The following is a 57,671-nucleotide window of genomic DNA, read 5'->3' as shown; positions in this document are numbered from 1 at the left end:
TTTCAAATTTCGAGAAGCTTTTAAAAACAAGCATTAGAGGAATAACTGGGTACAGGCCGCCAGCAGACCCATACTTTTTAGAATGGCTATCCTTATCTCTTCCGAATGAATTATTTAATAGTATTGAAAGTTCTTCGAAAGTGAAGGTAAAATCAACATTATATTTTCTGGCACTTCCTTTAATATTGCTTAAAACTTGTTTGTGAAGCATTATTTCATGCTCATAGTATTCAGGCTTTACATCTGTCTTTTCCACTACCTTTAGCCATGGAAAGATGTTCTGGTCAAAAATAATATTTTCACTCTTACTGTCATGAAGAAATGTACTTGCTTGATGAAACTTCATTATGAAGTTCTCTGCTTTTTTAGGCATGCTATGGGTATAGATGTAATCATGATATGATCTTTCCAAGGTGTTTCTTTCTAATATCATTTCAATATTATTTTCTTTATTCATAACAGTCACACAACTCCCAATGTAAAGCATAATCTGAATATACATTATTTGTTTCCAATTCAATCATGTGACACTCATGTAGTTCCTCTGGATAAATCAATAGTCCTTTCTCCAAAAAAATAAATTTAGAAAGTTTGTTACTTAACATTGTCGCAATATTTAATATATTATTTTTTGTTAAAGGTGTATGAATTGAAAAATTAGACTCTTCAAGGTATATAGAATCAATAATCTGCTGATAAGTAATACCCCCGTTAGTATTAACTCTAAGTTGTGATTCAATGTGACCGATATGACACAAATGACAAGGGTTATATAATGTAGGAAAATAAAGTGAATCCATATAGAAACTATTGTTGTAAACATAAGTCATCAATAATAGAGAGTTTTTTCTACTTTTGATGCAGTCTCTTATTTGTGATGCAAGTTTTTTATTATAAGGATTTAAGAAAACAACATACAAGCAATCATTTTCAATGATAGATGAATCATTTATTCTATCGATAATCAATTGATTTTTTTTAGGTAGCGTTATCTCTTCATTTACACAAAAATCAAAGAATTGAGACATACATTGATTATTACTTAGAAATACTAATTTATTTATTGAATAATTTACTTTGATCTCTTTCTCGATAATATAATTATCTATCATGAAGCTAAGAGCTGCTTCAAAATCTTCTTTGAAAACACTCTTTATCTCTGCTTCTGTTATTGATTTTTGGTTACTTAAATCCCACTTTTTAATTAACCCTCCTAGTCTTTCTTCTTTGATTTTCACTATACCTTTGGTATGAATAACCACCGTTGTTTCAACTTCTATTTCATGAATAATAAAATTATTGATTTTGTATCTTATCTCTTTATCCAACATATATAAATTCAACCTTTCTTGATTAGTTCATTAACACAGGGTTATTCGCCTCATTAATTAAGAATCATGATAAAAATAAAATATCCAAATTTAGAACAAGGCTGTATTATTGATTTATTGATATAATAAGGATGAAGGATTGGAGGATGGCAATATCCTGCCTCCAATCCTGTAAGACGTTATACTTTCTGTTTAGATGACAAGTTATTTAAATCCTTTTTAAACGCAATTAGTTACTATACCTCAATCTGAATTTTTTTATTCTCAGCACCTCCTCCTGAGCCGATGCAGCAACAAAGAATGCAGCTTACATTAGTTCCACAACTTCCAGTATTACCAGTACCACCATTAGAATTTAAGCTTACATTCGATCTAACTGCTCCAACTCCAAAACTATCACTTTCAAGTTGTGGATATCTATTTTTCGATTTATCGTTCTTTCCCATGCTAGCTTCCATATGTATTTCACCTCCTTTGAATAATTTAAACTATTAGTGCAGAAGCATTATACTAAATAATGTTAAATATCATTTACAATTGTAGCTCTAAACCGTTGTCCACTAATAATCCACCATATCCTTAATTTCCACCTAATTGTTCCTCGCTTCATGCAGATTCGAATAACCCAACCCTATCTTTTGTTTATCATCTTGAGGTTTTATGTTTATAGTTCTTTTTTGAAGCTGCAGTACGTAATAATCAAGTTCCTGACTAAGCTCAACTACACGCTCATCATTAAAGCTTTTAATGCTACCCACTGTTCTTATCAAGCGTTGACGCAAATCTTCAACTTTTTGTATAAGTACTAAGTCTTCATCCTGCGTAACCATCGAAATTGGATTGACACCCTCCCTTCACAACGAATTTAAAAGTCAATCACAGTTAACTTGAAGTAGTACTTATATATTCAATTTAAAACATGTTTCAATATTCTCTAAAATTTTTCATATTTTAAAACTTTTCGACTTTAATTCTAATAATTAGACATTTTTCGATTGTTAGTTTAAAGAAAAATGAAGGTTACTTACCATAAACGCACAAAAAAAGATGTAAGATCGATTTGAGTTTCAATCTTACACCTCGCACATTATATATATATCACCAGCCACCGGGCTCACCAATATCGCCCCCAGAGAAAGAATTATATTCGAACTTGTAAATACTATCATCTAACGTGATGTTATTCTTATCTTGATTATTTATGAAAGGTGATACGCAAAACAGCAGGGTTGTAATTATTAACCCCATTTTCAGAACTTTCTGGTACATACCAATCACCGCCTTTGCAGTAATTACAGTTTACGCAGCATATTATATGCTTCTTTTAACTGAGCAGTTACTGATACATTAACTGTTTCATTCGATAGCAATTTGAACACTAAATAAAAGCATTCATTTGAATCGCTATAAGCTCTTATTTCTGAGTAATATACTGCACTCTTTATATAGCAATCAATTGCATCTTCAAATCGCTTTTTTAATATTAAGTAACTGGCTTTTAATTTATAATATAAGGCCAACTCTGATTTCTTAAACGGTGTATGATAATCAGCGTTCAGTATTCGTGTTTCATCACCAATCAGTTGTTCTATTGCGTCGATATCTTTGCTCTGGAGATATAGTTCGAGAAGTTCGTTAATAATATGAATCGCATTATTTGGTGAGGATTGATCTAAGCAAATTGTAAGTTGCGATATTGCCAGATCTTTGTTTCCCTTTTTACCTTGAATCGCCGCCTCGTTAAGCTTAATATTTTCTTGAATCTCGGAAAAAGGGTACTTTTTGCATTCACAAAGATACTGTTCAGCCATAAAGTATTCGCCTAAATAGTAGTAGGAATTGCAGATAAGGAGTAGGGCACGCGCTTTTGTGAGACGGTCGCTATCATTCTCTTTGGTGATATAAGTACACAGATGGATACACTTCTCATAGAGTTGCAGCGCGTAAGCATGAAAACCTAGTTTGAAATGTAACAGTACCTTCTCTTCTTCCGATAAAAAATTGACGTAAAGTAATAAATATGTTCCGGCTTGAAAAGTAAGATCCAGTTTGCTGAAATCATTTCGTTCAATCAAGTACTTTTGGAATAAAGCTTTCGCCACAAAAGGTTGTATTCCGTGCTCTCTGGCATATTTCGCGAGAAGTTCAAATAAACCAAGTTTGATCATTTCATCAGTCACCGAACCGGTTATGTTGTAGAGTTCCTCTACTAGGTCATAACTATCCACACCGTCGCATTCTAGAAAACGATCGGCTACCTTCGCAATGATATTCATGTCGCTAACCCGAACGGCCTCTAACAGCATATGGTGCAAAATATTTTTTCGTTTCTCCATTACAACGTAATGATTCACAACATCTTCATATGAAATCGATAATGGAGATGATAACGCCAGAACGGTGTCTAATTCGGGATGTTTCGTTTCGCCTCTCTCGATTTTCGAAATTGTTCCTTTCGGAACGCCCGAGAGGGCTGACAACTGATGTAAGGTGTATCTTGCCCTCTTCCGATGATCGTGAATCAATTCACCTACGCGCCTCAGCTCAGAACCCATATCATCACCTTCTTTCGAGCCCCAATTTTACATACAAATATTCCCTATTCATTTATTAACACCTTACTATAAATCCCAATCGCTGTAAACGTCCACTGGTCAATAAGCACATCAAAAACCACATGCTTTCAACCCATCAACAGAATTTTTCATTTTCTATTCGCCGATAAAAACATTCAATAAATTAAAGCCAAACAAATGATATACAGACACAAGCAGTACCCATTATGATATGGGTAAATTTAACTATAGAGGAGGTATTTGTTGTGATGAGGAGGCTTGTGACTGTGTTCGCACTGATTGCATTAAGCTTTGCTTCCCTTTCTGCAACGACATCCGCAGCGAGCACATACCATTGGCCGGTGCCTGATTCAACCCGAATCACACAAGGCTTTAAGGGAAATGCTCACAAAGGCATCGATATCGGAGGCAGAAGGGCCGGCGTTGCCGGCGACACTATCGTAGCCTTCTATGGCGGAAAAGTGGCGCGAGCCGGTTGGTCCACCAGTTATGGATGGGTTGTCTACATTCATCATTCCATTAATAATACAAATTATCAGTCCAGATACGCACATATGAACAAATCCCCCGTGGTATCAACAAATAAAAATGTGGTTAAGGGGACCAAGCTGGGAGAAATGGGAAACTCGGGCCAAGCGCAGGGGGTTCATTTGCATTTCGAAACGAGAAGATGCAGCGGAGCTTGCTTGACAGATAATTCTTCGACTGCAGTAGATCCAATCTCTAACTTCTTTCCTGGATATAAAAATAACGTTCCTGCCTCCACTGCCCCCGTTGAAAAAGCCGATCACGACAATGAGCTTGAAGTGTTCTACAGCATGGAGGAGATCCGTGACATGAGCATGGAAGAACGAGTGGCCAAAGGCATTCCGTTCGAATCAATCACATAAAATAAACAGTGCCATTCCCGTCCTCTGATGGGTAAGGCAGATGTTGTAAACCGAGGTGCATGAAGAATGAAAAAAATAATTGCGGTATGTATGGCAATCTTGCTTATTACAGGGTGCAGTGCCTCCATGCAGACGGGCGCGAAGGAACAGAAGAACACATCCGTAACAGTCGCCACTATTTTGGATGTGATCCGTGTGACGGCTCCTGACAAGCTGGCAGGCGAACTGCTTCAAACATCGAACAAAATCTCCTTGTTCTTATGGTTGCGGGACGTGGAGAATTGGACAAATCAACTGCTCCGTTATTCGCAGCGTCTCACATTGACGGAGAAAGATAAACAATTGCTCACCGAATCGCTGCAGGATTATTATAGCGGGGAACAAGCTCTGCGAATATTTGACTCCTACTTCCAGAAAGGAGCTGACGGAACATACACGTTCAAGGAACAGGAATCGTTCGGCGTGCTCTCTTCCGTTCAATTCGCCTTGCAGGTAAATATCAAAGAAGCGGATGGACGGTATAACATCGACATAGCAGGTAAGTACAGCGACAGCCTCGAGGAGCTAATGGAGTCGGAAGTTGAAGAGCGCATAGCGGTGCTGCAAGACAAGTTGCTGATCGATAGCGTGGTATCCATAAGGTAATATTGTTGAATGAATAAACAAAAAAAGGGCCGCATCGCTTCCGAGACGATGCGGCCTATATATGTTCTAGGGGTAAACTGTAAACCATGAGAAAGATGAAACGGATTTCCTTGTGCAACGGATGACTCCGGCTAACCAAGGTCCAAGATCAATAATCGATTGCTTGGCAACCCTCCTTTACAAGAACTCATCTGTCATTCGGTCCATAATCAGAATACTAGAGCTACATTAAAGAAATCTGAAGTGAACCTTAAAATTAGATAAAAGAGGATTATAAGCCTTGCCATTCCCTTTACAGGTGCAATCGTTTACAATTAAAGTGTTGCGTTTTTATAACAACCTCGCCTCTTTGCGCACTTTATCGGATACCGACGAGTTGTCGGTCACATCCGTTTTTTTGTATACAGCTATGATACACAGGGGGATGCGGAAATGAATTGGAATCACTTCAAATCGAAGCTGTTGTTAAAGTACATTTTCTCGTATGTCTTAATCTTTCTCATCCCGTTGGTGGTGCTGACCTTCTTCATTTATCAGAACGCCGTCAATAACTTGCGCTCTGAAATCGAACAATCGAATGTCAATCAATTGAACCAAGTCAAGCTAAATATCGACGCCCGCATGACCGAACTGCGCGATATCGCCACCCGGATTTCCTACGACGATCAGTTGACTCCATATATGGTGCGCCATCCTTACTATACGCGCGAAGCGATTCAAGCGCTGGACAAGTACAAGGCGAACAGTTCAATACTGGACGAGGTCTTCTTGTATTTCCGTGGCGACGATGTCATATATTCCTCCCGAGGGTTAACGAGCCTAGATGTGATGTTCGATCAATCGTACCTCTTCGAGGATTGGAGCCGAGAAGACATTGTCAAGGATTTGAATCAGGTTACTTATCCAACGGTTCGCCCGGCGGATTCGGTGAGTACGAACATGCACCTCAAGAAGTCGTTGCTCGCTTATCTCGTGCCTGTTACACCGAACAGCTCGTATCCGCATGGAACCGTACTGTATTTAATGGAAGAATCCAAGCTTACGGGACTAATGGACTCCATCCTGAATAACTTTAATGGCAATAGCTACATTTTCGATCAAGACGGTCGGGTTCTGGCTCGCAACAATAATGGGACCGCAATTCCTGCAGATGAGGTGCACGTCCTGACTGAACTGGGCCCTGGCATCCACAGCTTGACGTTGGACAACAATCCGCATTCCGTCGTCGCGGTCAAGTCCGAATTGAACGGATGGACGTATGTGACCGCCATGCCGAGCGATCAATTTTTCGGGCGCGTCTTCCATATCCAGACGTTTTTCCTGCTTGCCTTCGTCGTGGTTGTCTTGGCCGGTATTTTGGCGGCTGTCCTTCTGGCCAAGAGACAATATCATCCGATCCATGATCTGATGGAATTCGCCAAGCTGAACACAGACTCCAACACACCGGCTCCGGCGAAATCACGCAACGAGCTGGAATGGATACGCCAGATGCTGCACGAGTACAGCACCCGTGTCGATATCCAGGAACCGTATGCACGGAACCAGTTCCTGCTTATGCTCTTGAAGCACGGGACACCTGAGGATCAGGAATCTGAGCGGCTAATGGAGATGTTCGGCATCGAACTGCCTGGCAGCCATCACTTCGTCATTGCTATGGCGTGGGACGAATATCCAGGCATACCGCAAACGGCTCAGGATCGCCAAGAAATCAGTCAATTGCTGACCGAGGTGGAAATTCCAGAATACAAGGCGCACGCTTACGGCGTCGAGCTGCCGCAGTCTGATCAGATCGCGCTTATCGTCAATATGTACGGGGAAGAGGAAGACAAGCTGTCGCCGAACTACCGGATGGAGCAGATCGTCGAAGCGTTGCGCGTCATCGTGATGGAGAGTTCTCACCTTATCCCGTCATTCGGGATCGGCACTAGCTATCCCAGTCCAGCGTTGCTGGATCAATCCTACATTGAGGCAGCTTCCGCGCTGGAGTGCCGCATGGCGAACGGCAAGGGCAGTACGACCTACTTCGAGAAGCTATCCCAGACGCCTAATGACACCTTCTGGATACCGAAGGATGCGCTGCTCAAGCTCGTCCAAAGCTTGAAGCACGGCAATGAGATCGTCGCTGTGCAAATGATCGGAACCATTTTCGCCAATGTGAAAATGCAGTCGTTGTCCGTGTCGCTCTTGCGTTGCATCTGCTTCGACATTTTGAACACGCTGCTCAAATCAGCATCAGAGCTTGGCATGGACGAATTCGTTCATGATATACCGAACTTGACTTCCTTCGAATCTCTGGAGGAGCTGGAACAGAAGCTGTGCGCGCTTGCATCCAAGATCTGTAAACGAGTAGAACAGAATACAGAATCCGAGCAGCACTCGCTCATGGATAAAATTATCGCCCATGTCGATGAGCAATATGCCAATTACAACCTTAGCCTGGAGCAACTCGCACAGAAGTACTCTATCTCTTCATCCTACTTGAGCCGCGCCTTCAAAGAGAAGACCGGTAGCAACTTCTCGCAATACATCTGGCAGCGCCGGATGGATGAGGTCATAAGGCAACTGCTGACGACCAGCGATCCGTTGAAGGATATCATTGTGCGAGTCGGTTATTTGGATACGCCGAACTTCATCCGCAAGTTCAAGAAGGAAACCGGGTATACCCCAGGTCAATACCGAAAGCTGCATGCCACCGATGCGACAGCGGCAGCAGCGGACGCCGACGAAGATTGATATGAGTTCATTTAAAAAAACCGTTGCCGCCAAGCCGTTCTAGCACACTGGTGAAATTTCAGGAAGTACAAAATTTGATTTCGCAAAAATTGCAGAACTCTCAATGTCTGTAAAAATAGGAAATGAATACAGCAAAGAAACTAGTGTTGAATATACTGTTAAAGGGTATCACAAAGCTGAACTTAAGACTGCATGTAAAGCTATAAAAAGAGATTATGAATACTTAGATAAAGGTTGGTTTGGAGATACTTTATATACGGCTTCAAGTTATGATAATAATGGCGGGACTGAATATTGGTTGTATGATAATCCGTTGTAATAGTCATTAAATCCCCCCTCAGTGAGGGGGGATTTAAAAAGGATGGATATTATTTAAAAAAAACGAAGTGTATTTTGGTTTTATCTATTTTGTTTTTGTTGCTGGGGTGTGTGGATAAGGGACAAGAATACGATAGACAAGAACAAGAAGTATATGAATTACTCAAAGACTACAAAATTAATGAAGATAACTATTTAATATATAATGTTCTCATAAGCGAAAATCAAAAGAAATTGACACTTTCATTTCCTTATAAAATCGAAACATTAAACATTGAGAAAATGTCCTTAATGCAAGATAGTAAAATTGTATTAAAAGAGACTCCTATAATAGGGGCCCTTGAAAATAAAATAACGTTCAAATTGACGGAATATATTCCGGAATTTAATAAAATGAAAGCCACTTTAGAGAATAATAAGATAATTATATTAGATACAGGACAATATTTTTTAGAAAAATTTGAAGAATTTGATTATCCAAAAAATAATATGGAAGTTGCTACAATAATCAAATCTCATCTTAAATTTGAAAATGGAAAGCTTATTTCTACTACTGTGTTTTCAAAAAAAGATGAGTCTAAAATAGAGTTGAAATTTCCTAAAAAGATCGAAAAGTATATTAGTAACTTAAGCTTTAAAAAAGAGGAATTGGAAAACATTACTGTTAAGTATTCGTTACAATGTGACATTTCACAAAACATACTATTGGACAAAAACTTAGATGCGGTAATGGTTGATATTTCCTTAGTTCAAAATAATAAGGGAAAGAAATGGAGCGTAATAAAAAGCAGTGTTCCTATTCAGTCAATTGATTATACTATTGATAAATAATTGAACTCCCTTACATCATGCAAAGAATACAGCATTAAGAACTGGTTTCTAGAGTAAAGGGCAGATAATTCTGCCCCTCCTCATCAAACCGTACGTAAGGTTTCCCTCATACGGCTTTCCGATGTTCGTCATTCATGTGCATGCAGACTACAAGAGAGTTTTGAGACTGCACTGTTTGGCTAGCATCACTTCTGCAACAGAACCCATCCAGCTTTTGCGTTGTCTCTTCTTAGCGTACCAGCGTGCTAGCCTTGTACCAGTCTAACTTCGCCATCTTACGTTGACTGTATGGCGTATAGTAGTAATTCCGCCATCCCTGTGTCTTTGGATTGAGCTATTCAATATGTTCCGTTAGCGACTTTACACGCATCCTTGGCGTACCAATCTTTCCTTGACCACTTCCCGTATGCGCTTCTCCGCTTTCTCGGTTAGCCACTGTTGTGTTGTGTAGTAGACCTGACCATTTGCGGTTTTTGCTTTCTTCTTGCGGTGATGCAATCCAAGAAAGTCGAATCCTTCTTCGCCTGTCCACAAGCCTACAATACGTGTCTTGGTTGGATGCAGCGTAAGTTCTAGCCTCTCCATAATCGAACGTATCCGTTTGCATGCATGGATAGCATCTTTTCTTGTTTTGCATACGACCACAAAATCATCTGCGTATCGCGTCAGCTCTCCTATTTTGCCGCCATGTTTTTCCCATAACGTATCAAAATAGTTCAAATAGATATTCGCAAGCAGCGGTGTTATAACTCCTCCCACAGGTTTTGTTGTCCTGCGGTTCCTCAGTACTATGAGCCCCTCGGACTCCCTTCCTGCAGATAACTCACTTCACTTTTGTGCTTATAGAGTATCTCTTTACAGTTTTTTTATCTGTGCAGGGGTGGGTCTCCCCAGTTCACTGCATTATCTTTTTATCCCATGCCGATCCCCGTACGCCGGAGGATTCTTCACTGCTGCCTATACAGTTTCCTTGGCCTTCGCCCATATAAACGGGGCTCAGCTTCCTCTCGTCCCTCTTGCGAGGCCTTTTTGACGACGCGGCAGGATTCACTTCATGTTACGTCCTGGCATATTGCTCGCCCTGTCTCTGACAAGTACTTTCGTCGATACGCTTCTACACACGGATTTCGCCATACGTAGGTCCCTAGCTACAAAGGTGGCTTGGCCCCTCCTTCGGCTGGACTTGCACCAACAAGATAATGCGTGCCTCTGGGCACGCCTGAAATTAAAAGGCCGGCAAATCTGCCGGCCCGACTTTATTACTTACTGGAGTTCCATTGGTCATAAGCAGCTTGGTAAATTTCAACGATGCGCTCGCCGCCCATTTTTTTGCAAGTTTCAATATATTTATCCCAGTTGCTAAGAGGTTCTTGTCCCGTTACGAATTTCGCTTCCATTTGCTTCACATACGTATCCAAGTCGGAACGCAAGCTGGACGCTTCTTGCTGATCTTCCTGAGACAAGTAGACGCTAGGGAAAGGCACTTTACTGATCGGAGCTATTTTTTCTGCCGTTTCCTTTTTGAGCCATGCTTCGAATTCGCCCTCGAAACCGCGCTTCACATTGTCATTCGACAATTTTGGAACAACGGTAGCATAGTCAGGCGTTAATGTCGCCCGATATTCTTCACGATCACCGCCGCCTGGTACAGGCAACCATTCCTTCGTATGATCGTCTTTGTTCACATACTTCCAGAGGATGCCTTCAGGACCATTGCTAAGCAGTTCAGCACCTTCTTCGGAGTACAAATAATCAACCCAACGAATTGTAGCTTCAGGATGTTGGTTCTTGTTCGTGATAGCGAATGCGCCTTTAGCCAGACCCGGATGCTTCGCAGCTACTGCCGGAACGTTACTATTCACTGGAGCGTACATTGGATCCGTCATGTTAGGTTCTCCGCCTAATGTGAAGTAAGCATGGTAGTCAGCGAACAAGCCGACTTGGTTGTTTTTACCTTTCGCTTTCTTCTGTTCGTCCGTTTGCGAGAATGTTTCCTTATCCAGCAATCCTTCGCTCCACAGCTTGTTCAGGAATGTCAGATACTCCTTGTATCCTGGTTCCATCGGCGTATAGTGGACTTTATTTTCCTTATCGGAATAAATGACTTCGTTATAAATCCCCCAGGAACCCAGCAGCCACATACGGAGATCGTCCAGTTTAACGGAAGTGAGCGGAATTTCATCTTGCTTGCCGTTTCCATTCGGATCCTCTTCTTTGACGCGTTTCAAGTAGGTGTACAATTCGTCAGTTGTGGACGGAACCTTGTCCATGCCGAGCGCTTTCAAGAACTTGCCGTTGTACCACATTGGACCGCGATACCAGCCAGCATCCAAATCAATGTTCGGCAAGGAATAGATATGACCGTCAGGTGTTGTAATCGATTTGCGGATATCTGGATTATCGTCAAGTATTTTCTTAAGGTTTGGCGCATAATTCTCAATCAAGTCTTCCAATGGAAGCAAGACGCCCTGTCCGCCGTAGTTTACTTCGTCTGAAGCCTGCAGTTGTCCTGAGAAGAATACATCCGGATAGTCACCACTTGCAAATACTAGGTTTCTCTTTGTATCAAAGCTGTCGATTGGAGCGTTGCGGAATTCAAGCTTGACGCCCGTCATTTCTTCCATCTTTTTAAAGAACTCCATGTCCTTCCAGTTTTGAATACCTGCATCTTGACCCATCATCGTCAATGTGATCGGTTCTTTTACGATTGGGAAGCCTTCCTTGTTTACATTGCTTGCGGTTTCTTCACCGCTCTTGTTGCCTTCAGCAGCAGGCGTGTCCGATGACCCGCTTCCGCAACCGGCAAGAAGTGTGAAGATCATGGTCATGGACAACAGCATTGCCCACGTCTTTTTTAGCTTTTGCATTGCAAGATCCTCCCTTTTTATGAATATCATTATACCTCTTGGACTTGCATATTTATAATAATCAAAGACAAGAAATCTTTGGTTATCATTTTCGGCAACCTATTATATAGGAGATATAGCGATTAACCTTTGACGGAACCAATCATGACCCCCTGCACGAAGTAGCGCTGCAGGAACGGATAGACAGCGATTACCGGCAAAGTTGAGACAATGATGACCGCATACTTGACCAGTGAAGCCACCTCTGCCTTGTTGTTGAGCGCCGCAGCGACCGATGCGTTAACCGCCGCACCTGTTGTCTCCGCAGACATTTCCTGCAGAACGAGAATCTGGCGCAAAATCATCTGCAGCGGATATTTTGCCTCTTCGTTCAAATAAATGAGGGCTCCGAAGTAGCTGTTCCAATGACCAACGCCGTAGAACAAAGCCATAACGGCGATAATTGGAGCCGACAGCGGCAATACGATCTTGATGAACAGCCTCATGTTGGTACAGCCGTCGATATGCGCTGCCTCCTGCAATTCCTTCGGTATCGTGGACTGGAAGAAGGTCCGCGCCACGATGATGTTCCATACGGAAGCCGCTCCCGGCAGAATGAGTGCCCACATGCTGTTGATGAGTCCCAAGTTCTTAATCAGCAAGTAGCCCGGTACGAGACCGCCGCCGAAGAACATCGTGAACATGAACATTGCCATGAAGAAGCCGCGACCGATGAAGTCTTTGCGGCTCAACGCATATGCCGCAGGCAAGGTCACGAGCAGGTTAACTGTCGTGCCGATCACCGTATAGATAATGGTATTTTTATACCCCGACCATATTTTGGCATTTTCAAACACTCTCAAGTAGCCGTCGAACGTAATTCCTTTCGGCAATAACCACATTTCACCCGAGTTGACCAGCTTAGGATCGCTGATGGATGCACTGATGATGTACAACAGCGGATACGCTACAATAACGAATGCCAGTAAGAGATAAATATAGTTGCATACAATAAATATTTTGTCCGATCTTGTTTCTTTCACGACAGCAGCCATGTGCCACTCCCTCCTTCTACCACAGACTTGTTTCGCTAGTACGACGCGCAATTTGGTTGACTGTGACGAGCAAGATTGCGTTAACCACCGAGTTGAACAAGCCTACAGCGGTGGAGAAGCTGTATTGAGCATCTATCAGACCGGAACGGTATACGAAGGTCGAAATAACGTCTGATGCTTCCATGTTAAGCGGGTTCTGGAGCAGCAAGATTTTCTCGAAGCCAACGCCCAGAATGCTGCCCATGTTCAAAATGAGCAAAATCGTAATCGTCGGTACAATGGTCGGAATATTAATGTTCCAAATCCGTTGCCACCGGCTCGCACCATCCATAACCGCCGCTTCATGCAGCTGCGGATCGACACCGGACAGAGCAGCCAAGTAGATGATGGTTCCCCACCCCGTACTCTGCCACACACCGGACAGGACGTACATAGTCTTGAACCACGCCGGGTCCGTCAGGAAGGATGGCGCGTCTATACCCAAGAAAGTCAGAATGTGAATGATAATACCTGACGAAGGCGACAAGAACGTAATGATAATACCAGCCATAACGACCACGGAAATAAAGTGTGGCGCGTATGTTACCGTTTGCACAGTTCTCTTGAAGAAGCCGTCCTTCACTTCGTTAAATGCTAATGCCAATATGATGGGAAGCGGGAAGCCAATCGCCAATTCGTACAGGCTGATGCTGAGCGTGTTCCACAACAGATCCCAGAAATAGTAGGAGTTAAAAAATCGTTCGAAGTGATCGAATCCTACCCAAGGGCTCCCCATAATACCCTTTGCCGGGATAAAGTTTTTGAAAGCAATTTGAATCCCGTACATCGGACCATAGTGGAAAATGAGGAAGTAAAAAAACGCAGGTGCTATAAACAAATACAGCTCCCAGTTTTGCAGCATTTTTCTCCAGGTTGATTTCTTTTTAATTATAGTTGTCGGTTCCACGTTCATTGAAAGGGCACTTTGTCCGTTTCCTTGCATCGTGTCCACTCCCTCCTTTCAAAGTTTCGCGTATCTATAATTGTCGCTGTGCTAGCAGTGCTTGCGATTTTCCGTTTCGTTCCTGCTAGCGCTTACATGTATTATTGTAGGCATCCGCCTGCTATACCGTAAATATGTCGATTCCGCATTGTCATTTTAAAAGCGCTCTCAACCCGCGTGGTTGCTGGCTTTTCAATATTTGGAGAGCGCTGCCAACAAGCAGCTTTCTGGTGTAAAATTGGTCAAAATTGATGTTAGCGATAACACAACAAATTCAACACATTTGCATATTTGCTGATTACAATGGCATCCCAGGCGCGCCAAAAGACCGCCGGAAAAATAATCCTTGGCGGTCTGGCGAATCAACATTTATTCGAATCTTCCATTGCGGCAGTTTTCACGAATCCGATTGTCTTTTGCTCATTATCATTTATCGTTCAGGTTATGATTTTACATACAAACACAAGCACGATGACGACCAATCCAAAAGAGATAATACCTGCAACCTTAGCAGGGTGAGTTAGTTTGTAGCTGTTAAACGGAGTTATTCGATTTACAGTGAACCAAAACAAGTAGGTGCCTAATAATAGGATCAGACCCCCTAAAATCATATTATCCATTGAATTAGCAAGGCCCAAGACATGCTCAACAAAAAGAACCCATAGATAACCTAAAAAGGCATGTATAACGATTGAAAGCGCCCATTCTTTAATGTTCATAAACATCCCCTTATTTAAAGGTGAAAGCAGAAATATGTTCAATCCTCAACAGGACACCTGCTATTCCATCTCCCCTCTACACATATTTTATACGGGGGTACGTAACAACCTATAATTGTTGCCCCGGCGCATATAAGTTTTCCGAAGGGTACTTTGTCTGCAAATATACAGGCCGTCCCTACCATCGCTGCACATTTTCCATCATAGTTGTCCCCTCTGTCCTCATATTTTGTACATTGCCAGCAATAGGTATTGGATAAGATAGTATCGCTGTTTAATTCTTGTAACTCTTGAGCTTCATTAGTAATAGCCGAGAAATATTTTTTGAGGTTTTCATTGACTGCGTAAGAATGCAGGATACTTTCAGCATGATCTCTCAGGTATACTTTTCCATCAGAATATGAATTACTATAGTCTATTATGAAAGTTTCGACTTCTTGTTTGTTACTATCATAGGTAAAGGTGAGGAGCGAAGCTAATTGAATAGTATTCTCTACCTCATACCCATATTCAAATTCAAATTGAGCAATATAGCCGTATGGTTTATTGTTCTCATCACGAAGATCATTCACTAGCTTAGGTTCAACGTGTAGTAAATTATTCTTGTATTTTACATAATTCAAATCACTTCTTACCATTTGCAGAAACTCTTCCTTACTAGGAAATACACTACTTTCGGTTGCAAAAGAATTTACACTGAAAAAGACACTGCTGATCACAAGCACAGCTAACAACATACTTAACGTTTTTTCGATAATATTTCTCCTCATTTGTACTTGCCTCCTTTTTAATTGTTAAATATAGAAACTAAGCCCAAATCCCTGTATTATTTACGTTGAAAAAGGAAAGAGAAATGAGCTTTAACGCCTACCACCAGTATTCTTTCAGCTTTAAAAGTCCGGAGTGCTTCTGTAATGTGGAACTAGAACGCTCAGCACTGCAAGAAAAAGAGAAGTAGCACATATGCGTTACTTTGTGTACGATTTAACCGATAAACGCTCCGATATGATTCTCTCTAGCTCGGCCAGCAACACCCCATCTATGCCGAATAAGGAGTTCACGCTTTAGCCCATTGTGAAAACGGATCCTTGAAGAGTGTATTCTCAGATTTAGCTTCCGATTAGATTTCTGTTCTACAAAGGTGGCTAATATAGCTTATACAGACTAACTAACGCTTATGAAGTTCTTTGATAAGAAAGTCTGAGGGGATCATTCATGGTTCATGTGTATATTATTTTCGATATTCTTATGCGCTCAATAACAGGGGGGAATTAAGTTGAGTAAATGAAGTGGGTTCAATTATTACTTTTATCGTGTTTATTGGAGTTGTAAAAAACATACCATATATGCCCAAAAATGTAAAGTGGGATAGCGATAAAGATAACTGCTCGATGGGTTGCTGAGCCTGTGACGAGGGGATATTCTTCTTACGGATAGTGTCATGGACGAACAGCAAATAGAGGTTTTTCGGTAAGTCCGCAGAAAGAGAATTGCACTTTATAGTTTAGAACGATAGCCTGTATGTGACATATTATCCCCTCCTGTGAATAGCGTTGATGCGATGACTTAGCTTGACCACAAGGAGGAGAATACGTCGATATTTTTATATTCATACGATTGCCTAAATTCCATCCTCATCCAAGCCGGCAGAGACTTCGCCTGCCCCGTACAGCTTCCGGTATTGTCCCGGCGTATACCCGGTTTCCTTCTTGAACTTGCGGATAAAGTTCGGCACATCCAAATAACCGACACGCAAAATAATGTCCTTGAGTGGCTCGTCACCGCTCTTCAGCTGGCGGACGACCTCATCCATGCGCAGTTGCCACACATATTGCGAAAATGTCTGACCGATCTTCTCTTTAATCGAACGGCTCAAATAGGAGACAGATACTCGATAAATCCCTGCTAGCCGCTCAAGGCTAAGCTCATAATCTGAATAGTGCTGCTCAATGTACGCAATGACTTCATCGGTGAGCGAGCGCTGCTCCGTCTCTTGCAGCTGTTCCACTTGACCACAAATGTAGATAGCCAGCTCGCACAGCTTCGCTTCCAGCTGCTCTAACGTCTCGAAGCTCGTCAAATCCGGCACACGCTGCGCCATCTCCGCAAGCCCTAGCTCTGATGCGGTCTTCAGTACCGTATTAAGCAAATCAAAGCACATGCAGCGCAGAAGCGCGATCGACATGTCTTGACTATGCAGCTTGCTGAACAGGGCGCCAATAGTGGCGACCGCTACGTTAGCGTTGCCTTGCTTCAAGCTCTGGGCCAGCTTAATGAGCGAGTCCTTCGCAATCCAGAAGTCATGATCCTGTTCATGAGACAGGTTGGAAAAGAAGGTGACGCTGCCCTTTCCGTTCACAATCCGATATTCGAGTGCAGACGCAGCCTCGATGTAGGATTGGTTCAGTTGTTCGGGACCGGCGTAGCAACCGCCGATTCCCATCGTCGGCACGACCTGTGTATGCTCCAAGACCATGCTCTGCATCTCTTCGATGATCGACTCCATACAGATTTGTTCATTATCAGCCTCATCCGCAGTCATGCTGACCATAAGAGCAAGCTGAGCGGGCTGCGACAATTCCACCCCAAATACGGTCGCTTGCGCATGGCTTAGTTGAAGTTCGGCAAGCTTCTGCAACAGCGCCTCCCGATTGTCCACGGAAAAAGGCAATTCCTCACTATAATCCCAAGCCATAATAATGACGAACAAGCGGTTGCCCGGCGTGGAGGCGCCGATCATATGCAGCATGTCTTCCGCTTCCTGGCGGCTCGGAGCCCCGCGTTTCATCAGTGTCAGGAGACACTGGTTCCGCGCATATGGCTCTTGCAGATCGACTTGATTCTGGTAGGACAACAGCGTTTCCCGTATCCATTCCAGCTCGGTTTTCCCTTTCGGCAAGACGTGCTCTGAATTCTTCTTTAGATTGGCAAATTCCATCAGATCGCGGATCGGGTGGTACTGCCGTCGAGCCAGCTGCACGGCCAAAATAGAGCCGAAGATAAGGACGACGCCAAATATCATGAAAATAAACGTCTGGATATGCACGACGCGGCCAAAAAACTGTTCCGATGGCATCGCTGTAACATAGGTCCAGCCATTCGCTTCCGATTTGACGGCTACGACGGAGTGGTCCACATTACCGAAATTGGCGCTATGAATGCCGGAGGGTATTGAGGCTAGCTTAGCCATATCAGCTTCAACCATCGCATCCCCACGGCTTGTCGCGGCAAGTACTTGGCCATCCACACCAAAAATATAAGCGTTTCCTTCGAAGTTGCCGAGAACCGAATCCATAATTCCAGTAAGCATTGACTCTTCAATGAGATACATGACCGTACCGTGGGAATAAGTCTGATTCGGCGGTATTGGAACGAGATAAGCAAGCATTCGGTTTTTCGCATTCCTGTTCACCGTAACCGAATCGGACGGACGAAGCGTCGGGAGGTTGACCGCGTTCAAGTCCTTGACGAATGTCTTCTTATCCCAATTCATAAACGAATAGCTGTGATCGATGAGCGTATCGATGGACATCAGTCCTCTCGAAGAGTATATGATGTCATCGCCGCGAAAATATAAAAACAGCTCATTGATGATGGAACTGTTCGCTTTGTACTTATCCAAAGCCTCGATCGCTTCGCCGCTATAATAGAAGTGCTGTACCATATAGGGTGTCAGCTTGCTGTCGAAGCTTATTCGCGCGGCGATTTCGCTCAATTCCGTCATCCTGCCATCGATGTTCATTTTGGCTTGTTCCAGGTGGCTAATGCCGGATTGTTCAATTTCGGAGCGCAAGTTATTGACCGCGTTCTCATAAATAATAACCGTCATAATAATTATGGGAACCAGAAAGATCGATAAGTACGACAAAATATACTTTATCAGCAGCTTGGATTTAAAATGATTCCATCGCATCTTCCGGTCCCCTCCCATAGTTCTATGTCAATGCGTGCAAGTTGTAGGAAAAAGGCTGACTTTTTTTGTAAGCGTTTTATATTATACCATACTGAAACCTATTCTTATATAAAATTCGACAAATTATGACTTTCACCATTCGACAAGCATATGTTAATTGTAGCTTAATTACAAGCTTTGTATTATTATTCTACTATATTCGAACAATCGAAATTGTGAGAGGGGCTTTTATCGATGGCAAGCTTTGTGTTGGTGCATGGCGCATGGGACGGCGGCTATGTGTGGAAGGACGCAGCGGCGCTGCTGCGTGACGCGGGACATGAGGTATATGTCCCTACTCTGACCGGACTCGGTGAACGAACGCATTTGGCGCATCCCGATGTAGGACTGACCACTTTTATTCAAAATATAGCCGGGGTCATTCAATACGAAGATTTACAAGATGTCATCCTGGTCGGCCATAGCTACTCCGGAATGGTCATTTCAGGGGTAGCCGAACGATTGCCTGACCGCTTGAAGCATCTTGTCTTTGTTGATGCGGTCGTTCCTTATGACGGCGAGTCCATAGCCAGCATCTCAGGCCCCCATATGGCCGAGCAATTTCCAAAGGATGCCCAAGAGACAGGCGATGGTTGGAAAATACATCCGCGTGCGACATCTGATTGGAGAAAGTCACCTATGACGTTGTTGTCGTTTACCGAATCAGTCGACATTAATCATCCGGAAGCTGCCCACATCCCGCGTACATATATTGAGGTGCTGGACAATCCCGAGCAATGGCCCATGACTCCTGTCTTCCGGAAATCGGCACAGCGGGCGAAAGATTCCGGGTGGCGCCACGTTGCGGCAGAGTTGGGCGGGCATTGGATTATGCAGACCCAGCCACAGAAGGTGGTTCATATTTTGAACGATTGTATATGACAAACCTCTAAACATGTTCTAAGGCTGCCGGAACATCGTTCCGGCAGCCTCATCAACCTTCATATTGCCTGGCGTCTACCACCAAATGGCTGAAAAGTCGTAGCCCACCAGCGTCAATGTTCCGAATCTATCGAAATCTGCGACAATTTTGTCTTTTCCTTTGCTGGTGAAGCTTAAGATGCCCCAATCCGCATTGCTAAAATCTCACAAAAAGAAAGAAGCTTGATAACGCAGACTTTGGGTCTACGCCACCAAGCTTCTTGAATCTCTATTACCGGCCGCTTTTCAGTTCTGTCCAGAGACGGTCGTACAATTGAAGATGCTTGCCCACATCAATCAGCCACTCCGTCCGTTTCAACTCGTCTTCCGACAGGTTGATCATTGGATTATCCAAGTATTCCTTGCTATGGAATTCCTTCGCCTTCACGATCGGGTTGCTGTAGCCGATCGATTCGTAGTTCTTGGCGCTGTTTTCCGGATCCAGCATGAAATTAATGAACTTTTGCGCCAGCTCTTTATTTTTCGTTCCCTTCGGGATCGCATAGTTATCCGACCAGATCGTGCCGCCCTCTTCAGGCACCACATACGCCACATCCGGGTTCTCTGCTGCGATTACCGCCGCGTCGCCAGACCATACCGTTCCGATCCAACCCTCTTCCGCAATCATCTTCTGCTTAATGTTGTCGGTGTCGAAGGCCAGCACGCTTGGCACCAGCTTGCGCAAATCGTCAGCCGCCGCATGGATGTCCGCCTCTGCTTGCGAGCTGTTCGACTTGCCCGCTTTCTTCAGCGCCATGCCAATAATTTCACGGTTGTCATCCAGCAGCAGCACTTTTCCTTTGTACTCTTCTTTCCACAGATCGGACCAGCTCGCAGGCGTTTCTTTCACGTATTTTTTGTTATACGCGATCCCCGTAACGCCCCATGTATACGTGATGGAATATTTGTTGCCCGGATCAAATTCAGGGTTCTTGAAACGATCCGCTGCGTATTGGAAATTCGGAATTTGATTTAAATCAAGCGGTTCAAGCAGATCCTGCTTAATCATGCTTGCCACCATATAATCCGAAGGCTGGATTAAATCATAATTCGCCCCGCCGGCTTTCAGCTTCGCCAGCAGTTCCTCGTTGTTGGCAAAAATGGCATAGTTCACTTTTACGTTATTCTCCGATTCGAACTGCTTAATCATGTCCATATCGAAGTTGTCCGCCCAGCTATACAGATTGAGCGTCTCTTGCTTCGAAGAGCAGCCTGCCAGTGCGGTAAGTGCCAACATCCCGGCCAATACGACCGCGAACCATTTCTTTTTGTTCAATTTACTACCCCTCTCTGATCCTGCATATTCCTGCAGATTTTCATCATGAAAAAATATATTAGAACGGCAACATGGAACTCCGTTCGTTTCCGTTGCCGCGGTTCAACAGCCATTGCGCTAGTACGATGAGCGCAACGCTGACGATAATCATCAGCGTGCACAGCGCATTGATCTCCGGTGAAATTCCCCGCTTGACCAAGCCATAAATATAAATAGGCAAAGTGGTTGAATTCGGTCCGGCGACAAAGAAGCTGATCATAAAGTCATCAATCGACAAGGTGAAGGCCATAATCGCACCAGCCAGAACACCCGGCCAGATAGACGGCAGCGTCACGAAGCGGAACGTCTGCCACGGCGATGCGCCAAGGTCGGAAGCCGCTTCCTCCAGCTGCTTGCCCATATTGGCCAAGCGCGACGATACGATAACGTACACATACGAGATGCTGAACGTAATATGGGCGATAATGACCGTCAGCTTTCCAAGCGGGACTTGAAATTGGCTGAACAGAACGAGCAGCGACAGCCCCATAATAATATCCGGCACAATAATCGGCAAATATAGGAGCCCGATGACGCCCTTCTTCTTGCGGCTTGCCATACGGCGAAGCGCAAGTGCAGCCATCGTACCGAATACGGTCGACACAACCGTTGAAATGACGGCAATTGTTAAGCTGTTCCCAAGTGCTTCCATCACTTGGCGGTTATCGAACAATGAACCGTACCATTTCAATGTGAATCCGCTCCAGTTCGAATTGATGCGCGAGTCGTTGAACGAATAGATGACAATCATCAAGACAGGCACATAAATGAACAGAATCAACAAAGCCGAATGGAACGCGAGCAGCGGATGCTGCTTCCCTTTGCCTGCAGCCTTCATACTCTCGCCTCCTTCGATGCTTCATAACTGGAGCGAAGAGCCCGATTGAACAGCCCGATAATAATAAGCGAGCTCAGCACGAACAAGACCGACAGCGCAGATCCATAAGGCCAATCGCGCGCGCCGAGGAATTGGTTCTGAATAATATTGCTGAGCATCTGCGCTTTAGCGCCGCCGAGAATATCGGTGACAACGAACATACCTGCCGTTGTAATGAACACGAGCACACTCCCGGTCATGATGCCCGACTTCGTCTGTGGAAGCGTAATATGCCAGAACGACTTCCATCGCGTGGCTCCCAGGTCACTTGCCGCATCCAGCAAGCGATTGTCCATCTGCTCCAGAGCGACATAAATGGGCAGCACCATGTACGGAATGAACGTGTAGACCATCCCGAGCAGAACAGCTCCCTTCGTATAGAGCATCTGAAGCGGTTCCTGTATAAGCCCAATATCGATTAAGGCATTATTCACCACGCCTTGCGTGCGCAACAGCAACACCCATGCGTATGTCCGAATGAGGAAGTTAATCCAGAATGGAACCGTAATCAGAATAAGCCACAGCTTCTGCCGATTCGGACTTGCGTTCGAAATATAATAGGCTAGCGGATAGCTTAGCAATAAACAGATTGCCGTCGTCAAGACCGACAGCCACAACGTATCCCAATAAATGCCCAAGTATAGCGGGTCAAAAAAGCGAGCGTAATTATCCAACGTAAACGAATATACGACATTGCCCAACTCGTCGCGTTGCATGAAGGACACGGCAATGACGGCCACCATCGGCACGACGAGAAAGACCGTTAACCACAACACGACCGGCGCAATGATGCCGAAGGAGCGTTTCATGGGCCGATCATCACCTCATCCTGAGCGTTCCAGTTCACACCGACGCGCTGTCCAATTTCCCACTTCCGTTCATCCGTGAAGTCCAAGGCGACGGTCACATTCGTCTGCTCATGCGCAAGATGCACGATCAGCTTATGAATGTTCCCTAAATAGACGATATCTTGTATAATGCCAGATTTGCGTGCATCCTCCGGTTCAGCCGCAACGCGAATCTTCTCCGGACGAACGGCAAACATATGCTCTTCATGAAAAACATTGTTCTCCCCAACGAATGTTGCTGCAAACAACGTCTCCGGGCGTTCGTATATATCTTTAGGCGAACCCACTTGTTCCACGCGTCCATTATTCATAATAACGATACGATCAGACATCATCATCGCTTCTTCTTGATCATGCGTCACATAGACGAAGGTAATCCCTAGATTGCGCTGCAGTTGTTTCAATTCGCCCTGCAAATTTTTGCGCAGCTGCAGATCCAATGCGCCGAGAGGCTCGTCTAACAGCAATACCTTCGGATGGTTCGCAATGGCACGCGCAATCGCGACACGTTGCTGCTGTCCGCCTGACAGCTGATGCGGAAAACGCTTTGCCAGTGGTGTAAGCTGGGTTAGACGAATCGCATCCGCAATCCGCTCACGCTGCTCCGCTTGCGGGATTTTTTTCATTTTAAGGCCAAACTGAATATTCTGCTCCACAGTCATATGCGGGAACAGTGCATAATGTTGAAAGACTAAATTCAAGTTGCGCTTATTCGGAGGTAAATCGGTAACATTTTCTCCATCAAGCCGAATCTCGCCTGTCGTTGGTTGTTCAAATCCTGCAATCATGCGTAAAATGGTCGTCTTACCACAACCACTCGGACCGAGCAGCGTTAAAAATTCCCCTTCGTCAATCTTAAGCGACAAAGGATGCACAACGGGTTGCCCGGCAAAATGCTTCTCCACATTTACCAGTTCAATCATTAGCATCAACCCCTCATATCGTCAGCCTATCAAGTAGAAACGATGCTGTATTGTGAGAAATGTAACGTTCTTATCCATTAAGCAAAAAAAGCCATATCCATTGGTATGGCTTTCCGTCCAGATCACGTTGGCGTTTTTGCATATCCAATATACATCGTTTTTTCTGACGATACAACTATTTTTACGTAATTTCGACAAAAACATACATCCAACTTCAAGGGATTGACGTATTTCCACCATGTTAAGGTCTGCAATCCACTTATTTGAAGGAAATCGGTATTTTCCGAATCCCCTTTCACATTCTAGGGCTTATGACATCAAAAAACAACCCCCAAACCGCATTCTGTTGATCTGCGCTTGGGGGCTGCCATCGTTCCGTATTATTTCATTTGAAATTGTACTTGCACTTGCGCGCGCAGCTTCACTAGTCCCCCTTGCGGAGACGACACGCTATTCGATGCGCTGTCTGCTACCTTCATCTGCTCCGACATGATTCTCACTGGAGTCCAATCTGCGCCGGACTCGACAATCGTGATCGCCGTGCCTGCTTCCCGATTGGCTGCTTTCGCTAACGCTTGAGCTTTCTTCGTCGCATGCTGTACCGCTTTCTCCAGCACCTGAGTCTCATAATCCGATCGTTTCTCTGTGTCATAATTAATCTGCATGATGCGGTTCGCCCCTGCACTCGTAGCGGCATCGACCAGACTGCCCAAGCGGGCAAGGTCGCGATAAGTCACTCGTACCGCATGCTGCGCTTGATAAGCGACAACCTTAGGCTCCGTATTCTCGGCGTATTTGTATACCGGATCTACAGAGAAATTGGTTGTTTTCAAATCTTTGTCCTGCACCCCGTATTTTTGGGTGAGCACCTGCTTCACCTTATCGAATGCAGCCGCATTCTTCTGCTGTGCTTCCGCAGCCGTATTGGCACGGGTCTCCACCGCGATATCCACATACGCCACATCCGGTGTCACTTCTATCTCACCTGTACCCGAAACACTAATCGTATCCTTCAGCATCACTTGTTCCCCTGCCGCATGAACTGGATTAGGCGCAATCGCCCCTGACACTCCCACCAACATCGCACCAACTAACACGACAGCTGCCGCCGTCCGACGCCAAGACGTCATTTGCACCCCAACCTGACCCATATCCATTCCCTCCGCATCTTTTAGAATTAAGATTGACTAACCTCTTGTCTTCTAAACGTTACCAAGGGAAATTATGTTGCAAAGCTTGCGACGAAATATCGAAATGAATTTTCGATGATCTTATTTTCCAGACGCCATCGTTTTTTAATTCAATGTTCCACAACAGTTATCAAGAATTAATTACCATTTCACAGAAAAACACAAACTTCAAACACTCGCGCGATATACGCTGTCAATGATATAAAATATTTGAAATAGAATACATAAATTTTCATATTTTACTTTGATTAACCTATTTCTAGCTTGCAGGTCGTGGTATGTTATAGGCACAAACATATCCTAATTGTTGATAGAGGAGGTAATTTTTGTTGTTTAAGAACAAAGTGAAACAAACTCTATTGGTTGCGCTTGCCGTCAGCATGCTGGCACCTGCCTCTCTTTTTGCCAAGTCGGCCAATCAAGAACAATTGGACCGCATATACGGTCCCGAAAGCGGCTATTCCGCGATTTACAAGAAACCGTTTCAGACGCTCGGACCCGCTTTATATTTATGGTCGTCCTCATTTTCAACGACATCCAGCCATCAAATTAAAGAGGATATAACGATTCCAAGCGACTCCGTCCGGAGTACCATTTATGTGAATGCCAGCTCGGAGAAAAATACGGGCAGCAACAGCACATATGAAATGCATTTGGAAATGTATGTTCCGTGGAGCGGCTGGATCCTTCAGCAAACGAAGTCGGGCGAAGTCGGTTGGCAGAATGAGCCATTTTATTTCTATAAAGTGAAGGCCGGGGAAACGTACCGTCTGCGCATCAAAGGAAACGTCAAAGGCTCAATCGATGTATTCAATCAATAAGTCATACACATAACTTGAACAGCAACAAGGACCTGGGTATTCCCCAGGTCCTTGTTATGTTCTACAGCGGTTTCCAGAACAGTTCACCCGCCGGCATCACCTCGATGCCTTCGATCGCTGTCCGCACCTCACTATTCGAAAAACAACAGTTCTCTTCGCACCTGCCAACGCTCTCCAGAAATCGCCTTGAGGCATACTTTCCGTCAAATAGGTAGAACATTAACTCTTCTCATTAACGAAATGTTCCGTTCGTGCAGTGGCATGCTCAGACTGACGGTGATCCGCATCAACCTCCGCTTTGTTTCATTCTCCCATCCCGTCAGGAAATGGCACGATCAATTTACCACTCTCATTGACTTCCATCTTAATCGGCCGATTCATGCCATGGTATACGGACACGGCACGTGCCTTATCCTCGACGTTATCCCTCCTGACTGTACGGGAGAATGGACATAAGGGCCATTACATATTCCCGTTTGAAAGGGACGAGGGCTGCCAGCTGCCATTCTGAATGAAGGGGAGAGTAAGGCAATGAATGGAACAGGCATGCCTTCTCCGGCATGGGTAAAGTTACGTTTTGATTTTTCGCTCCACAGAACTTAAACAGTCCTTAAAAACAAAAAAAAGAAAGAGCCTTGAGGCTCTTCTCTTCTGTGGGTAGCTGTGGGTAGCAGCTGCGTATCATTCATACGTAAATCAAATCGCGTTAGTAACGATTAGTTCTCCAATTCTTCCTTGCTCACGAGCACGACTAAAGCGCTTACAGCCTGATCGGCGTCCGCACCGTCGGCCGTAATGGTAATGGTCGTACCGGAGCTGATTGCGAGACTCATGATCCCCATAATGCTCTTCGCATTCACTTTCTTATCTTCTTTCTCAACGAAGATATCCGAAGAATATTTATTCGCTTCTTGAACGAACAAGGCCGCAGGTCTAGCGTGCAATCCTGTCTTCAAACGTACGACAACTGGTTGTTGAGCCATGCGAATCATACCCCCTATATTTCATGTATAGTTTACTTTAACACAAATTTACGCCGCTTTGCTTCATTTTATCACATTATAGCATTATAAACGATTTTAAACTAGGAATAAAGTTGTTTCACTTCGTTTCCCAGACCGTTATCCGTTGCGAATTCGCTCGGCCAGCTCATCGATTTTGCGCAGGCGATGGTTGACGCCTGACTTGCTCACCTTTCCTTTAAGAAGCTCTCCTACTTCCGTCAGGTTGATATCCGGATGCGCCAGACGCACTTCAGCCACTTCTCGCAGCTTCTCTGGGAGCTGTTCTAAGCCCAATTCCTTCTCAATCAAGCGGATATTATCAATCTGCCTTACAGCAGCACCTATTGTCTTATTCAAGTTTGCGGTCTCACAATTCACAATGCGGTTCACGGAATTGCGCATATCGCGCATAATCCGGACATCCTCGAATTTGAACAGTGCTTGATGCGCACCGATAATATTAAGGAACTCGATGATCTTCTCGCCCTCTTTAATGTACAGGACGAAGCCCTTCTTCCGCTCAATGAACCGCGCATTCAGATGGAATTCATTGGCCAAGTCCACAAGCGCCTTGCAGTGCTCTTCATACATCGAAGAAATCTCCAGATGATAGGAGGATCCTTCGGGATTGTTCACCGAACCTCCTGCCATGAATGCTCCGCGCAAATAAGCCCGCTTACAGCAATTGTGCGCGATTATCCGTTTCTCTATACCATCCGTGAACTGAAATCCTTCCGATACGATGTACAGCTCATGGAGTATCTCCTGCACGCGCGTCGGAATGCGCACGATATAGACGTTATTTTTCTTCAAGCGCATTTTTTTACGAACGAGAAGTTCAGTATGCACCTGAAAATACTTTTTAATCAACGTATAAATGCGGCGGGCAATCGCTGCATTTTCCGTCGAAATATCCAAAATGATTTTGCGATTCGAGGAGAGCTGTACTGAACCATTCATACGCATAAGCGCTGACAGTTCCGCCTTTTCGCAGCACGGTTCGGATTCAACCATTGTTAATTCTTTTTTCGTCTGTGCCGCAAAAGACATCGTCACTCACCTCTTTCGTAGCATCCAATTCTCCACCAGCTGATATATATGATGGCTAAGTTTATCCGCATCATGACGCAAATACGTTCGGAATAATACTAACGAGTCCGCAATGACCTTATAGCCTCGATTCGTCACTTCCTCCAAGTCCAAATGAACCGCCTTTGCCCCTTGTTCGGCATAACGATCCTGTACTTGCGGCGGTATTTCTCCGTCGTTGACAATGACATAGTCGAACATCTGAGTGCCGACATGCTGCTGTACGGCCATCAAGTGATCGCTCACCGCGTAATCATCGGTTTCTCCCGGCTGAGTCATCACGTTGCATACAAATATTTTCACCGCATCGGATTCCCGTACCGCCTGAGCCAGCTTCGGAACGAGCAAAGTTGGAATAATGCTGGTGTATAAGCTGCCTGGACCCATTAGAATGGCATCCGCTTGTTCCAGCGCCGCTACCGCCTCCGGCAGCGCCTCCACATATTCAGGCTCAAGAAACACCCTGTTAATTCGTTGCCCTGCCTTCGGAATGGACGATTCCCCTTCGATAATCGTTCCATCGGCCATCTCTGCCTTCAGCACCACTGCCTGATCAGCCGCCGGAAGCACACGTCCCCGGACAGCCAACACACGGCTTAATTCTCGTATTCCAGATACAAAGTCTCCGGTAATATCGGTCATTGCCGCAAGAATCAAGTTCCCCAAGCTGTGACCAGCCAGACCGGAACCGTTCTGGAAGCGATACTTCAACATTTCAGACAGAGAGGGCTCGACATCGGCCAGCGCCGTCAACACGCTGCGAATATCCCCCGGAGGCGGCATCTGTAATTCACTGCGCAGAATGCCTGAGCTGCCCCCATCATCCGCCACTGTAACGATGGCAGTAATATCAAGCGGCTTCTCTTTGAGCCCGCGCAGCATGACGGACAGCCCTGTTCCGCCACCCATCACCACGATACGCGGAAGTTCACGCTCTTCTCCTTTACGTGCCATAGCGACCTCCACTAATGTCGATCCCGCTCGGCATCACGGTGACTCACACGAACGACTTCCGTGTCGCTGGCGCCGATCATACGACCCAAATATTCTGCCACGGCAACGGAACGATGCTTTCCACCGGTACATCCGATACCGATTACGACCTGACTTTTCCCTTCCTTACGGTACTGCGGCAGCAGGAAATTAAGCATATCGAGCAGCTTCGTCAAAAAAGCCTGAGTCTCCGGCCATTTCATGACGTAGTCGTATACTTCAATATCCTGTCCCGTTCGAGGACGCAGCTGTTCAACATAGTGCGGATTTGGCAAAAAGCGTACGTCAAATATTAAGTCCGCATCGATTGGAACACCGTATTTGAAGCCGAATGAGGTCACATTCACCGACATCGTGCTCTGATCCGTATGCGTGAACCGGGACACGATTCGCTCTTTCAGCTGCGCCGGCTTCAGATTGCTCGTATCAACGACCTGCGTCGCCCATCCTTTCAAATCCTCCAGCAGCTTCCGCTCCTGCTTGATGCCCTCAAGCGGCAGCCCGTTCGGATAGAGTGGATGACGACGGCGGCTTTCCTTGTAACGCTGCACTAATACCGCGTCGGTCGCATCCAAGAACAAAATTTCACAATTAATCGTATAGTGCTCTCGGATATAATTTAAGGATTCAGATAAGGCCGTAAAAAATTCACGCCCTCGCAAGTCAATAACGAGCGCTACTTTCCCGATCTTCCCTTTGGATTGCTCAATAAGCTCTGCAAACTTCGGTATGAGAACCGGAGGCAAATTGTCCACACAGAAAAATCCAAGATCCTCCATACTTTGAACTGCTATTGTCTTTCCTGCACCGGACATCCCTGTAATAATGACGAGTTTCGCGAGTGCTGTCATCTCTGTCGATTCGATCATCGTTCGTCCTCTCCCTTACCGTCGCCGACTACGAACGCAAGAACAAACCTGCCGCACCAATCATACCTGCATCATTGCCAAGTTCCGCTGGAACAATCGATACGCCGCGCGTAACCGGATCAGGTGTTAGTTTCATGAACGTTTCACGGATTTGGTCAAATAAGAACTCGCCGGCTTTGGACACGCCGCCGCCAATAATAAACCGTTCTGGATTCAGTGTCACTGCAACAGCAGCCATCGATTTCCCCAAATAATAAGCAGCGCGGGAGACGATTCGGCTGGCCGCTTCGTCGCCGGCTTTGGCAGCGTCGAATACATCCTTGGCCGTAATGTCTTCCACTAAGGAAAGCGAAGTGCGATCACCGCGTTCCACGGCATCTTTCGCCATGCGAATAATACCTGTTGCCGAAGATACGGTCTCCAGACAGCCCATCTTGCCGCATCCGCACTGAATCGCTTCCAAATCCGGAATAACGGCGATATGGCCGAGCTCTCCAGCTAATCCGGCGAAGCCTTGAACGATCTTCCCATGAATAATAATCCCACCGCCAACACCTGTGCCCAGCGTGTAGCAAACGCAGTGGTCGATTCCTTTGCCCGCTCCGCTCCATGCTTCGCCAAGCGCGGCAACATTCGCATCATTATCGATCTTGACCGGCTTGCCAAGACGTTCTTCCAATATGGAACGAATCGGCACATCCTTAAATCCTACGTTGGGCGCCAGCACGATAACGCCTTCCTTTACATTCGTAAATCCTGCAACTCCCGCGCCGACTCCAGCCACTTGGCTCCAATCGTAAGGCGACTCCTCCACGATTTGGCGAATATATTTCTCGATGTTATCCATGACGATATCGGGACCTTTGGGAACCTCTGTCGGCCCTTCAAACGTTTGCAGAAGTCGTCCTTCCGCATCGCAAATACCGACTTTGATTGCCGTACCTCCCAAATCGACACCCACGTAGATTTGCTCAGACATGCGTCATCCACCTTTTACTCATAATCGTATGGTACTTCAGTACCCACTATACGCGAACCCTTTAGTCAGGTCAAGAGAACGGCCTGCCGTTGAAATGGATCCGAAAATCGGAAAATCATGATGAAAAATACGGAGCCCGCGGGCTCCGTTCATCCAAAATGTAATAGGGAAAACCGACGGAACGGACCGCTGATTTAGTTGCTCAACGTGCTGCTCCAGTCATGCGTCATGCTGCCTTCGAGGAATTTCTCGCAGTCGAGGGCGGCTTGGCATCCGGAGCCCGCGGCGGTAATTGCTTGGCGATATTTCATATCATGAACGTCGCCGGCTGCGAATACGCCTGGAATGTTCGTCTCGGACGTGCCTGGCTTCACGACGATATAGCCTTGGTCGTTCAACTCAACGTTCCCTTTCAAGAAATCCGTATTCGGCTTATGGCCGATAGCGACGAACAACCCGTCCGTTTCAATTATTTCCTCGGCGCCTGTTTCGTTGTTCTTCACTTTCAATCCGGTAATGCCCATGCCGGTTCCAACGACTTCAAGCGGCGTTCGGTTCAAAGCCCATTTGATCTTGCTGTTGTCCTTTGCACGATCTTGCATAATCTTCGAAGCGCGCAGTTCATCACGGCGATGCACCAGCGTCAGCTCGGAAGCAAAGCGAGTCAAGAAGTTCGCTTCTTCCATCGCCGAGTCCCCGCCGCCGATTACGACAATTTTCTTCCCGCGGAAGAAGAAGCCGTCGCAAGTCGCGCAGGCACTTACGCCTTTACCCAAGTTCTCCTGCTCGCCCGGGATGTTCAGATATCGTGCGGAAGCGCCAGTCGCTACGATTAACGATTCAGTCACAATCTCTCCGATGCCTTCCACTTGAAGCGTGAACGGGCGCTTGGACAAGTCCACGTTCGTGACCCAGCCCGACTTGAACTCCGTGCCGAAGCGTTCGGCTTGCTTGCGCATGTTGTCCATCAGTTCAGGACCCATGATGCCTTCAGGGAAGCCTGGGAAGTTCTCTACATCGGTCGTCGTCGTTAACTGACCACCTGGCTGCGGACCTTCGATTACGAGCGGGTTCAGACTGGCGCGCGCCAAGTAGATTGCCGCAGTATATCCTGCAGGACCCGTGCCGATTACAACCGATTTGTATACTTTGTTTTCCATAGAAGTGAGGCCTCCCTCAGTATAGTGTGGTGTAATAAATACTTGTAAAAAAAGTGAATTTTCAGCACCAAGAAGGAACTTGCGAAACAACCTCTACAATAATCAGGTTAAAGTTTGCTTTAATCTATCTTCCACCTGACAGGTATCTTCCATACGCTTTACGTGCTTGGCGACCGTCGCCGCGGATACATCGTACCGCACAGCAACATCCTGATAAGACAATGGGCGACGGTACATCTTCGCTATGATATATTCCAATGCGGCCGCCCAGCTCGAAGCCTTCGTAATACGAGGCACTTCATCGGGATAGAGGTGCGTAATGAACTCAATCCACAGCGTCTCCGCATCGTGCATTTGAAAGAGGTCGTATTCCTCTTTCATATAGTCGCGCACCATATCCAGCACTTGCTGCCAATGCGGCTCCCAGGTTGGCAGACGATTGGCGATATGGTTGCTGCTTATTTGTATCCGTTCACCGTCCCACTGCACATCGATAGGTCCCTTTACCCCTAACATGCGCAGGACATATAGCGTAACCTGCTTGATATAAGCATCTTGGTCCGGGTCAAGCAACAGCGTCCGCAGCGCTTCCTTCGCTTCCTCGTCTGCCAGCAGGCTCATTGCTTGCAGCGCCTGAAGCCTCACTTCCGGCTCACCGAACCGAAGCGCCCAAAACAGAGAGGAGCGCACGAGCGGATCGGATTTGATCTGCTGCTCCCAGTCCTCCTCATAATCCATCGTGGATGCCGATTCCTCCATCCGCTTCCGGGCTGTGGAGCGAGTGGCGCGTTCCTGCGCCTTCCGGCTCGTCTCCTCGTACGGAAGTCGATAATGATAGCTTGGCATCGGATCGAGTCCGCCTTCTCCCCGCTGCTGCAATTGTTCCAAAAAGTATGTCGCTACGCCAGATTCAGGATCCAGCCGGCGGCAAGATGCCCACCATCGGGCCGCCTCGTCATATCGGCCCATATGGCATGCTGCCACCGCTGCATAATGATACAAGCTTGGCTCACGCTGCATCCCCCTTGCGACCAGGCGGTGCAGATGGCGATAGGCTTGCTCGTGTTCGTCGAGTATACCCATCGTCGTGGCTAACTTGAACACATGTTCACGGTGGAACGGTTCGATCTTGACCAGTATATCGATCAGCGCCCGCACCGTATCCTCGTGACCGGCATGGCGCTCGAATATGGCCAAATTGCATAATGCATGCAAGTTGCCCAAGTCCCGCTCCAATACCCCGTTCAGCATCTCACGCGCTTCATCGAATCGGCCCATGTAATAATAGGCTAGCGCTAAATTGTTGCGTGCAGCCAAAAAATCGGGATCGGCCTCCAAAATTCGCTGCAGAACTTTCTCCGCTTCGACAAATCGCCCTGCTTCCAATAGAAGGCGGGCCTGCTCATGATCCTCTACTGTCTGTTCTAGTCCATCCGGAGCATCCGGCGCATTCGCCGTTCCATTCGCATCCCCGGCAGCATGCATACCTCCAGCAGCTTCGTAATCATTTCTTTCTGCCAAGAACTCATCTTCCGCTTCACCGTTCAAAGACCCGGAAAAAGACTCTTCCGCAGAAACGTCCTCTGCCGAATTCGTTCGGCGAGCCGGATTAAATGGGCGATTCAATTCGTAATGAATCATTTCCAGCATCTCTTCCGCCTCTTCGGCGTATACGCCGTGACGATCTCGAGCCAGGTACATCTCTAGCATTATTTCGGATTCCTCGAATTGTTCCATATAAGCGAGGTTGTTCGCCATATAGTAATAGCACTCATTCATCTCCGGATCGAGTTCATTTACAATATAGGCTAAGATTTGATTCGACTCTTCGAAGCTCCCTGTTTCCGCGAGCGCCCCAGCCAAGTTGCATTGGTGAATCGGGTTATCCGACTCACATTCAACCGCCTTGCGAAAATATCTCAATGCCTTGTCGTAGTGCAGCCGATCCAGCGACTTTACCGCGCGCTCCGAGAACGCGACAGCATCGGCCGGGAACCCTACCACATTGTCCTGTTCCATCACGTGATCCTTTTTTGTACACAGTGGCTTCTGTTCTGCCATCGCCAAGGCACCTCCTGACACGTCATTTTTGTACACATACCCCCCAGTATAACATAATGACGCGCATTTCCCTCATCCCTTTCACGAACCTTCATAAGGAAAAATAGAGCCCTTAAAACTGCGACAGGCGGACCAATTACGGAAGACGCCTGCGTTAGCAACGAGCAAGTCCCATCGCTGAAAACGATCCCCTGCTATTAATTACCTACACGCCTTTGTACTTAAACAGCGTGCTGATCGATCCGCCGTTCGTAATGATGCGCGTCGCTTCCGCAAGCAGAGGCGCAACGGACAATACGCGAATGACATCGGAACGCTCCTCCGGAAGCGCTATGGAGTCCGTTACGATAACCTCGCGAATATTCGGGTGTTGAAGCTTCTGCAGCGCCTCCCCGCTGAACAGCGGGTGCGTGGCGCATACGAATACATCTTCCGCCCCGCGTACCTTCAATCCATCGACTACGTTCACAATCGTGGAACCGGTATCAATTAAGTCCTCGATTATAATCGGGGTGCGTCCCTTCACGTCTCCGATGACATGCGTAATGACCGCTTCATTGTGGGCAGGGCGCTTCTTAATCATAATAGCGAACGGTGAATCCAGTTGATCGGCAAGCTTCTCCGCGGTGGATGCCCGTCCAGCATCCGGCGACACGATAATCGGGTTGGCTATCTCTTTCTCCTTCAGGTAGCCACTGATTAGATCTAGCGCTGTCAAGTGATCGACCGGAATGTTGAAAAAACCTTGGATGGCGGACGCATGCAAGTCAATCGTAATAACGCGTTCGGCGCCAACCGTCGTCAAGACATCCGCTACCATCTTCGCCGATATCGGCTCCCTTGGCGCTGACTTGCGCTCCTGACGGGCGTAGCCGTAATAAGGAACGATAATGTTCACCGTACGGGCAGAAGCCCGCTTCGCCGCATCGATCATGACGAGCAGTTCAACAAAGTGCTCGTTAATCGGATGGGAGAAGGATTGAACGAGAAATACATCGCAATTGCGGATCGTCTCTTCGAAGTGGACGTAAATCTCTCCGCTCTGAAAGCGGGACAGCTTCACATTTCCTAGCGGCACACCCAATTCCGAGCAGATATGTGCGGAGAGCTTCGGATTGGATGAGCCAGAGAAAATGCGTAATTTACTACTCGGCATACGGTAAGGTTCCCCCTCATATTGAGAAAATGAATACCTCGGCCTCAAACTCCACTCGTCTACATGACACCTTATGCGTTGGGACCATTCTAAATGATTCCTGTTTTCAGTTGATAATAATTCTAATCTTATTATACCGAGAATCTCGCGTTCTATCAACGAACAAACACGACATTTGTCCCCCTTGCAAGCAACCTTCACAACTTGTTCAATCACAGCCGCTGCCTTTGAACACGATCATGCGAACGGCTTCAGTTCATCCTCTATTCTCCGCTCCATAATGTCATGACAAAAAAGGCAATTCACCCTTATCTTCTTGGTTGAGAAGACAGCTAGGGCTGAATCGCCTTAAAAAGGAAGGTAATCCTCTTACACTTTTCCGTGCTCGTCATACGTATCCCGTCGTGGCGCCTGATGTCTCCGTTTCAGCTCAGCCAGCACGTCATCCAGAGGCAGCTTGCGCTCGCGAAGAAGGACGAGCAAGTGGAACAACAGATCGCCTGTCTCATTCCGCAGTTCGGTGTTATCGCCGTTCTTCGCGGCAATGATAACCTCGGCTGCTTCTTCACCGACTTTTTTCAATATTTTGTCGATGCCTTTATCGAACAGATACGACGTATATGCCCCATCCGGGCGCTCCGCCTCACGCTCTGCGATCATGCGTTCCAGGTCGGAGATGATAGACAGCGGCGGGGCAGATTCGCTGCTCTCCTGCTCCGCGCATACATCGAAGAAGCACGTATAACTTCCCGTATGACAGGCCGGTCCGTTCGGCACCACTTGCACGAGCAGGGTGTCCCGATCGCAATCCGCTGATATCGATACGATGCGCTGCGTATTGCCGGAGGTCGCGCCTTTATGCCATAGCTCTTCACGGGAGCGGCTCCAAAATACCGTCTCTCCCTTTTCACACGATAACTTCAGCGACTCCCGATTCATATACGCCACCATCAGCACTTGCTTGGAAGCCGCATCCTGCACAACCGTCGGAATCAAGCCTTGTTCGTTCCATTGCAGCTGATCTGCAAGTTCTTCCCGCTGGATAGCTGTCTGCATTGCTGTCATCGCACATTCACCCCTTGTTCTCGCAGCGCTGTCTTCACTTCTGCTATCGACACTTCTTTGTAGTGGAAAATAGAAGCCGCAAGCGCCGCATCTGCATGACCTTCTGCGAAAGCTTCTACAAAGTGCGCCGCATTCCCTGCTCCACCGGAGGCGATGACAGGAATGCCAACTTCATCCGACACAGTACGGGTAAGTCGAATGTCAAAGCCATCCTTCGTTCCGTCCGCATCCATGCTCGTCAGCAGAATCTCGCCGGCCCCGAGCTGCTCCGCTTCCTGCGCCCATGCCACAGCACGAATACCAGTCGGAGTGCGCCCTCCATGTGTGTATACTTCCCAATCGCCCCATGCATCGTTATACCTTGCATCAATCGCGACGACGATGCACTGAGAACCGAAGCGCCGCGCACCTTCCGTAATAAGCGATGGCTGCTTGACCGCGGCCGTGTTGATGCCGATCTTATCCGCTCCTGCGCGCAAAATTCGCATCATATCATCTACATGGGAAATACCGCCGCCAACGGTAAATGGAATGGAGATTTCCCCTGCTGTCTGACGAACGACCTCTATCATCGTCGTTCGCCCTTCCACCGAAGCGGAAATATCGAGAAAGACCAACTCGTCGGCGCCTTCACGATCATACAGCGCCGCTAGCTCTACCGGATCACCGGCATCGCGCAGTTGGACGAAGTTCACGCCTTTGACAACCCGGCCGTCCTTTACATCCAAGCATGGAATTATCCGTTTCGCTAACATGTCAGCCCCTCCGTTTCATCTATCCGTTGTCGGCGGCAAGCGCAAGCTTCACCGCTTCTGCTAAGTCGATGCTTCCCGTATACAGCGCTTTGCCGACAATCGCTCCGCTGACGCCATCTGCCGCATGCGCGGCCAGCTTGCGCAGATCATCCAGATTGCTGACGCCTCCGGAGGCGATAACCGTCTGGCCGGATGACTTCGCTAAAGCGACGATTGCCTCGACGTTCGGGCCTTTCATCATGCCATCGCGCGAAATATCGGTAAAAATAAAGGTCTCTGCACCGGCACCAGCAAGCTCGCCAGCGAGCACTTCGGCCTTGACTTCCGACGTTTCGAGCCATCCGCGCGTAGCAACATATCCGTCACGGGCGTCTATCCCGATCGCGATGCTCCCGCCATAACGCGCAAGCGCTTCTTCCACAAACGCACGGTCTTCAATGGCAGCCGTGCCGAGAATGACGCGCGCCACGCCGGCTTCAAGCAGACGTTCCACATCGGGCAGCGTGCGCAGGCCGCCGCCGACTTGAACAGGTACGTTGACGGAACGCGCAATGTCGGCAATAAGGCCGTCATTGACCGGGTGTCCGGCTTTCGCGCCGTCTAGATCGACAAGGTGGATCCAAGCAGCCCCGTCTGCTTCCCAACGCTGGGCTACCTCTACCGGTTGATCGTCATAGACCGTCTCCCTGCCGTAATCGCCTTGCACTAATCGCACGCATCGGCCTCCTCTAATATCAATGGCCGGATATATCGTAAATGCCGCCATAAGCTGTTTCGCCTCCTAGTTTAGATGTAACCGAGTCATTTCCGCAGATCTAATTCCTTGCGTTGCCTGTTAGCTTCAGGAACCGAGCGAGAAGCTGCAACCCGAGCGATCCGCTCTTCTCCGGGTGGAACTGCATGCCGTATACATTATCCCGCCCGACGATGGATGTGACCTGCTTCCCGCCATACGAGCAGGTTGCGATCACATCGCTTGCCGAGCCCGGAAGCACGTGATAGGAATGGACGAAATAGACGTGTCCCTCTTCCAGCCCTTCCGTCAACGGGTGCGCCGGCTGCCGCCACTTGAGCGGATTCCAGCCCATATGAGGCACTTTATAGGAGCCCCCTTCGAATCGCGTGACGCGCCCTGGCAGAAGTCCAAGCCCTGTATGCTGCCCGTGCTCTTCACTTACATTGAAGAGAAGCTGCATGCCAAGGCAAATGCCGAGTGTCTGCTTCCCGGCTTGCACCGCCTTGCGCAGCGCGTCGTCCAAGCCGCTGTCCTGCAAGGCTTGCATGGCATCGCCGAAGGCTCCGACTCCAGGAAGAATAATGCCGTCTGCGGCAAGCATCTCTGCAAGCGAATCCGTAACTTTGACGTCATATCCAAGCCGTTCAACCGCTTTGCTCACGCTGTGCAAGTTACCCATCCCGTAATCGATGACGGCGATCATGGGCTAGAGCACCCCTTTCGTAGAAGGCACGCCCTGCACCCGGGGATCGATGGAAGTTGCTTCGTCTAATGCACGGCCTAGCGCTTTAAATACCGCTTCAATCATATGGTGCGTGTTCTGCCCGTAATGCACGATGACATGCAGCGTAATCCGGGCCTCCAGCGCCAGCTTCCATAGAAATTCATGAACAAGCTCCACAGTGAACGCACCAACCTGTGCAGAAGGATATGAAGCCCGATACTCGAAATGCGGACGATTGCTTACATCAATAATGACTTGCGCCAATGCCTCGTCCATCGGCACGAATACGGACGCGTAACGTCGAATGCCTGCCTTATCCCCCAGCGCTTCCTTCAGGGCAAGTCCAAGACAAATGCCGATATCCTCCACCGTATGGTGATCATCAATGTCAATGTCTCCCACCGCTTTGACCTGCAAATCGAAATGTCCGTGCTTCGTAAACAAATCGAGCATATGATTCAAGAACGGAACGCCGGTGTCGTGCCGGCTATTGCCTGAGCCATCAACGTGAAACGATAATTGTATATCCGTCTCGTTCGTCTTGCGAGCGATGTCCGCTTGGCGAACGCGATTTGCAGCATTTTGTGTCATGTGTGGTTCCACCCTTCTATCCGAAAATGATTTGCAGATTATCGCAACGAGCATGTTGCGCTTGCATGAATGGATGATAGTAATAATGTCTGACAGCAATGAATACGACGCAACAAGGTTCAATCCCGCAGTCGTACCTCTATCGCACGCGCATGCGCCTCAAGGCCTTCATGACGCGCCAGCTCCATAATCGTCTTACCGTTCGCCAGGAGTGCTTCCTTGCTATATCGAATCAGACTTGATTTCTTCATGAACATATCGACATCGACCGGAGAAGAGAACCGGGCTGTCCCGTTCGTCGGAATAATATGATTCGGTCCGGCAAAGTAATCCCCGACCGGCTCGGAGCTATAAGCGCCGAGGAAGATGGCCCCTGCGTTCTCAATCGATCCGACCCATTCCATCGGGTCTTCCGTCAAGATCTCCAAATGTTCAGGCGCTATCTCGTTGACCATCTTTACGCCTTCGCGCAAATCGTCCACGATGAGGATCGCTCCGTATTGCTCGATTGATGCCGCCGCGATATCCCGACGCGGCAGCACTGCAAGCTGGCGATCTACTTCCGCCGATACCGCATCGGCGAGCGATGGGGAATTCGTAATAAGCACCGCTGACGCCATCTCGTCATGCTCTGCCTGCGAGAGCAGATCTGCCGCGACGTAAGACGGCCGGGCGTTCTCATCGGCCAGCACCACAATTTCGGAAGGACCAGCGATGCTGTCGATATCGACGACGCCGAATACTTCCCGCTTCGCGAGCGCCACATAAATGTTGCCTGGTCCACAAATCTTGTCGACCGGCGCAATCGTCTCCGTGCCGTATGCGAGCGCGGCGATGGCCTGTGCGCCGCCGACCCGGTACATCTCCTTCACGCCCGCTTCCGCCGCGGCCACGAGAATGTATGGATCGATGCCATCTGTGCCGCCGGTTGCAGGCGGCGTGACCATGACGATCTCCGGCACCCCCGCCACCTGTGCGGGAATGACATTCATGAGAACGGAGGACGGATAAGCCGCTTTGCCGCCAGGCACGTAGACGCCTACCCGCTTAAGTGGACGTACAATCTGCCCGAGCAGCGTACCGTCTGGCTGGAATTCCATCCAAGAGGTGCGCTTCTGCTTCTCATGGAAGCGGCGAATATTATCCGCGGCCTGCCGGATAGCCGTCAGGAACGATTCTTCCACCCGCTTGTATGCCGCTTCCACGTCCGACTCCGTAATGCGCAGCTGTTCGGAAGAGATCCCAACCTTATCGTGCATTAAAGTATACTCCTGAACAGCCGCATCTCCCTTTTGCCGCACATCACGCACAATACGCTTCACCGTTTCAATCTGCTCAGGGGTGCCATAGTCCACTTGGCGCGTCATTCCCCAGTCAGCCGCCTTCACTATCCGCATCGTTTCTCCCTCCATTTTGACCATGAGTGTATATCTATAGTTCCAATTTCTACAATTACAACGTTACTTGCGGTGAAATGACCGCTTGAAGCCGATCGCACAACCCTTGAATGAGTTCATTTTTCATGCGATAGCTCACTCGGTTCGCGATAAGGCGGCTCGTGATGCCGAACATCTCTTCCAACTCGACCAAGCCGTTCTCCTTCAGCGTCTTCCCCGTCTCCACCATATCTACAATCCGATCCGCAAGCCCGATGAGCGGGGCCAGTTCTATCGATCCGTTCAGCTTAATCACTTCGACCTGCTGACCCTGTTCACGAAAATATTGGGAAGCAACGTTCGGATACTTCGTTGCGACCCGCAAATGAATGACCGGCTTCCATGAAGGGAGTCCGATAACCGACATGCGACAGCGGGCAATGCCGAGATCCAACAGCTCGTATACGTCCTTACTTTCCTCCATCAGGACGTCTTTGCCCACGATACCGACGTCCGCTACACCATACTCCACATACGTCGGCACATCCACCGGCTTCGCCATGATGAATTGCATCTGCGCCGCAGGGACATCGATAATTAATTTGCGCGAATCATCCTCATCCTCAGGCACTGACAGCCCGGCTTCTCGAAATAAAGCCGATGCTTGCTTATAAATACGCCCTTTCGGCATAGCTACCTTTAGCCAGTCTTGCATAAGTGGCACCCTCTTTCCGTATTGCGGTCAATTCAACTGATCCACACGCTGCGTGATGACGATTCTGCCTTCGGCCCGCAGCCGGGCCGCTTCCGTCAACGCCTCTCTGCGGCACAGTTCGTCATAATGGATGATCGTGGCGGCTGCTCCACGTTCGTTATCCTGCTGATCGGACGATATGGCATCCATAATGCGCGTCGTCTTAAGTGCGAAGCCCGTAGCTGGCGCTGAACGCCCGAATTGCTGCAATAAATTATCATACCGCCCTCCGCTCATTACCGGAAAGCCCATCTCGGCTGCATAGCCCTCAAAAATCATGCCTGTATAATAAGAAAAGTCACCCATCATCGTCAGATCGAGTACAATATGCTCGCTGACACCGTAAGCTTCAAGCACTTCCCACACCTGCTCCAAATGAAGGAGGGAAGCCTCCATAGCGGGCTCATCGGCTATCCCCCGTGCGGCTGCCAACACGCTTCGACCGCCCCGCAGCTGAAGCACGGCTTCCAATCGTTCCTTCTGTTCAGCCGTCACCGTCAGGGCGCTCACCTGCTCGCGGAAGCCGACCACATCCCGCTGTACGAGGCACTGCTTAAGCCGTGTCTGCGGCTCCCCGCCCTGCGGCAGCGTATATTCAAATAAACCTTGCAAATACCCGTGGTGACCGAGAGCAACCTTAAATCGATCGATTCCCGTCGCCTTCAGACACGCTATCGCCAGTGCAATCACTTCCGCGTCAGCTTCCGGAGCTCCATCACCGACCAATTCGGCTCCCGTCTGATAGAACTCTGCTTCCCGACCCGCCTCTTCCTCCATGGAACGAAACACGTTAGCGTGATAAGACAGCCTAATCGGAAACGGCTCCTTGCCCAGCAGCGAGGACACGACGCGCGCTATCGGGGCCGTCATATCGGAACGAAGCACCATCGTCGTTCCCCGTTGATTCAAGAGCTTGAACAGCTTATGATCCGAGGTGGAGCTTGCCGTGCCTACCGTATCATAGAACTCCATCGTAGGAGTAATAATCTGCTTGTATCCCCAGCATTCCATCGTGTGGAGCGCTTCACGCTCGATATACCGCAGCTTGCGCACGGCTTCAGGCAAATAATCACGAACACCTGAAGGTTTCTCGAACATTCTTGGCTTTGTCATCCTGTCACCCCGCCCTTGATGCTTTAGTGTGTTAATATATTACCAAGTTACCTTATTAGCAAATTGAAGAAATTAAAAGTATATTATCACGGAACGAACGGCGCGTCAATCCTTTCCATTCCACAGTTCCTCTCACAACTCCCTCCTACAGAAGGACCTTGCTCAGGCAGTCCACTTACGGAAGCATCCTCTCGACCAGTACATGCTCAGACAATTGTGCGCAACCGCTTGCTCTCCGTTAAGGAAGCCTCCTTTAAAAGCCCTTTTGACCACTCTCCCAACTATTCAGAAAATGAGCACAATATCATTGCCTGATTGGCAAAGATCATCCTTACTTAACAGTAGTTATTAGCCCATTCCTCCATCATAACAACAATATTTTTTTTCCAATCCTTGTGCATCGGCCCCAACATTCACACACCGTGCGTCTATTAAACTTCAACACATTTTCCAATATTTTTCTCGCATGCAAAATAGACCATCCGATTGAAGATGATCTCAAACAACTCAAATATAAAACAGTATTGGTTCCACGATGCAACCTCGGTCGACTTGGCTGTACTCACCATGCCTTTGCAAATACCCGTTGACTTGGCTCACAGTACCATGGCTCGCCTTCCTGCTGTCAACTCCCTAGCCATTCACTACATGTCCGAGTCAATCATCACGTACCGAGCCTTTCAGCGCACAGTCTGAAGCATTGGGAGAGTGGCCAAAAGGGCAAATCGATACAGGATGGCGTGAGAACGCGAGAACGAGTTTTCCGAAATGCGCACACGGAAGAGAGAGACCGCAGCATTCGAGTCCACACCGATTGACTGGCCTGCGTATTTTGTGGAGAAACCAGCTAACGCCGCATTCTTCTCGGCTGAAGGCACCTTCGGAACGCTTCACGAGGATGAATAACCGTATTCAGAGAATGGTTTTATCCAACGCTAAAATAAGCCGCCTGCGCATTTGCACAGACGGCTTATCCTCCTTCTCGAACCTTCCTCAAGCGCCCGAGCTGGTTGAGCTTACAGATACCCTCGAGCTTCGGCGTCTATTAGCCAACGATCGGCTTGGAGGGGCGCCCAACCCTACCCATGCAAAGGGAATAAAGCTGAACGCGAGCGATACAACGAGCCACGACATGCCGAGAGCAAACATATACCCCCCGGCCAAATAGAGCGGATACAGCAGCGATTTGCCCTGATGCCAAGGCACCTGTCGATAAACGGCAAGAAAGATGGGATGCACCAAATAGATGCCAAAAGACAACTCCCCCAATCGAACCATCGCACGGCGCAATAACTCCGGCAGCCGGCGTTCCAAATAAAAGGCCAACTGCATGAGAACGATAGCCGACAACAATGTATGAACGTTCCATAACAGCTCGTAAACTAACGAATCCATAATGCGCCCTGTAGAACGGGTCCAGAACCAAATCTGCACATGCAGAAGCGCGCATACGAGCCAGCTTGCCCACAGAAGAGCCGTTCCGACACGGTAAGACCTTTGCACGCCCTTCATTCCCAACGAGCTTAACCATGGTCGCACGCGCTCGTAATTCAATCCCAAATAAGCACCCAAGAAATAATAGCTCATATACGATAACGCAATGCTGCCTTTCGATACAACTTGCAAATCATATTTATTCCATACGACAAATCCCCACTGGAGCAACAACCCAAGGGGAATCGCCCAGGCCGTTATTTTCCGTGAGCGGAACAGCTGCAGCATTAGCGGAAACAAAAGATAGAACTGAATGCTGATAAAAACAAAATATAAGTGGGTATACGCTGAACCGGTTAGAATTTGAGTGACAAACGTCCGTATCATCTCATCCCAGCTTCGATCCGTGTAGATCGTCGTGTGTACGAATGTAAAATAAAAGATTGAACTAAGGATATACGGAATAATGACATACCGCAGTCGATTGCGATAAAATTTCTTGAGCACGGACGACTGGAGCATTTCCCGCCCGCCATAGTTATAAAATAAGACAAAGCTGCTCAGCAAAATGAACGTTGGTGTACCGTATTTGAAAAAAATATTAAAAAACGTGTACCCATAATACATTTTCGATCGAGTCATCTCTACAGCCGCATCCGACGTTGCATGGACGCTTATTACACCAAGCATGGCCAGCGCACGAACGATAGGTATCGCTGTTATGCGCTCCTTGCGTGCCGCCATCTTCATCCCCCCCTTTAAAGCTTGTCCTCTATTCATCTATTGTTATTTTCCAGTAAATAAGCGTATTTTTTGTAAAGAGGAATCGATTTGGAAGTGCAGTCCGAAGGAATCCCGAATCAAGCTTAGTGGTAAATACCACTTTCCGTTCTTTACGATAGGTGTACGCTCCAAGCCCAGTGCCGTACCGTTCCATTTGACGACATACGGCGATTTGGCACGGGACAGCTTCGTCCTCAGGCCCCGGTTGCGCATTTGCTCAATCAAGTCAGCCGAATGAATCTGCTGATTGCCAGCATTGATGCGGTAACCGTTCAGCTTCGAGCGCTGGTTAATGCCCGGCTTTACCATAAATGTAATGTGGATCCCAAGTTCCCTGCACGCCTTAAGCACATCCTGGGTATAAGCCCCGTATGGAAATGCAAGCACGCTCTGGTTGTTTCCGAGCATCTCCTTCAACCGCAATTCGGCGGTGCCCAGATCACGCTTGATTCGGGCTATATATTCCTTGTCCGTTTCCAACCTCTGTTCCTTCGCTATATACAGATGACGGGTCAGCATCGGTCTCTGTTTTCCTCGTTGATCAATCGAAGCGTAGGCGTGTGAATCATATGTATGGCTATAAAAGCTCATCCCATGCTGTTTCATTTCCCTCATTTGCTCCCAAGTCAATTTGGGACGCCCTATCTGCTTGCGGTTATCGATCGAGGATACGATGACGAAATTGGTAGCCGTTATACGATATTTTAACAAGATAGGGTACACTTCGGTATAAAAACTCTCATACCCGTCGTCAAAGGTCAATAAAACGGCATTCGGCGGTACCGTTCCCCCGTGCAGCATAAAATGTATGTATTGCTCCATCGTAATAAAGTGAAAATTGTCATTTAGCATGTGCTGCAGTTGATCTTCCAACTGGTCTGGTGAAATGAACGTCATGTGACTCGGATTTTTCTCTATGTTGTGGTACATCACAGTAATAACTTCGTCTCGATAATGAATAGGCTCGTAATTCCAATGTGATTCCCCATTCGCCGTCGATGACAGCTGCAATTCGTTGCCTCTAGCCTGAACTTTAATCCCGTAGGCATGAGCCAGCACATCGGTTGGAATGTACCACTCATCTCCAATCTGCACTGCGAACCTGTCTTCGCGTGCCTTCCCTTCCCATTCAATCCGGTACGATAATGCTCTAGCTCCATCCGCTTCCGTGAACACAGTCGAGCAAAGGACAGCTAAGAGCAGTAGGGCGACTGCTGCGCGTTTCATCCACATCACTCTAATTTCCCTCAATTCCCTGTCATTATATACATAACAAACTAGCATAATTCTCCTGTATTGTCATTCCTATTTTTCATACAGGATACCCAATCTCCTTGAACTGCAAAGACCCTCAGCATCTCAAGTAAAAAAACCGGAAGCTCTGGCTTGGCCATTTCTTCCGGTCTTCAGTTATGCTATTCTGCCTGCTGCTGTGTATTCTAGTGAGAGGACTCGCGGATCACCTGCATCGGATTGCCGCCTACCATTTGTCCAGGCATGACGTCCTTATGCACAACCGTTCCCGCAGCTACTACGGCGCCGTCTCCAATGGTCACTCCGGGCAAAATCGTACTGTTTGCTCCGATCATGACGTTGCTGCCAATCCGAACGGTTCCGAGTCGATACTCATGGATCAAATACTCGTGCGCCAAGATTGTGGAATTATACCCGATAATGGTGTTGTCTCCGATCTCAATGCGTTCCGGAAAAAATACATCCACCATCGCCATCAGACCGAAAGCCGTGTATTGCCCCACTGTCATATGAAGCAATCGGCGGTAAATCCACAGCTTGACCCGTAAGGAAGGGCAGTACCGGGCCACCTGGATGCATATGAAATTCCACATGCCTTTCCAAGGACTGACCGTGCGGTATATTTGCCACAAGCTGTTCGGGCCTTTTACAGGATGCCGCTCAACGTCTCTCACCCTTTATCCCGCTCCAATCCGACGATCGCGTACAAGTCGCGCATGTCATGAATAATATGGCGAGGCTCATACTGACGCAGAACCGATTCTCCCTTCAACGACCACGCCACGCCGCAGGATATCGCACCCGCCGCATTGGCGGATTGAATATCTGCAGGGCTGTCCCCCACCATAAGTGTGGTAGCCGGATCGGCCTGCAGCGCCTCGATAGCCTGCAGCACCGGTTCAGGGTGCGGCTTAGGCTGCTTCACGTCCTGAATGGTAACAATCGTACCCATTTGCTCGTACAGCCCGAACATGCGCAGCGCCCGCTCGGTCGTAAGACGCATCTTCGTCGTTACGACCCCGAGCCGTATTCCATGGCGATGCAGCGCTGCAATGACTTCGGTGACGTGGGGGAATTCGCGCACCAGCTCATCATGGCGGGCAATGTTATATTCCCGATAAGCCTTTACAAGATCATCCACCTGCTCCATCCCCGTAAAAATACGGATTTGATGGTCCAATGGAAGCCCCATGCTCGGGATGATCTGCTCTCGCGCGAACGGAGACGGCGTCTTGTCTTTCAGCACGTGCAGGAAAGTCTGGATGATAAGCTCATTCGTGTCGATAATGGTTCCGTCCAAATCAAATAATACCGTTCGAATCATATGCTAAGTCTCCTTCGTCTGACTGTCAGCCTCCGGCGCGTTCATGGAAGCATCGTCCGTCGCAGGCTCATCGCTCTCTTGCTCAAGATCATCGTCCGCCTCGAGGGACCCGGAATCGGAATCCGATATGCGCTCCGGCTCCTGCCTTGGCTTATTCTCCTGCATTGCCGTAGAATTCACGGCATTGTTCTTTGAGTCATCAGCTTGAATGTTGCTGGTGCTAATTCCTTCGCTCTGTTGAGGCGCAGCATTTGCCTGCATACGCGCAGATGTAATTGGCGAACTGTACAGGGTATTCGCCGCTCCTGTTGCACGCCGGACAATGATCAGAATAATTCCCGCCACGATGAGGAAGATGGCGATCAGCTGCGAAATACGCACGTTTCCGTAGTCGGGATCCAAGAAACCTGGTTCAAATAAGACGTACATCGGTGACCATAATGCATCCACCAATGATACGACCCAGTCCGAGCCTTGATAGGCCAAGCTGTCTGTACGCAAGCCTTCGATGAAGAAACGGCCAATCGAATACCATATCAAGTAGCTGATGAACACCTCTCCGCTGCGAACACCGCGCAGCCGGCGCAGTCCGAACAAGAGCAGGACGCCGACGAAGCTCCATACCGATTCATATAAGAATGTCGGATGATGAAACGTCCCGTTCACATTCATTTGATTGACGATAAAGTCGGGCAGATGAAGCGTATTGCGCAAGAAGGACTCAGAGGCAGGACCGCCGTAAGCTTCTTGGTTGACGTAGTTGCCCCAACGTCCGATCGCTTGTCCGATAAGCAGTCCGGGCGCGCAGAAGTCAGCGATGCGCCAGAAGCTGTACCCCTTTTTCCTTACATAGATAAGGGCACAGATGACCGCACCAATTAAAGCGCCGTATATCGCAATGCCCCCATGCCAAATTTTAAAGATTTCAAGCCAGTCATCCTTATAATCGTCCCATTTGAACGCGACGTAATACGCACGCGCGCCCACAAGGGCGGAAGGTACGCCGAATAATAATAAATCCATGAAAAAATCTTGGGAAATGCCGAAGCGTTTCCCTTCACGAATAGCCAACAACAGACCGACTAGTGCAGCCGTACCAAGAATTAGGCCGTACCAATGCACCTTCAGTGGTCCAAGCTGAAAGGCTATCGGATCGAGCAACAATGTTGCCATCCTTCACACTCCTTCATTCATCCCATTTACACGCATGCTGCGAAATCAATCGAAATCTTCCATATCCTCCGCGATCGTTTCCGTCAGCTTATTGGTGAACTGCAGCGCCGCGTTGTAGCCCATGCGCTTCAGCCGATAGTTCATCGCAGCCACCTCGATAATTACGGCCAAGTTCCGTCCGGGACGCACCGGAATCGTCACAAGGGGAACATCGGTATCAATGATGCGCGTCTTCTCCTCGTCAATGCCGAGACGGTCATATTGCTTATCTTGCTGCCAATTCTCCAATTTAATGACCACGCTAATGCGCTTGTTATTACGAATCGCCCCTGCCCCGAACAAGGTCATGACGTTAATAATGCCGATACCGCGAATTTCAAGCAAATGGCGAATCAGTTCTGGCGCGGAGCCATGCAGTTGAAAATCAGAAGTTTGCCGAATCTCTACGGCATCGTCGGCGACGAGCCGGTGTCCACGTTTGACAAGCTCCAGTGCGGTTTCACTTTTTCCGATTCCGCTGCCTCCCGAAATGAGCATTCCAACACCGTATACATCGACCAGAACGCCATGAATCGTCGCGGTCGGCGCTAACTTTTTCTCCAGAAAGTTCGTAATGCGGCTCGATAGAATCGTCGTCGCCATTTGTGAGCGCAGCAAGGGAACCTGCTGTTCTTGACAGACGTCAATCAGCTCCCGGGGCACATCAAGCCCTCTCGTCACAATAATGCACGGCATCTCCTCGGAGCAGAACAATTGCATCCGTTCTCGCTTCGCTTCCGGCGATAACGTCTCAAAGAAAGATAATTCCGTCTTGCCAATGAGTTGAACCCGTTCTTTCGGATGGTATTCAAAATACCCGGCCATCTCCAGCCCAGGACGATGCAGATCATCGACTGTAATCGGTCGTTTCAAGCCTTGCTCGCCAGCCAATACCTCCAGGTGGCACTGCTCCACCATTTCGGCAACTTTCACCTTCTTGGCCATCGTCGTTCACTCCTTCGTCTGGCGGCACTTCATTCATCTGTAATCCCATTGCGGCGAAGTGCCCTTACCTCATTGTAATCATCGTAAAGGAAAACGACGTGCAAATCAATGTGCCAGTTCTCGCAATGACAACCTGCTCGGGACAAGAACCGTACAGATAGAACAGAAAAGGACTCCTAAGTCGCTCTCCAATCTAATTGGGGGCTAAATAGGTTCAACTTATATAGATCGCTTTTTCAATCTATGAAAAATACTCGTTTACAAGGGAATGAGTTGCTGCTGTTCTGAATAAAGGGGAGAGTGGGGCAAAGGCTCGAACGGGCGTACCTTCTTTGGGGAGGTAACATGACTCCGAGGCGGAAGGCATACACTATCCAAAAAAGGCTAGCCGGAATGGCTAGCCTCTGTGTTTTCATTGATTAGTTTTCGAACAGGTTCAATTCTGAGTCTTTATCAAAGACATGAACTTTATTCATATCGATGGCAAGCTTCACGTTTTGACCTTCTTTCGAGTTGGAACGTCCGTCAACACGTGCGATGATCGTCTCTTTGCCTACGCCTGTCAAGTAAAGGAACATTTCATGACCCATGTTCTCCGTAACATCAATGGAAGCCGTGAAGATGCTGTTAGGCGATGCTTCCAAGAATACAGGCTCTTCGTGGATATCCTCGGAGCGAACGCCGAGAATAACTTCTTTGCCGATGAAGCCTTTTTCCTTCAGCACTTGTGCTTTACCTGCAGGTACGACAACATCCAATCCCGGTGCCTTGAAGCGGAAGTTACCGCCTTCTTCAGACAAGGTGCCATTAATAAAGTTCATTGTCGGAGATCCGATAAAGCCTGCAACGAACATATTCAATGGGTTATTGTAGAGGATGTCTGGTGAAGCCGCTTGTTGAATGATACCATCTTTCATAACAACGATACGGTCACCCATCGTCATTGCTTCGATCTGGTCATGGGTTACATAGATAACCGTCGTTTGCAGACGTTTTGCCAGTTTGGAAATTTCAGAACGCATCTGACCACGCAATTTCGCATCCAAGTTGGAAAGCGGTTCGTCCATCAAGAATACTTGAGGCTCACGGACGATAGCACGGCCGAGGGCAACACGCTGACGCTGACCACCGGACAATGCCTTCGGTTTGCGGTCAAGCAAGTGCTCGATGTCGAGAATGCGAGCTGCTTCACGTACACGTTTATCGATATCTTCTTTTTTGAATTTACGCAGTTTCAGACCGAACGCCATGTTCTGATACACGTTCATGTGCGGATACAACGCGTAGGATTGGAACACCATCGCGATGTCACGGTCTTTCGGAGCCACGTCATTAACTAGGCGATCGCCGATGTACAATTTACCTTCGGAAATTTCTTCAAGACCCGCAATCATACGGAGTGTTGTAGATTTACCGCAACCGGAAGGACCTACCAATACGAGAAATTCTTTGTCTTGAATGTCCAGATTAATGTCTACTACCGTTGGATTGTCGGAACCCGGATACTTTTTGTAAATGTGCTCTAAACGTACGCCTGCCATGTGCGTTTCCCCCTTAAACATTTTTATCATGAAATCGGTTACTTATATCTTAACTAAACCCTGTACAAATAACTATACACAAGTTGCACAAAAAATGAATGTCCTATTTCGTTACTTTGTACAATAGCAAAATGAGCTTCACTAGTACGGCGTCCGTAAACTTGCGCACATCCAGTCCTGTTTCATGCTTTATTTTGTCCAGACGGTACAGTAAAGTATTACGATGGATATATAATCTTTTGGCCGTCTCGCTCACACTGCAATCATATTGAAAAAAAGTTCCAAGTGTCGCCATCGTCTCTACATCTGTAAAGCTGTCCGCCTTCGTCACAACACGTTGCAGGAATTGCTTGCGCACTTCGTCCGAAATACTGTTCACGAGACGCTCTAGGTGTAGCTCCCATGGCAAATGTATATTGTCCGTTACATGAAACGTACGTCCCAAATAAATGGTCTCCCGCAGCTGAGCTACGACGCCTGGCATACCTTTTACCGGTGAGAATGGGTATCCAATAGACAAATGGCTTTCGCCAACCCATTCATTCGCGAGCAGCTCATACAATCCGAGGCAGAACGATGTCAGCAGTTCTTCCATCGTTTCCCTCTCGTCTTCGTCATCATCTGCTTCATTCGCTTGGGTCAGCTGTTCCGGACACAAAATAAACCATTCTTTTTCAGATAGCGGAAGCAGAATGAGATCGCCTCCAAAATAGGATTTCATCAATCTATATAAATCCTTGTAACCAGGACCTTCCCGGTGCGCATGTTCTGCAACAAGCAGGAACGGTACGACTTGGGTGAACATTTTGTTTTTCCAGGAAAATGTATCAGGAACCTCTGCGCTTCCATCGCCTTCCCTCATACGTTCGATAATCCATTGTCCCAACATTAGCGCCTGCTGCTCATCGCCCAAATGCGTGCTGGGAAGCACAGGCTTCGGCTGGTGCTCCATCCAGAGGATGAGCTCGATCCATTGCCGTTCCTGTTCCGTTAAAGCATGTTCATCTACCTGCATGAGTTCTGTTGTCGATGTACCTGACTTCCACAGCAGCACCCAGTTGCTGTTACGCTGATGCATGACTACGGGAGCCGATGACTGCCGCTCGAAGTCCTGCGCCTTCGTCCAATCGTGCCACTCTTCGGTTGGTACTGACAACGGCACCAACTTCTTGCCGAGAATTCGTTCGATATGCAGCTGCAAAGCTTGCTTTTCCATGATTGTTCACTCCGCCCATTCGTCCGTCTTCTTTTGTCTCATTGTATCATAACTGAGCGTATCCCTTCAGCTTCCCCCATTTGTACAAAAAAAGCAGCCTGCTCCTCTACTTAGAGTCACAGGCTGCTGCACATTATGATAACGATACTATATTAACGTTACAACTTCCACCGACTTTACAACAAGCGCGCTTCCTTGATCAGGTCCGATACCAAGCCGGAAGCTGCACCCGGAGAAATCCCCTGTATGCTCTAGCCTAACTTCTCCATCCACAGTAATCGTCGCGCGGTCCGACTCCATTTTCCAGATCACTTCCGTCCATTTATTCGGCAGTGCCCCCTTGCCTTCCGCCCAAGTCTCCTCTTTGGTAACCGGATCGATGAAGCTAAGCGCTCCGCCCGTATGGAATTTCACCTGTGCAGAGGCGCCTCCATACAGTACGAGCGAGTTCGTATCCGTCCGGATGAGACTCCGACATTGAAAAGGCACTGAGTATGCCGCCTTCGTACGCGCATCTCCCCATTGATCATTATAAGACAACCACAGCCCATCTCCCGTTATGACTGGATGACAGACCTCAGCCGGGATCAATTCGTCTATCGGCTCTCCCTCGCTTGAGACGGCAAGATGCGGAACCCCTTCTGACACCGCAAGCGGCTCGACGAAGAAGGAACGTACCGTCACCTGACCATTATCACACCCAACACCGGCAAGTCCGACCGTATCTCCGAAGTAACCCTCTTGGGCATGAAACAATTGCCCGTCGAGATGTATTTCCATGGAACGTTCCCGGATCGTCCATTCGACACGCACCCACTGTCCATACGGTACAGTCCCTTTTCCCGTGTAGCTGAACGTTTTATGCAAGCTCGGGTGATTGACGTAGAACTCTTCACCTGCTCCCCCGCTTGCAGATGGGCCATAGTTGAATGTTAATTCTCCATGAGGGCCAAACAGCAAGCGTAAACATCCAGCCTCCAGGCGAAGCGTTGTCTCTATCCGAATTGGAGTGCGGAAGGATTCATCCGTTACCGCTCTTCCCGTTAACACCAAGCCTTCTGGCGTCAGCTCTCCCTGTGTCAAGTTACCACTTACCGCAAGCCAAGTCCCGCCGCCATCATATCGGACAGCCGCGGCCTCCATTGGTTCCGATCCGTTCCCACTCTCTGTCTCACCCGGATTTCCGCATACCATGAGCAGATTGCCATCCGGATCGCGCAGCGTAAAGAACGCCATGCCTGGATATTGTTCAATCTCCCACTCGATCGGAATGCCATTCTGCTTCGCGAATCGGTATGCGGCATGCACGTCTGGGGATTGGAACATCAGGAGCGGCCGCTCTGCCATCGACAGTCCGCGATCATATCCGTGCTGATCGAGCACAAGACCGCTCCCCCCATCCATTGTGATCTCGTGAACCTTGTCGGTTACAGACGATCGGTCGGGCAAGCCGAACAACTTGTGATACCAATTGACAGAGCGCTCCATATTGCTAACGTGCATGAATACTCCACCGATACGGTTTTTTACTGGATGAATTTGTTCTGCTGCCTTTGTCGTTTGATTCATAGTTACTCCTCCTATACGGAAATGATTCAGCTTCGAAAGCCTTCATTTCATATGGATGCGCCAAGCTCACTATTTCTTACATCATATCATTGAATATTTTAAAAAAAGATTCAGCTTCGTCCGACCTTACGCTCCAGCCAATCTGCCGCTTCTTCCAGCGCGTCTACCGCTTGCCGTTCTTCTGCAACCGCCCGTTCCAACAGCCGCACGGCTCGTTCAGCAGGACCCGGTCCAAGTGAATTGCCGCCGAACGGCAGCGGAAACAAGCGCGATAGCGCAGCCCACGCTTCCGCAACCGTCGTGTAGCTAACATATGCATGATGAACGGCCGGCTCCGCTTCCCTGCAGACATTATTCATTGTGCCATCTGTTAATCTTGCTTGGAGGAACCGCGCTGCGTTGCGTCTCGCTTCAGCCGTATAGGCAGCATGATACGCTACCGATAGCGGATCGGCTATCTTGCTTTCTTGAAAGGCTTCTATCCATGTCACATATGCATCCAATCCGACGGCGCAGCCTGGCAGTATGGCCTTCTCGTGACCGCGTATATGGCGGACGGCTTGCACGAAGACACGGTTCAGCGTATCGCGCCATGACACCGGATGACGTGTCCCAGGGATGACTGCGAACCATTCGGCATCCGGATGATTGCGGCCAAGCTTATCGTATGGCAGCCGTTTGCCGCTTACCGTCGTGTCCGTCACCATCCATTCGCTGGCTCTGTCATCGAAGCCGCAGATGAGACCGAACTCGGCGCTTGCTACGTTCCATGCAACAATCGGAGTGCCGCGCATAATGGAGTCCTGCATCTGCTCCATCGCTCCAATCAGCTCGTCCGGCTGACGCAGAGTCAGCCCGGCTCCGCCAAATATAACCGCTGAATAGCCTAGATTGCTCCAACCAAATCTCATTGTCTTCGCCCAATCAAAGGCATATGCGCTGCTCAGTCCAATATCGGGAGTCGCATATAGGCTGAAGGCGTGTCCAGACAGCCCCATCACATCGGTTAAGGAGACATTGCGGACGCCCGTAGCCAGAAGCGTCTCCAATATCGTAGCCGCCATCGTGTTATGCGCAGCAGCGAACCAATGATACCTTGCCCCGCTTACAATCCCGGATTGTTGAAGCCCCCGTTGACGGCGGCCAGTTACATATTGCGATACCTGTGCTTGAAAATTCGCATCGCTCAGCTTACGCCGCGCTCGCGACAATGCGGTATAGACGGCTCCACTCTTCATCCCAAGCCGGGCAGCCACTTCCGGAATCGGCAATTCAGCCAATGCATGTGCTTGCAATACAGCACGCTCCCGCTCACCTAGGCGCTCGAACAGCCGTTCAAATTCAGCCAGTGCTTGCCGCTTAAGTTCAGTATCGGCAGGGTCTACCAGGTTTGCACGCAGATCAACCTCCTGCTGAGCCAGGTGCATCGTCTGCTCCGTATCCATACCGTCATCCATTGCCCAGCCTGTCCACCCAGCAGAGCGTGCTCTAGCAGTGCTCCTCAACTCCATCAGAGCACGATTGCGCACGATCATCCGCAACCAGGGAACGAATTTATCCGGATCCTTCAGCGTGTTAAGCTTCTGAAGCGTCTGCAGAAGCGCATCTTGCACAATATCTTCGGCCGACACGGCGTCACCTATAATGCGGCGAGCCCACATAACCATCTGGGCCCGATGGCGTCGAACCAACTCGCCGAATGCTTCCCGGTCTCCAAGACGCGCTTGACTAATTAACGCCGTCAGTTCTTCCGTTCGCAAGCCGTCAATTCTCATGGTGAACCCCTCCGTTCTCCACCACCAAGCCGTATCTGTCTTCCTACGTTCTTGTCTTCGTACTTATATTTAACGCCAAGTGCCCATATCCTTCCGCAACACGTTCATAAAAACAAAAAAAGCCGGACTTGATTATTCTCAAGTCCGGCTGCCATAATAAACCGATATCCACGTTCATGTTCTCATTGTTCAAAGTTGAAAGCCGATTTTACGTTGTTGGCGAACGCGTATCCGCTCGTCGCATCCCAATTGATCGACCAGGTCATCACACCGCGGAAGTTCGGATAACCTGCCTTTCTTTGCATTGAATACGTTCCGCCATACGGCGTACCCTTCACAAGATATTGGAGTGCTTTGGCCACGTCCGCCGCCGAGGTGTATCCGCCCGACGGCGCTGCGCTCGGTACGGAAGGCAGGCCGATCGCCACCTGGTCCTCCCGCAGCGGTTGGAATATGTTGTTCGGATTGCGGTTAATCGGGAAGCCATACAGCAGCATTTCCGCCATGGCAACCTGGAAATCCGCCGTACCCTGATTATAGACTCGGCCGTCCAGCGCCTCGTTGCCGCCGGCGTTATAATGCTGCACATGTATAAATGTCAGCTTATCACGCAGCCCGTGGATAACGGGCAAGTACGCCCCCCACGGCCCAGCGTATGAGACAATACCTCCTTGCACGTACGCGGTTTCCGGCGCCATTGTCAGCATAAAGTTCGGTCCGATATTATTGCTAAGCTGCCGGACGGCGGTAATCAGGTTTACGATTTTCGGCGTCGTCGGATTGCGGTAATCCGTATCCCCGCCGCCAAGAGAAATCGAACCTCCCTCCAAATCGATGTCAAGCCCGTCAAACCCATAGGTTTGAATTATGTTCGTCATCGAATTCACAAAATTTTGTATGTCGGTATTGTTATGAAGCTCGACCGAGCCGTTCTGCCCGCCTATGGATATAAGCACCTTTTTGCCTTGACTGTGAAGGTGTGCAATATCCGACTGGAATTCGGCGACAGTCGCATTGTATGGCGTAAAGCTTAATGTGGAGTGGTTCCCTCCCGTCGTTTCGGCGAAAGCGACTTGAATGACATCGTACTGCGGGGATACGTTCCTTAACTTCAAAGCTGTCGAACCGTTATCGAAATTATGCCAATATCCGATCAGTAATTTATCTGGAATCGGATCAGGATTCGGCCCCACGGAGCCTGTCGTCACGGTTACGGCATTGCTTGAAGCGGAGACGTTGTCCGCCGCATCCTTTGCCTTAACCGTGAATGTATAAGACGTATTCGGCGTCAGCCCGGTCGCCATATAAGAAGTGAAAGTCGTCGTTCCGGCAAGCGTCCCGTTCTTAAACACATCGTAGCCGGTTACGCCGACATTGTCCGTCGCGGCGCTCCAGCTCAACGAAACGGTCGTCGAAGCGGACCCGGTAGCTACGAGGTTCGCCGGAGCTGACGGCGCCTGGGTATCCGGGTCCGGATCGGGATCTGGATCTCCTCCTCCTTGCGCCGACCATAGTGCAGGCACGTTCGGCGGCTCCCAACCTGGAAGCGAGGTATGTGGCTGCAGGCATTTATAAGCAGTGCCGCTGTAATTGACCACATCGCCAGTCTGATAATTTGTGTTCGGTGACCATTGCTGCGCTGCAAAAGCGCTTACAGGTATTAAGGAAAACAACACGATCAACACGAACAGAAAAACAAATGTTTTTTTCTTCGTTGTCTTCATTTTCATCATATTCCTCCCTCAATTAAGTCGTTATCTTGCCAATTTACATGGTTTCAGGCTCAAACTGTCTGGATACCGATGATTTTTCACATCAACTCTTCTAGTTCACCCTACCATGTCTCTAAGGATGCTGGCCTTCAGCCGTATATATCACCTCCCCGTCGGAATGGCATTCGCTTCCGGAATGCCGCATAATACGGCTTGCAGCTCTCCGAAGACATCTCCGAAAGTTCACAGTTTGGTCACAAAAGTTGTATCTCTAATAAACTATTTTTCCAGTGCCTGTTTCAAGGATAAATATCTACAGCAAGGGATATTATTCTATTAATCCGGACAATATCAAAAAGCCGGACTTGATTGTTCTCAAGTCCGGCTGTAAGTAATCATATTCATATATCGTGAACTGATGGTGCAATGCCTTATAAAACAAAAAAACTTCAATAATATTGAAGTTGATTGTATAACTGGTGAGCCATGAAGGACTCGAACCTTCGACACCCTGATTAAAAGTCAGGTGCTCTACCAACTGAGCTAATGGCTCTTACTATGGTGGAGGATGATGGATTCGAACCACCGAACCCGGATGGGAGCAGATTTACAGTCTGATGCGTTTGGCCACTTCGCTAATCCTCCAAATTTACATGGTGGCTCGGGACGGAATCGAACCGCCGACACGAGGATTTTCAGTCCTCTGCT

The 57,671-nt window shown here is 48.1% G+C and carries 52 protein-coding genes and 2 tRNA genes (1 of these 54 running past the window's edge); 8 read left to right on the top strand and 46 right to left on the bottom strand.

The window, feature by feature from the left end:
• From LQV63_RS03065 to LQV63_RS03045, 5 genes are all read right to left on the bottom strand, one after another.
• Positions 1 to 457, bottom strand: partial view of a nitroreductase family protein gene (locus tag LQV63_RS03065; protein WP_233695601.1) — the 5' portion only. It extends 368 nt beyond the left edge of the window; the window shows 457 of its 825 coding nt (coding positions 1-457); its start codon is at positions 455 to 457; the stop codon falls past the left edge of the window.
• Complete coding sequence (locus LQV63_RS03060; RefSeq protein WP_233695600.1) at positions 450 to 1,331, bottom strand: McbB family protein; 882 nt, start codon at positions 1,329 to 1,331, stop codon at positions 450 to 452. The genes LQV63_RS03065 and LQV63_RS03060 overlap by 8 nt, the downstream gene beginning before the upstream one ends.
• Before the next feature lie 236 nt (positions 1,332 to 1,567).
• A complete protein-coding gene (locus LQV63_RS03055; protein ID WP_233695599.1) occupies positions 1,568 to 1,789 on the bottom strand; it encodes a hypothetical protein in 222 nt (73 codons plus the stop codon).
• A gap of 132 nt (positions 1,790 to 1,921) precedes the next feature.
• Positions 1,922 to 2,161: an aspartyl-phosphate phosphatase Spo0E family protein gene (locus LQV63_RS03050; RefSeq protein WP_233695598.1), complete on the bottom strand. Its 240-nt coding sequence runs from the start codon at positions 2,159 to 2,161 to the stop codon at positions 1,922 to 1,924.
• Positions 2,162 to 2,623: 462 nt separating this feature from the next.
• On the bottom strand, positions 2,624 to 3,886 hold the full coding sequence (locus LQV63_RS03045) for a helix-turn-helix domain-containing protein (RefSeq protein ID WP_233695597.1): 1,263 nt from the start codon (positions 3,884 to 3,886) through the stop codon (positions 2,624 to 2,626).
• 269 nt (positions 3,887 to 4,155) lie between these two features.
• Here LQV63_RS03045 and LQV63_RS03040 point away from each other — a divergent pair, with 269 nt between their 5' ends.
• From LQV63_RS03040 to LQV63_RS03020, 5 genes are all read left to right on the top strand, one after another.
• Positions 4,156 to 4,797: a M23 family metallopeptidase gene (locus LQV63_RS03040; RefSeq protein ID WP_233695905.1), complete on the top strand. Its 642-nt coding sequence runs from the start codon at positions 4,156 to 4,158 to the stop codon at positions 4,795 to 4,797.
• Between the two features lie 66 nt (positions 4,798 to 4,863).
• A complete protein-coding gene (locus LQV63_RS03035; RefSeq protein WP_233695596.1) occupies positions 4,864 to 5,442 on the top strand; it encodes a hypothetical protein in 579 nt (192 codons plus the stop codon).
• Between the two features lie 432 nt (positions 5,443 to 5,874).
• Positions 5,875 to 8,175: a helix-turn-helix domain-containing protein gene (locus LQV63_RS03030; protein WP_233695595.1), complete on the top strand. Its 2,301-nt coding sequence runs from the start codon at positions 5,875 to 5,877 to the stop codon at positions 8,173 to 8,175.
• 103 nt (positions 8,176 to 8,278) lie between these two features.
• Positions 8,279 to 8,494: a hypothetical protein gene (locus LQV63_RS03025; RefSeq protein WP_233695594.1), complete on the top strand. Its 216-nt coding sequence runs from the start codon at positions 8,279 to 8,281 to the stop codon at positions 8,492 to 8,494.
• Between the two features lie 74 nt (positions 8,495 to 8,568).
• Complete coding sequence (locus LQV63_RS03020; RefSeq protein WP_233695593.1) at positions 8,569 to 9,324, top strand: hypothetical protein; 756 nt, start codon at positions 8,569 to 8,571, stop codon at positions 9,322 to 9,324.
• Positions 9,325 to 9,684: 360 nt separating this feature from the next.
• Here LQV63_RS03020 and LQV63_RS03010 read toward each other — a convergent pair whose 3' ends face one another.
• The 7 genes from LQV63_RS03010 to LQV63_RS02980 form a co-directional block, all read right to left on the bottom strand.
• The gene (locus tag LQV63_RS03010; protein WP_233695592.1) at positions 9,685 to 10,083 is read right to left on the bottom strand and encodes a reverse transcriptase domain-containing protein; all 399 of its coding nucleotides are present in this window, start codon (positions 10,081 to 10,083) and stop codon (positions 9,685 to 9,687) included.
• A 500-nt stretch (positions 10,084 to 10,583) separates the two neighbouring features.
• On the bottom strand, positions 10,584 to 12,191 hold the full coding sequence (locus LQV63_RS03005; RefSeq protein ID WP_233695591.1) for an extracellular solute-binding protein: 1,608 nt from the start codon (positions 12,189 to 12,191) through the stop codon (positions 10,584 to 10,586).
• Positions 12,192 to 12,313: 122 nt separating this feature from the next.
• Positions 12,314 to 13,225: a carbohydrate ABC transporter permease gene (locus tag LQV63_RS03000; protein ID WP_019421970.1), complete on the bottom strand. Its 912-nt coding sequence runs from the start codon at positions 13,223 to 13,225 to the stop codon at positions 12,314 to 12,316.
• Positions 13,226 to 13,241: 16 nt separating this feature from the next.
• Positions 13,242 to 14,207: an ABC transporter permease gene (locus LQV63_RS02995; RefSeq protein ID WP_019421969.1), complete on the bottom strand. Its 966-nt coding sequence runs from the start codon at positions 14,205 to 14,207 to the stop codon at positions 13,242 to 13,244.
• Between the two features lie 437 nt (positions 14,208 to 14,644).
• On the bottom strand, positions 14,645 to 14,926 hold the full coding sequence (locus tag LQV63_RS02990; protein ID WP_233695590.1) for a hypothetical protein: 282 nt from the start codon (positions 14,924 to 14,926) through the stop codon (positions 14,645 to 14,647).
• Positions 14,927 to 14,964: 38 nt separating this feature from the next.
• A complete protein-coding gene (locus LQV63_RS02985) occupies positions 14,965 to 15,696 on the bottom strand; it encodes a hypothetical protein (RefSeq protein ID WP_233695589.1) in 732 nt (243 codons plus the stop codon).
• 851 nt (positions 15,697 to 16,547) lie between these two features.
• A complete protein-coding gene (locus LQV63_RS02980; protein WP_233695588.1) occupies positions 16,548 to 18,839 on the bottom strand; it encodes a helix-turn-helix domain-containing protein in 2,292 nt (763 codons plus the stop codon).
• A 234-nt stretch (positions 18,840 to 19,073) separates the two neighbouring features.
• Here LQV63_RS02980 and LQV63_RS02975 point away from each other — a divergent pair, with 234 nt between their 5' ends.
• On the top strand, positions 19,074 to 19,760 hold the full coding sequence (locus tag LQV63_RS02975; protein WP_233695587.1) for an alpha/beta fold hydrolase: 687 nt from the start codon (positions 19,074 to 19,076) through the stop codon (positions 19,758 to 19,760).
• Between the two features lie 271 nt (positions 19,761 to 20,031).
• On the opposite strand, the gene LQV63_RS02970 is transcribed toward LQV63_RS02975, so the two are convergent.
• The 5 genes from LQV63_RS02970 to LQV63_RS02950 all read right to left on the bottom strand — a co-directional run bounded on the left by LQV63_RS02970 (position 20,032) and on the right by LQV63_RS02950 (position 24,913).
• Entirely contained in the window at positions 20,032 to 21,075 is a 1,044-nt protein-coding gene (locus LQV63_RS02970; protein ID WP_019421963.1) for an ABC transporter substrate-binding protein, read from the bottom strand.
• A gap of 58 nt (positions 21,076 to 21,133) precedes the next feature.
• Complete coding sequence (locus LQV63_RS02965) at positions 21,134 to 21,952, bottom strand: ABC transporter permease (protein ID WP_233695586.1); 819 nt, start codon at positions 21,950 to 21,952, stop codon at positions 21,134 to 21,136.
• A complete protein-coding gene (locus tag LQV63_RS02960) occupies positions 21,949 to 22,800 on the bottom strand; it encodes an ABC transporter permease (protein WP_019421961.1) in 852 nt (283 codons plus the stop codon). The genes LQV63_RS02965 and LQV63_RS02960 overlap by 4 nt, the downstream gene beginning before the upstream one ends.
• Positions 22,797 to 23,768 (bottom strand): ABC transporter ATP-binding protein, encoded by a 972-nt coding sequence (locus tag LQV63_RS02955; protein ID WP_325175842.1) that lies wholly within the window; start codon positions 23,766 to 23,768, stop codon positions 22,797 to 22,799. Before LQV63_RS02955 ends, LQV63_RS02960 begins: the two co-directional genes overlap by 4 nt.
• A gap of 374 nt (positions 23,769 to 24,142) precedes the next feature.
• Positions 24,143 to 24,913, bottom strand: a complete 771-nt coding sequence (locus LQV63_RS02950) for an SIMPL domain-containing protein (RefSeq protein WP_233695584.1) — start codon at positions 24,911 to 24,913, stop codon at positions 24,143 to 24,145.
• Positions 24,914 to 25,281: 368 nt separating this feature from the next.
• On the opposite strand from LQV63_RS02950, the gene LQV63_RS02945 reads away from it, so the two are divergent.
• Positions 25,282 to 25,773, top strand: coding sequence for a hypothetical protein (locus LQV63_RS02945; protein ID WP_233695583.1), 492 nt, complete (start codon positions 25,282 to 25,284; stop codon positions 25,771 to 25,773).
• A 716-nt stretch (positions 25,774 to 26,489) separates the two neighbouring features.
• Here the strand turns inward: LQV63_RS02945 and LQV63_RS02940 are convergent.
• From LQV63_RS02940 to LQV63_RS02865, 16 genes are all read right to left on the bottom strand, one after another.
• On the bottom strand, positions 26,490 to 26,756 hold the full coding sequence (locus tag LQV63_RS02940) for an HPr family phosphocarrier protein (protein WP_019421956.1): 267 nt from the start codon (positions 26,754 to 26,756) through the stop codon (positions 26,490 to 26,492).
• A 138-nt stretch (positions 26,757 to 26,894) separates the two neighbouring features.
• Positions 26,895 to 27,827, bottom strand: a complete 933-nt coding sequence (gene whiA, locus LQV63_RS02935) for a DNA-binding protein WhiA (RefSeq protein ID WP_019421955.1) — start codon at positions 27,825 to 27,827, stop codon at positions 26,895 to 26,897.
• Between the two features lie 6 nt (positions 27,828 to 27,833).
• A complete protein-coding gene (locus LQV63_RS02930; protein ID WP_019421954.1) occupies positions 27,834 to 28,820 on the bottom strand; it encodes a gluconeogenesis factor YvcK family protein in 987 nt (328 codons plus the stop codon).
• Positions 28,821 to 28,831: 11 nt separating this feature from the next.
• A complete protein-coding gene (gene rapZ / locus LQV63_RS02925) occupies positions 28,832 to 29,728 on the bottom strand; it encodes an RNase adapter RapZ (RefSeq protein WP_233695582.1) in 897 nt (298 codons plus the stop codon).
• A gap of 28 nt (positions 29,729 to 29,756) precedes the next feature.
• Complete coding sequence (locus LQV63_RS02920) at positions 29,757 to 30,707, bottom strand: ROK family glucokinase (protein ID WP_019421952.1); 951 nt, start codon at positions 30,705 to 30,707, stop codon at positions 29,757 to 29,759.
• Between the two features lie 194 nt (positions 30,708 to 30,901).
• Positions 30,902 to 31,867 carry a thioredoxin-disulfide reductase gene (trxB, locus tag LQV63_RS02915; protein ID WP_233695581.1) on the bottom strand — a complete coding sequence of 322 codons (966 nt, stop codon included), beginning with the start codon at positions 31,865 to 31,867 and terminating at the stop codon, positions 30,902 to 30,904.
• Between the two features lie 102 nt (positions 31,868 to 31,969).
• Entirely contained in the window at positions 31,970 to 33,928 is a 1,959-nt protein-coding gene (locus LQV63_RS02910) for a tetratricopeptide repeat protein (RefSeq protein ID WP_019421950.1), read from the bottom strand.
• A 205-nt stretch (positions 33,929 to 34,133) separates the two neighbouring features.
• On the bottom strand, positions 34,134 to 35,084 hold the full coding sequence (locus tag LQV63_RS02905) for a ribose-phosphate diphosphokinase (protein WP_019421949.1): 951 nt from the start codon (positions 35,082 to 35,084) through the stop codon (positions 34,134 to 34,136).
• Between the two features lie 369 nt (positions 35,085 to 35,453).
• On the bottom strand, positions 35,454 to 36,149 hold the full coding sequence (gene hisIE, locus LQV63_RS02900; protein ID WP_233695580.1) for a bifunctional phosphoribosyl-AMP cyclohydrolase/phosphoribosyl-ATP diphosphatase HisIE: 696 nt from the start codon (positions 36,147 to 36,149) through the stop codon (positions 35,454 to 35,456).
• Positions 36,146 to 36,904 (bottom strand): imidazole glycerol phosphate synthase subunit HisF, encoded by a 759-nt coding sequence (gene hisF, locus LQV63_RS02895; protein ID WP_019421947.1) that lies wholly within the window; start codon positions 36,902 to 36,904, stop codon positions 36,146 to 36,148. Before hisF ends, hisIE begins: the two co-directional genes overlap by 4 nt.
• 19 nt (positions 36,905 to 36,923) lie before the next feature.
• Entirely contained in the window at positions 36,924 to 37,670 is a 747-nt protein-coding gene (gene hisA / locus LQV63_RS02890) for a 1-(5-phosphoribosyl)-5-[(5-phosphoribosylamino)methylideneamino]imidazole-4-carboxamide isomerase (RefSeq protein WP_233695579.1), read from the bottom strand.
• Positions 37,671 to 37,719: 49 nt separating this feature from the next.
• On the bottom strand, positions 37,720 to 38,343 hold the full coding sequence (gene hisH / locus LQV63_RS02885; RefSeq protein WP_019421945.1) for an imidazole glycerol phosphate synthase subunit HisH: 624 nt from the start codon (positions 38,341 to 38,343) through the stop codon (positions 37,720 to 37,722).
• Positions 38,344 to 38,346: 3 nt separating this feature from the next.
• Positions 38,347 to 38,955 (bottom strand): imidazoleglycerol-phosphate dehydratase HisB, encoded by a 609-nt coding sequence (gene hisB, locus LQV63_RS02880; RefSeq protein WP_019421944.1) that lies wholly within the window; start codon positions 38,953 to 38,955, stop codon positions 38,347 to 38,349.
• A 119-nt stretch (positions 38,956 to 39,074) separates the two neighbouring features.
• Positions 39,075 to 40,352: a histidinol dehydrogenase gene (gene hisD, locus LQV63_RS02875; protein ID WP_233695578.1), complete on the bottom strand. Its 1,278-nt coding sequence runs from the start codon at positions 40,350 to 40,352 to the stop codon at positions 39,075 to 39,077.
• Between the two features lie 55 nt (positions 40,353 to 40,407).
• Positions 40,408 to 41,046, bottom strand: a complete 639-nt coding sequence (hisG, locus tag LQV63_RS02870) for an ATP phosphoribosyltransferase (RefSeq protein ID WP_019421942.1) — start codon at positions 41,044 to 41,046, stop codon at positions 40,408 to 40,410.
• 27 nt (positions 41,047 to 41,073) lie between these two features.
• Positions 41,074 to 42,198: an ATP phosphoribosyltransferase regulatory subunit gene (locus LQV63_RS02865; protein WP_083858864.1), complete on the bottom strand. Its 1,125-nt coding sequence runs from the start codon at positions 42,196 to 42,198 to the stop codon at positions 41,074 to 41,076.
• Positions 42,199 to 42,966: 768 nt separating this feature from the next.
• Between LQV63_RS02865 and LQV63_RS02860 the strand changes: the two genes are divergently transcribed.
• Complete coding sequence (locus LQV63_RS02860) at positions 42,967 to 43,104, top strand: hypothetical protein (protein WP_233695577.1); 138 nt, start codon at positions 42,967 to 42,969, stop codon at positions 43,102 to 43,104.
• A gap of 87 nt (positions 43,105 to 43,191) precedes the next feature.
• Here the strand turns inward: LQV63_RS02860 and LQV63_RS02855 are convergent, their stop codons facing one another.
• The 13 genes from LQV63_RS02855 to LQV63_RS02795 all read right to left on the bottom strand — a co-directional run bounded on the left by LQV63_RS02855 (position 43,192) and on the right by LQV63_RS02795 (position 57,608).
• The gene (locus LQV63_RS02855; protein ID WP_233695576.1) at positions 43,192 to 44,376 is read right to left on the bottom strand and encodes an acyltransferase; all 1,185 of its coding nucleotides are present in this window, start codon (positions 44,374 to 44,376) and stop codon (positions 43,192 to 43,194) included.
• Positions 44,377 to 44,418: 42 nt separating this feature from the next.
• Positions 44,419 to 45,648, bottom strand: a complete 1,230-nt coding sequence (locus LQV63_RS02850; RefSeq protein WP_233695575.1) for a polysaccharide deacetylase family protein — start codon at positions 45,646 to 45,648, stop codon at positions 44,419 to 44,421.
• A gap of 206 nt (positions 45,649 to 45,854) precedes the next feature.
• Positions 45,855 to 46,343, bottom strand: coding sequence for an acyltransferase (locus tag LQV63_RS02845; RefSeq protein ID WP_233695574.1), 489 nt, complete (start codon positions 46,341 to 46,343; stop codon positions 45,855 to 45,857).
• A complete protein-coding gene (gene ppaX, locus LQV63_RS02840; protein ID WP_233695573.1) occupies positions 46,340 to 46,993 on the bottom strand; it encodes a pyrophosphatase PpaX in 654 nt (217 codons plus the stop codon). The genes LQV63_RS02845 and ppaX overlap by 4 nt, the downstream gene beginning before the upstream one ends.
• Positions 46,994 to 46,996: 3 nt before the next feature.
• Positions 46,997 to 48,166, bottom strand: coding sequence for a prolipoprotein diacylglyceryl transferase (lgt, locus tag LQV63_RS02835; protein WP_233695572.1), 1,170 nt, complete (start codon positions 48,164 to 48,166; stop codon positions 46,997 to 46,999).
• A gap of 45 nt (positions 48,167 to 48,211) precedes the next feature.
• Positions 48,212 to 49,150: an HPr(Ser) kinase/phosphatase gene (gene hprK, locus LQV63_RS02830; RefSeq protein ID WP_019421934.1), complete on the bottom strand. Its 939-nt coding sequence runs from the start codon at positions 49,148 to 49,150 to the stop codon at positions 48,212 to 48,214.
• A gap of 419 nt (positions 49,151 to 49,569) precedes the next feature.
• Positions 49,570 to 50,691 (bottom strand): ABC transporter ATP-binding protein, encoded by a 1,122-nt coding sequence (locus LQV63_RS02825; RefSeq protein ID WP_019421933.1) that lies wholly within the window; start codon positions 50,689 to 50,691, stop codon positions 49,570 to 49,572.
• 103 nt (positions 50,692 to 50,794) lie between these two features.
• Positions 50,795 to 51,907 (bottom strand): PucR family transcriptional regulator, encoded by a 1,113-nt coding sequence (locus LQV63_RS02820; protein ID WP_019421932.1) that lies wholly within the window; start codon positions 51,905 to 51,907, stop codon positions 50,795 to 50,797.
• A 147-nt stretch (positions 51,908 to 52,054) separates the two neighbouring features.
• Positions 52,055 to 53,476, bottom strand: a complete 1,422-nt coding sequence (locus LQV63_RS02815) for a VOC family protein (RefSeq protein WP_019421931.1) — start codon at positions 53,474 to 53,476, stop codon at positions 52,055 to 52,057.
• 110 nt (positions 53,477 to 53,586) lie between these two features.
• On the bottom strand, positions 53,587 to 55,251 hold the full coding sequence (locus LQV63_RS02810) for an RNA polymerase sigma factor (RefSeq protein ID WP_233695571.1): 1,665 nt from the start codon (positions 55,249 to 55,251) through the stop codon (positions 53,587 to 53,589).
• A 182-nt stretch (positions 55,252 to 55,433) separates the two neighbouring features.
• Positions 55,434 to 56,981, bottom strand: a complete 1,548-nt coding sequence (locus tag LQV63_RS02805; protein WP_233695570.1) for a chitinase — start codon at positions 56,979 to 56,981, stop codon at positions 55,434 to 55,436.
• A 459-nt stretch (positions 56,982 to 57,440) separates the two neighbouring features.
• Positions 57,441 to 57,516 (bottom strand) — tRNA-Lys (locus LQV63_RS02800).
• A 6-nt stretch (positions 57,517 to 57,522) separates the two neighbouring features.
• A tRNA-Tyr gene (locus LQV63_RS02795) sits at positions 57,523 to 57,608 on the bottom strand.
• Between the last annotated feature and the right edge of the window lie 63 nt (positions 57,609 to 57,671).

Source organism: Paenibacillus profundus, assembly GCF_021369635.1.
GTDB lineage: Bacteria > Bacillota > Bacilli > Paenibacillales > Paenibacillaceae > Paenibacillus_B > Paenibacillus_B profundus.
The sequence above is the reverse complement of the archived record's forward strand: the minus strand, read 5'-3'. Positions and strand labels throughout refer to the sequence as shown.

What these genes read in the sequence shown, in the direction of transcription:
- LQV63_RS03060 (WP_233695600.1), bottom strand. Translation starts at nt 1,331, where the DNA reads ATGTTGGATAAAGAGATAAGATACAAAATCAATAATTTTATTATTCAT.
- LQV63_RS03055 (WP_233695599.1), bottom strand. Translation starts at nt 1,789, where the DNA reads ATGGAAGCTAGCATGGGAAAGAACGATAAATCGAAAAATAGATATCCA.
- LQV63_RS03050 (WP_233695598.1), bottom strand. Translation starts at nt 2,161, where the DNA reads ATGGTTACGCAGGATGAAGACTTAGTACTTATACAAAAAGTTGAAGAT.
- LQV63_RS03045 (WP_233695597.1), bottom strand. Translation starts at nt 3,886, where the DNA reads ATGGGTTCTGAGCTGAGGCGCGTAGGTGAATTGATTCACGATCATCGG.
- LQV63_RS03040 (WP_233695905.1), top strand. Translation starts at nt 4,156, where the DNA reads ATGAGGAGGCTTGTGACTGTGTTCGCACTGATTGCATTAAGCTTTGCT.
- LQV63_RS03035 (WP_233695596.1), top strand. Translation starts at nt 4,864, where the DNA reads ATGAAAAAAATAATTGCGGTATGTATGGCAATCTTGCTTATTACAGGG.
- LQV63_RS03030 (WP_233695595.1), top strand. Translation starts at nt 5,875, where the DNA reads ATGAATTGGAATCACTTCAAATCGAAGCTGTTGTTAAAGTACATTTTC.
- LQV63_RS03025 (WP_233695594.1), top strand. Translation starts at nt 8,279, where the DNA reads ATGTCTGTAAAAATAGGAAATGAATACAGCAAAGAAACTAGTGTTGAA.
- LQV63_RS03005 (WP_233695591.1), bottom strand. Translation starts at nt 12,191, where the DNA reads ATGCAAAAGCTAAAAAAGACGTGGGCAATGCTGTTGTCCATGACCATG.
- LQV63_RS03000 (WP_019421970.1), bottom strand. Translation starts at nt 13,225, where the DNA reads ATGGCTGCTGTCGTGAAAGAAACAAGATCGGACAAAATATTTATTGTA.
- LQV63_RS02995 (WP_019421969.1), bottom strand. Translation starts at nt 14,207, where the DNA reads ATGCAAGGAAACGGACAAAGTGCCCTTTCAATGAACGTGGAACCGACA.
- LQV63_RS02990 (WP_233695590.1), bottom strand. Translation starts at nt 14,926, where the DNA reads ATGAACATTAAAGAATGGGCGCTTTCAATCGTTATACATGCCTTTTTA.
- LQV63_RS02985 (WP_233695589.1), bottom strand. Translation starts at nt 15,696, where the DNA reads ATGAGGAGAAATATTATCGAAAAAACGTTAAGTATGTTGTTAGCTGTG.
- LQV63_RS02980 (WP_233695588.1), bottom strand. Translation starts at nt 18,839, where the DNA reads ATGCGATGGAATCATTTTAAATCCAAGCTGCTGATAAAGTATATTTTG.
- LQV63_RS02975 (WP_233695587.1), top strand. Translation starts at nt 19,074, where the DNA reads ATGGCAAGCTTTGTGTTGGTGCATGGCGCATGGGACGGCGGCTATGTG.
- LQV63_RS02965 (WP_233695586.1), bottom strand. Translation starts at nt 21,952, where the DNA reads ATGAAGGCTGCAGGCAAAGGGAAGCAGCATCCGCTGCTCGCGTTCCAT.
- LQV63_RS02960 (WP_019421961.1), bottom strand. Translation starts at nt 22,800, where the DNA reads ATGAAACGCTCCTTCGGCATCATTGCGCCGGTCGTGTTGTGGTTAACG.
- LQV63_RS02955 (WP_325175842.1), bottom strand. Translation starts at nt 23,768, where the DNA reads ATGCTAATGATTGAACTGGTAAATGTGGAGAAGCATTTTGCCGGGCAA.
- LQV63_RS02950 (WP_233695584.1), bottom strand. Translation starts at nt 24,913, where the DNA reads ATGGGTCAGGTTGGGGTGCAAATGACGTCTTGGCGTCGGACGGCGGCA.
- LQV63_RS02940 (WP_019421956.1), bottom strand. Translation starts at nt 26,756, where the DNA reads ATGGCTCAACAACCAGTTGTCGTACGTTTGAAGACAGGATTGCACGCT.
- whiA (WP_019421955.1), bottom strand. Translation starts at nt 27,827, where the DNA reads ATGTCTTTTGCGGCACAGACGAAAAAAGAATTAACAATGGTTGAATCC.
- LQV63_RS02930 (WP_019421954.1), bottom strand. Translation starts at nt 28,820, where the DNA reads ATGGCACGTAAAGGAGAAGAGCGTGAACTTCCGCGTATCGTGGTGATG.
- rapZ (WP_233695582.1), bottom strand. Translation starts at nt 29,728, where the DNA reads ATGATCGAATCGACAGAGATGACAGCACTCGCGAAACTCGTCATTATT.
- LQV63_RS02920 (WP_019421952.1), bottom strand. Translation starts at nt 30,707, where the DNA reads ATGTCTGAGCAAATCTACGTGGGTGTCGATTTGGGAGGTACGGCAATC.
- trxB (WP_233695581.1), bottom strand. Translation starts at nt 31,867, where the DNA reads ATGGAAAACAAAGTATACAAATCGGTTGTAATCGGCACGGGTCCTGCA.
- LQV63_RS02910 (WP_019421950.1), bottom strand. Translation starts at nt 33,928, where the DNA reads ATGGCAGAACAGAAGCCACTGTGTACAAAAAAGGATCACGTGATGGAA.
- LQV63_RS02905 (WP_019421949.1), bottom strand. Translation starts at nt 35,084, where the DNA reads ATGCCGAGTAGTAAATTACGCATTTTCTCTGGCTCATCCAATCCGAAG.
- hisIE (WP_233695580.1), bottom strand. Translation starts at nt 36,149, where the DNA reads ATGACAGCAATGCAGACAGCTATCCAGCGGGAAGAACTTGCAGATCAG.
- hisF (WP_019421947.1), bottom strand. Translation starts at nt 36,904, where the DNA reads ATGTTAGCGAAACGGATAATTCCATGCTTGGATGTAAAGGACGGCCGG.
- hisA (WP_233695579.1), bottom strand. Translation starts at nt 37,670, where the DNA reads ATGGCGGCATTTACGATATATCCGGCCATTGATATTAGAGGAGGCCGA.
- hisH (WP_019421945.1), bottom strand. Translation starts at nt 38,343, where the DNA reads ATGATCGCCGTCATCGATTACGGGATGGGTAACTTGCACAGCGTGAGC.
- hisB (WP_019421944.1), bottom strand. Translation starts at nt 38,955, where the DNA reads ATGACACAAAATGCTGCAAATCGCGTTCGCCAAGCGGACATCGCTCGC.
- hisD (WP_233695578.1), bottom strand. Translation starts at nt 40,352, where the DNA reads ATGCGGATAGTGAAGGCGGCTGACTGGGGAATGACGCGCCAAGTGGAC.
- hisG (WP_019421942.1), bottom strand. Translation starts at nt 41,046, where the DNA reads ATGCAAGACTGGCTAAAGGTAGCTATGCCGAAAGGGCGTATTTATAAG.
- LQV63_RS02865 (WP_083858864.1), bottom strand. Translation starts at nt 42,198, where the DNA reads ATGACAAAGCCAAGAATGTTCGAGAAACCTTCAGGTGTTCGTGATTAT.
- LQV63_RS02860 (WP_233695577.1), top strand. Translation starts at nt 42,967, where the DNA reads ATGCGCACACGGAAGAGAGAGACCGCAGCATTCGAGTCCACACCGATT.
- LQV63_RS02855 (WP_233695576.1), bottom strand. Translation starts at nt 44,376, where the DNA reads ATGGCGGCACGCAAGGAGCGCATAACAGCGATACCTATCGTTCGTGCG.
- LQV63_RS02850 (WP_233695575.1), bottom strand. Translation starts at nt 45,648, where the DNA reads ATGTGGATGAAACGCGCAGCAGTCGCCCTACTGCTCTTAGCTGTCCTT.
- ppaX (WP_233695573.1), bottom strand. Translation starts at nt 46,993, where the DNA reads ATGATTCGAACGGTATTATTTGATTTGGACGGAACCATTATCGACACG.
- lgt (WP_233695572.1), bottom strand. Translation starts at nt 48,166, where the DNA reads ATGGCAACATTGTTGCTCGATCCGATAGCCTTTCAGCTTGGACCACTG.
- hprK (WP_019421934.1), bottom strand. Translation starts at nt 49,150, where the DNA reads ATGGCCAAGAAGGTGAAAGTTGCCGAAATGGTGGAGCAGTGCCACCTG.
- LQV63_RS02825 (WP_019421933.1), bottom strand. Translation starts at nt 50,691, where the DNA reads ATGGCAGGCGTACGTTTAGAGCACATTTACAAAAAGTATCCGGGTTCC.
- LQV63_RS02820 (WP_019421932.1), bottom strand. Translation starts at nt 51,907, where the DNA reads ATGGAAAAGCAAGCTTTGCAGCTGCATATCGAACGAATTCTCGGCAAG.
- LQV63_RS02815 (WP_019421931.1), bottom strand. Translation starts at nt 53,476, where the DNA reads ATGAATCAAACGACAAAGGCAGCAGAACAAATTCATCCAGTAAAAAAC.
- LQV63_RS02810 (WP_233695571.1), bottom strand. Translation starts at nt 55,251, where the DNA reads ATGAGAATTGACGGCTTGCGAACGGAAGAACTGACGGCGTTAATTAGT.
- LQV63_RS02805 (WP_233695570.1), bottom strand. Translation starts at nt 56,981, where the DNA reads ATGAAAATGAAGACAACGAAGAAAAAAACATTTGTTTTTCTGTTCGTG.